Origin of the sequence: Kitasatospora sp. NPDC018619, assembly GCF_044391605.1 — a bacterium.
Taxonomy (GTDB): Bacteria; Actinomycetota; Actinomycetes; order Streptomycetales; family Streptomycetaceae; genus Kitasatospora.
This window is the reverse complement of sequence record NZ_JBISAI010000025.1, coordinates 57,672-105,252: the sequence shown is the minus strand read 5'-3', so window position 1 is coordinate 105,252 and position 47,581 is coordinate 57,672. Positions and strand designations below refer to the sequence as shown.

The window sequence follows — 47,581 nt, the reverse complement described above, 5'->3', positions numbered from 1 at the left end:
CCGCGGGGGGGGGGGGGGCGCGGGGGGGGCGGGGGGGGCCCCCCCCCCCCCCCCCCCCCGCCGGGGGGGGGGGGGGCCCCCCCCCCCCCCCCCCCCCGGCGCTGCGCCGTTCCGGAGGATTCCGGACCTCGCATCCGGAAGGCCATCGGTCGCGGGAAAGTCCCGCGCGCCCGGGTTGCCTGCACCCGGATCCGTTTCCCGAGGCGCCGGCGGGGTTACCCGCGAAGGACAACCCCGAACGAGGAGTCGATTCCGTGGAACAGTCCGGACCGGTGAAGAAGATCGTCGAGAAGGTCGGTGAGATCGTCGAGCACGCCACCCCGAGCGGGCGGCCGGAGCTCCCCGGTGCGCCCGGCGCCGTCCCGCCGAGCGTGGAGGAGCCGACCGAGGTGCGCGACCCGCTGCCGCCCAAGCCCGACCAGGCGGCCCCGCGGCCGGTGACCGCGACCGGGCGCGACACGGGCGCAGGCCCGCGGGCCAGGTCGCAGGACGGCGCCTTCCTGACCACCGCGCAGGGCGCCCGGCTGCCCGACAGCGACCACTCCCTCAAGGCCGGGCCCCGCGGCCCGGTGCTGCTGCAGGACCACCACCTGCGCGAGAAGATCACGCACTTCGACCACGAGCGGATCCCCGAGCGCGTCGTCCACGCCCGCGGCGCCGCGGCCCACGGCGTCTTCCGCGGGTACGGGAGCGCGGCGGCCGTCTGCAAGGCCGCGTTCCTCGGCGAGGACGTCGAGACGCCGGTGTTCGTGCGCTTCTCCACCGTGCTCGGCTCGCGCGGCTCGGCGGACACCGTCCGCGACACCCGCGGCTTCGCCACGAAGTTCTACACCTCCGAGGGGGTGTTCGACCTCGTCGGCAACAACATCCCGGTGTTCTTCATCCAGGACGCCATCAAGTTCCCCGACATCATCCACGCGGGCAAGCCCCACCCCGACCGCGAGATCCCCCAGGCGCAGAGCGCCCACGACACCTTCTGGGACTTCGTCACCCTGCACACCGAGGCCGCCCACCACACCCTGTGGAACATGTCCGACCGGGGCATCCCGCGCTCCTACCGCACCATGGAGGGCTTCGGCGTCCACACCTTCCGGCTGGTCAACGCCGAGGGCGCGAGCACCCTCGTCAAGTGGCACTGGAAGCCCAGGCTCGGCGTGCACTCCATGGTCTGGGAGGAGGCGCAGCTGGTCGCCGGGGCCGACCCGGACTTCCACCGCCGGGACCTCGCGGACGCGATCGAGGCCGGTGCGTTCCCGCAGTGGGAGCTGGGCATCCAGACCTTCCCCGACACCCCGGAGCAGACCTTCGAGGGCATCGACCTGCTCGACCCGACCAAGATCGTGCCGGAGGAGCTGGCGCCGGTGCGCCCCGTGGGGCTGCTGACGCTCAACGCCAACCCGACCAACTTCTTCGCGGAGACCGAACAGGTCGCCTTCCACCCCGGCCACCTGGTGCCGGGCATCGACATCACCGACGACCCGCTGCTGTCGGGGCGCCTGTTCTCGTACCTGGACACCCAGATCACCCGCCTGGGCGGCCCGAACTTCGCCCAGATCCCGATCAACCGCACCCACGCGCCGGTCAACGACATGCTGCGCGACGGCTTCCACCAGGACGCGGTGCACAGCGGCGTCGCCCCGTACAAGCCCAACTCGCTCGACGGCGGCTGCCCGTTCTTCGCCGGCGCCGGGGACCACGCCTACATCGAGTACCCGACGCCGGTGCCCCCGGCCACCAAGGTGCGCGAGGCGCCGGCCTCCTTCGCGGACCACTTCAGCCAGCCCCGGCTGTTCTGGGCGAGCATGAGCCCGGTGGAGCGCGAGCACATCGTCGCCGCCTACACCTTCGAGCTCGGCAAGTGCCACGAGCAGGCGATCAAGGAGCGCGGCCTGCGGGTGCTCGCCGAGATCGACAGCTACCTGTGCGCGCAGGTGGCCGCCGGCCTCGGTCTGCCCGCGCCCGAGCCCAGCGCCCCGTTCGAACCGGCCCGGCCGAGCCCCGCCCTCTCCCAGGTGGGCCGGACGTGGCCGCTGGACGGCCGGGTCGTCGGCCTGGTCGCGGGCACCGACCACGGCGCCCTGGCGAGCGTGCGCCGGGCCGTGCTGGACGCGGACATGGTCCCGCTGGTGATCGCCACCTCCGGCGGCACCCTCCGGGCCGAGGGCCACGACGAGGCCCTCGCCGTGCAGCGGACGTTCACCACCGCCCGCTCGGTGGAGTTCGACGCGCTCGTCCTGGTGGGCGCCCCCGGTCCGGCACCCGACGCGGAGGCCTCCCGGGACGCCAAGGCGGGCAACCCGCTGCCGCCCTCCTCGCCGGTCGACCCGCGGCTCGTGCTCATGCTGACCGAGGCCTACCGCCACGCCAAGCCGCTGCTGGCGCTGTCCGGCGGGCAGCGCGCCCTCCAGGCCGCCGGCATCGCCGAAGGCGCCCCCGGCGTCCTCCTCGGCGACCGGCCCGACGACGCGGTGCGCCAGCTCGGCCCGCTGCTCGCGGCCCACCGCGTCTGGAACCGCTTCCCGCCGCCCTCCGCCGCCTGACCACGGCCCCCCGCCGGGAACGGGGCGCCCCCGCACCGGGGGCGCCCCGTTCGCCGTCGGCGCCCGCCTCCGCCTCCGGGCCCGGACGGGATGGGACGGGACGGGACGGGGAAAATTCGATTGCGGCCGGAGCGGGCCCGCGAAACGATCCCATCGCACACGAAACGCCCCTTTTCACCCCGGGACCACTCACTGCCATGAACACCGTCATCGTCGACACCCTGCACGGCCGGGTCCGCGGCCGCCTGCGCGAGGGCACCGCGTCCTTCCTCGGCATCCCCTACGCGGCACCGCCGTTCGGCGTGAACCGGATGCGCCCGCCCCGGGCCCCCGAGCCGTGGAGCGGCGTGCGCGACGCCTTCACCCCCGGCCCTGCGGCGCCCCAACCCGGCTACGGGCCCGCCATGGACGGACTGCTGATCCCGGCCGGGCCCCAGGGCGAGGACTGCCTGAACCTGAACGTCTGGACGCCCTCCCCCCACCGCTCACCGGACGGGCTTCCCGTCATGGTGTGGATCCACGGCGGCGCCTTCCGCAACGGCTCCGGCTCGCTGCCCACCTACGACGGGTCCGCCCTCGCCGCCGACGGCGTCGTCTGCGTGACCCTCAACTACCGCCTGGGCGCCGAAGGCTTCCTCCTCCTGCCGGACGGCACGGCCAACCTCGGGCTCCTGGACCAGATCGCCGCCCTGGAGTGGGTGCGCGACAACATCGCCGGCTTCGGCGGGGACCCGCACAACGTGACCGTCTTCGGACAGTCGGCCGGCGCCATCGGCATCACCGCACTCATGACCATGCCCGGCGCCGGGGGCCTGTTCCGGCGCGCCATCACGCAGAGCGGCGCCGGCCACCATGCCCACTCCCCGGAGACGGCCCGGCAGATCACCCTGCGACTGGCCGAGCTGGCCGGCGTCGAGTGCACCGCCGAGGCCCTCGCCGCCGTGCCCCCGCAGGACCTCCTCGCCGCCGAGGGACGCCTCGCCCAGGAGATCGCGCGCAGCACCGAACCCGGACGGTGGGGCGAGTCCGCCGGAGGCGGCACCACGGTCCTCCCGGTGTTCGGTACCGCGAGCCTGCCCGAACGCCCGGTCGACGCCATCGCGGCCGGCGCCGGCCGCGACCTCGACCTGCTCACCGGCGTGACCAGCGAGGAGTTCCGCCTCTTCCTCGTCCCGCTCGGCATGGCCGACCGCATCGGCGACCCCTTCCTCGACGGCTTCCTCGCCGCGCTGGGGCTCGATCCCGCCACGGCCCGGGCCCGCTACACCGCCTCCCGGTCGGGAGCGGGCGCCGCGGACCTCTTCTCCGCCCTGATGACCGACCACGGTTACCGGGTGCCCGCCATCCGGGTCGCCGAGGGCCGCGCGGCACACGGCGCCGACACCTACTTCTACGAGTTCACCCAGCCCTCCCCCGCCCTGGACGGCGCCCTCGGCGCCTGCCACATGGCCGAACTCGGCTCCGTCTTCGGCAACCCCGACGACCCGCTGACGGACCCGTCGGCCCATCCGCAGCTCTCCGACCGGATCCGCGGCGCCTGGACGTCCTTCGCCCGCCACGGCCGCCCCGGGCACGGGCAGCTGCCGCCGTGGCCCGCCTACCTGCCCGGTCGGCAGGTCATGCGGCTGGAGTCCGCGGAGCCCGCGGTCCACCGGGATCCGGGGCACGAGGAACGGACCCTCTGGGAGGGCCGGCGCTGACTCGCCGGCCGCCGTTCCCGGGTGGTGCCCGGGAACGGGGGCCGACCACCGCGGTCCCGGTCCTTTTAGGGCGCGGGTTTCCGAGCAGAAGCCCGGTATGGGCATTCCCAGTCCGCCCGGGGTTCCGTCGCGGCGCTTCGCCCCCGCCCCGGAGAACGTCGCGCTGGCGCGGCGGTTCGTGCGCTCGGCGCTGGCCGGTCTGCCGGCCGACGTGGTGGACACCGCCGAGCTGCTGACCAGCGAGATCGCGGCCAACGCCGTCCTGCACGCGCGCACCGAGTTCGAGGTGCAGGCGTGGTCCGAGGACGGCAGGGTGCTGGTGCGGGTCAGCGACCGGCGGCCCGACGCCGGCCTCGTCCCGCACGCCCGCCACCCGTACGCCAGCACCGGGCGCGGCCTGGGCCTGGTGGAGGACCTCGCGCCCAGCCACGGCGTCCACAGCGACGCCGAGCGCAAGACGGTCTGGTTCGAGCTCTGGCCGGGGCGCCCCGATCCGCCGGCCTCCGCGTGGGAGACCGTCGCACCGGGCGCCCCGACCGTGGACGTGACCCTCGTCGACGTGCCGTACGCCCTGTACTGGGCGGCCCAGCAGCAGTGGGAGGGGCTGCTGCGGGAGCTGTACCTCGACGGCTGCACCAAGGAACGCGCCGGCCTGTCGGCGGAGGACCTGACCGCCGCCCGGAACGCCGCGTGCGTGATCTCCGAGTGCATGACGACCTCGGTCCAGCAGGAGAACCCGGACAGTTCCACCCTCTCGGTGCGGGTGGCCTTCCCCGCGCACGCCGGCCCGGAGGTGGCGGTCCTGTCCCGGGTGCTGGACGACGCCGAGGAGACCGCCCAGCGCGGGGAGCTGCTCACCCTCCCCGCGCTCCCCCAGATCCGGGCCTTCCGGAATTGGCTGTTCGACCAGGTGGTCTCCCAGCTGGAAGGCGGCCACCCCACCGCCTGGACGATGAACCCCGACGCGCCGAACGGCACTCCCACCGAGCTGGCCCCGTGGGACGCCAGCGAGATCGAGGCCGCCAACGTCCCGACCATCGCGGCCGACGACCTCAACCGGATCATCGCGGTGAACACCGCCGCCGCGGACCTGCTCGGCTGGAGCCCGCAGGAGCTGGTCGGGGAGCGGCTGACGGTGATGATCCCCCAGCACCTGCGCAGCCGCCACGAAGCCGCCTTCGCGTCCCTGCTGCTCACCGGGCAGCCCCGCATCCTGGGCCGTTCCGTCCCGCTCCCCGCCCTGCACCGGGACGGCCGGCTGATCCCCGTCCGGCTGCACGTCCAGACCCAGGAGGCGATCGACGGACGCACCGTGTTCGTCGCCCAGGTCACCCCGCGGACCGCGCCCACCGGCCCGCCGCCGGAGCCCCGGGAGCTGCGCGGCCCGCACGCGCCGCGGCAGGACCCCTGCCCGGTGCACCTGCCCACCACCACGAGCAAGTCGAAGCGGGCCAGCGTCGACCGGGAGGCACTGGAGCGGCTGGCCCTGTTGGCGGACACCGGCGTCGCCCTGGCCAGCACCCTGAACCTGGAGGAGCGCCTGCGCCGCGTCTGCCACGCGCTCACCCGGCGGCTGGCCGACTGGTGCGTGGTGAACCTCGTCACCGAGCAGGGCGAGGTGGAGCGGGTGTGCATCGGCCACCGGGACTCCCAGGCCGTCACCGACAGCACCCTCCTGGGCAGGCTCCCCCCGCTGTCCGAGGACACCCAGGGCCTCCTCCCCCGCGTCATGCGCGGCGCCGGCCCCCTGCTGGTCACCGAGTTCCTGCCGCCCGGGAGGGCCCAGAGCGCGCTGGAGGCGCGGCAGCTGGAGCTGTTCGAACGCTTCGGCGCGGACAGCGCCGTGGTGGCCCCGCTGCGCGCCCGCCGGGAGGTCCTGGGCTCGCTGACCCTGGTGCGCACCAGCGCCGAGAACCCCTTCACCAGGGAGGACGTCCGCCTGGTCGCGGAGCTCACCCCCGGCATCGCCCTCGGGGTGGACAACGCCCGGCTGTACCTGCGCACCCGGCACACCGCCGAGCGCCTCCAGCGCGCGCTGCTGCCCGACCTGCCGGACGTCGAGCACCTGGAGATGGTCGCCCGCTACGTCCCCTCCAGCAGGACCGCCGAGGTGGGCGGCGACTGGTACGACGCGTTCGTCCTCCCCTCGGGCGACACCGTCCTGGTGATCGGCGACGTGGCGGGCCACGACCTGCGGGCGGCCGTCGCGATGAGCACGCTGCGCAACATGCTGCGCGGCATCGCGGTGGACCGCGGGGAACCGCCCGGCATCGTGCTGCGCCAACTGGACCGGGCAAGCCAGACGCTCCACCCGCAGTCCACCGCCACCTGCGTCTACGCGCTGGTGAAGAGCCGGGACGGCGGCCCCTGGGAGCTGAACCACTCCTCCGCGGGGCACCTGCCGCCGCTGCTCACCACGCGGGAGGGCGAGACCCGCTACCTGGACGCGGGCGCGGGCCTGCTGATCGGCATGGACATCGACCTGCCCCGCACCACCGCCAGCGACGTCCTCCCGCCCCGCTCCACCCTGCTGCTGTACACGGACGGACTCATCGAGCGCCGCGGGCAGTCCCTGGACGACTCGATGGCCCGGCTGCGCCGGCACACCTCCGCCCTCGCCGAGGCTCCGCTGGAGGTGTTCTGCGACGAGCTGATCCTGGCCCTGGGCGCGGAGAGCGACGACGACATCGCGCTGCTCGCGCTGCGCGTCGACGCGTCGGGCCGCACCCCGCCCGCCGTCTGAGGGCCGCGGCCCGGCCGCTCAGCCGCCGAGGACCGGGCCGACCAGGTCGAACTCGGCCCAGATGGTCTTGCCCTGGGCGTGCGCCTCGGCGCCCCAGCGGTCGGCGACCCGCTCGACGATGACCAGCCCGTGGCCGCCCGGCAGGGCGGGCGCGTACGGGCGGCGCGGCGCGGGCAGGGCCGGACTCCGGTCGCTGACCTCGACCCGCAGGCGGGCCGTGGTGAGGTCCAGGACCAGCTCCAGCGGGCCGTTCCCGTGCAGCATGGCGTTGGCGACGAGCTCCGCGACCACCAGGACGACGTCGGCGGGGCCGCCGCCGGGGTCCTCGGCGTGCCGGGGGCTCCCGCCCCAGTCGTCGAGCGCCTGGACGGTGTGGGCCCGGGCGCGGGCGACCGGTTGCGGCACCCCGGCGAGCATCAGACGTCTGCGCTGGCCCCCGCCGGGCGGGACGGGCCCCGTCCGCCGCGGGTCGCCGGCCAGGGTTCCCCGGCTCATCGTCATGTGAGGGTGCCCCTTCGGCTCGACGGCGGTTTCGGATGCTCGGATTCCCCGTGCCAACGGAATTATGTCCCCTCCGGGCCTCCGGGCGTGGCGGGTGGGGTTCCGGAGCCGGGCGCTGCCCCCCGGGTCAGGACGCCAGGGCCGAGTCGACCGACTCGTGGAGGGAGAAGACCGTCCGCGCACCGGTGAGCTCCAGGACCCGCATGACGGTGGGCGCCACCGCGGCGAGCCGCAGGTCCACGCCCGCGCGTCCCGCTTCCGTCCGGGTCCTCAGCAGGAGGTTGAGGCCCGACGAGTCGCAGAACCCCACCGCGCCCAGGTCCACGACGATCAGCGGCGGGCGCCGCCCGACCAGCTCGGCGAGCACCTCGGCCACCGGTGCGAGCGTCTCGATGTCGAGGTCGCCCGCCAGGGCGCAGACGACCGCTCCGCCCTGCGCGGTGCGGGTCTGCACGGCGGCGTCCGTACAGGCAGGCGGGACCGCGAAGGCGAGGTCTCCGGGGTGGTTGTCGGCTGGCGTCATCGTCGTCCCCTCGGTGTCGGGTGCCCTGCGACCCTACGCAGATCGGGGCGGTCGGCCAAGCAGGCCGGGTGGGGTCGGCCGACGCCGTGGCGGGAGCGTTCCCGCGGGTACCCGCTCAGTCCTCCTCCAGCCCCTCGCGCAGGCGCCGCAGGGTGCGCGAGAGCAGCCGGGAGACGTGCATCTGGGACAGCCCCAGGCGCTCGCCGATCTGCGACTGCGTCAGCTCCTCGCAGAAGCGCATCGACAGGATCAGCCGCTCGCGCTCGGGCAGGGCCGCGATGAGCGGCTTGAGCGCCACCAGGTCCTCCACCTTGGACAGGGCGTGGTCCTCCACGCCGAGCCGGTCGCCCAGCGCGCCCGGCCCCTCGTCGTCCTCCGCGCCGCCCAGGTCGAGGGAGCCCGCGGTGTGCCCGTTCGACGCCGTCAGCCCCTCGACCACCTCCTCCTCGGAGATCCGCAGGTACCCGGCCAGTTCGGCCACCGTGGGCGCGCGGTCCAGCTCCTGGGACAGCCGGTCCTGGGCCTTGGCCAGCCCGATCCGCAGCTCCTGCAACCGCCGCGGAACGTGCACCGCCCAGGTGGTGTCCCGGAAGTGCCGGCGGATCTCGCCCAGCACCGTGGGCAGGGCGAAGGTCGTGAACTCCACCCCCAGGTCCGGATCGAAGCGGTCTATCGCCTTGATCAGGCCCACCGCGCCCACCTGCAGCAGGTCCTCCTGCGGCTCCCGGTGGGCGTTGAAGCGGCGGATCGCGAACCGCACCAGCGACAGGTTCATCTCCACCAGGGTGGCCCGCACGTAGGAGTACTCCCGGGTGCCCTCCTCCAGCGTGGCGAGCCGGCGCAGCAGCACCCGGGTCAGCTCCCGTGCGTCGGCCGGCGCCACCTCCCGCAGGTCCTCGACCGTGGCCAGCTCCGGCGGCAACAGGTCGTGCGGCGTGGCCGCCGCGGGCGCGGCTGTGGAGACGAGCGGTTCACCAGTGGTCAGGGCCATCGGAGTCCTTCCCTCGTATCGGCGTGACGGAACGCCCGTTACCCCGTACCGGCCGATCGATGCACCCGCGGGATGTGAGGATTCCATGAAGGAGGTTCGTACACCTCGGGCAGGGCGCCGGACCGGACGGCGGGCGGGTCGAACTGCCCACACTAACGCGACCACCGGCCGTTTCGGGCCGGGCGGACGCCTGGGGTAGCCTCCGGTCGGGAACACATCACCCCGCTACCACGGCCCGCTCCGTGGTGCCCACGACCGGATGCGGGCCAGTGGCCCGGCGTTCTACGGAGGCGACATTCGATGGCTGGCCCGACCCTGTCCCCCGACTCGCAGCACCGCTCGCAGGACGGGCCGGGCACCGCGCTCGTGAACGAGGCGGAGCTGCGGCAGCTGCTGGCGGGGCTGACGGCCGTACGGGACGGCGACTTCAGCACGGAGCTGCCCGACGACGCGGACGGCCTGCTGGGCGAGATCGCGACCGTGTTCAACGGGATGGTCGACCAGCTGTCCCACTTCACCTCGGAGGTCACCCGGGTGGCGCGGGAGGTCGGCACCGAGGGGCGCCTCGGCGGCCAGGCGAAGGTGCCGGGCGTGTCGGGCACCTGGGCGGACCTCACCGACTCGGTCAACGCGATGGCCGGCAACCTCACCTGGCAGGTGCGCAACATCGCCCAGGTGACCACGGCGGTGGCGCGCGGGGACCTCACCCAGAAGATCGAGGTCGACGCCCAGGGTGAGATCCTGGAGCTCAAGGACACCGTCAACACGATGGTCGACCAGCTGTCCTCGTTCGCCGGGGAGGTCACCCGGGTGGCCCGGGAGGTCGGCACCGAGGGGCGCCTCGGCGGGCAGGCCAGGGTCGAGGGCGTCTCCGGGACGTGGCGCGACCTGACCGACTCGGTGAACTCCATGGCGGGCAACCTCACCGGCCAGGTCCGCTCGATCGCGCAGGTCGCCACGGCGGTGGCCGAGGGCGACCTCACCCAGAAGATCACCGTCACCGCCCGGGGCGAGATCCTCGAACTCAAGACCACCATCAACACCATGGTCGACCAGCTGTCCTCGTTCGCCGACGAGGTCACCCGGGTGGCCCGGGAGGTCGGCACCGAGGGGCGCCTCGGCGGGCAGGCCAGGGTCGAGGGCGTCTCCGGCACCTGGAAGCGGCTCACCGCGAACGTCAACGAGCTGGCGGGCAACCTCACCCGCCAGGTGCGCGCCATCGCCGAGGTGACCGGCGCCGTCACCGCCGGTGACCTCACCCGGTCGATCACCGTGGACGCCTCCGGCGAGGTCGCCGACCTCAAGGACAACATCAACGCCATGGTGGAGTCCCTGCGCCAGACCACCCGGGCCAACGAGGAACAGGACTGGCTCAAGACCAACCTCGCCCGCTTCTCGGCCCTGATGCAGGGCCGGCGGGACCTCTCGGTCGTCGCCGAGTCCGTCATGGACGAACTCGCCCCGCTGGTGGGCGGCCAGTGCGGCGCCTTCTACCTCGCCGAGGAGAGCCCCGAGGGCACGGTCCTGCGGCTCGTCGGCTCCTACGCGTTCCCCGACGGCGAGCGCCCGACCAGCTTCCGCCTCGGCGAGTCGCTCGTCGGCCAGGCCGCGCGCAGCCGGCGGACCATCGCCGTCGACTCCCTGCCGCCGGACTACCTGGCGACGTCCTCCGGCCTGGGCCGCACCGAGTCGCTGTCGCTGATCGTGCTGCCGATCGTGGTCGAGGAGCAGGTCCTCGGCGTCATCGAGCTGGCCTCCGTCCAGCCGTTCACCCAGGTCCACCGCGACTTCCTGGACCAGCTGATGGAGACCATCGGCGTCAACGTCAACACCATCATCGCCAACGCCCGCACCGACGAACTGCTCGGCGAGTCCCAGCGGCTGACCGCCGAACTCCAGGCCCGCTCCGAGGAGTTGCAGGCGCGCCAGGAGGAGCTCCAGGCCTCCAACGCCGAACTGGAGGAGAAGGCGGAGCTCCTGGCCACGCAGAACCGCGACATCGAGACCAAGAACCTGGAGATCGAACAGGCCCGCCAGGAGCTGGAGGCACGCGCCCACCAGCTGTCGCTCGCCTCCAAGTACAAGTCCGAGTTCCTGGCCAACATGAGCCACGAGCTGCGCACCCCGCTCAACAGCCTGCTCATCCTCGCCCAGCTGCTCGCCCAGAACCCCACCCGGAACCTGACCGCCAAGCAGGTCGAGTACGCCGGCATCATCCACTCCGCCGGGTCCGACCTGCTCCAGCTGATCAACGACATCCTCGACCTCTCCAAGGTCGAGGCGGGGAAGATGGACCTCAACGTCGAACCGGTGCCGCTCCAGTCGCTGCTCGACTACGCCGAGGCCACCTTCCGTCCGATGACCGGCCAGAAGAACCTCGCCTTCGAGGTCCGCACGGCCAGCCGCGTCCCGGCCGAACTGCGCACGGACGACTACCGGCTGCGCCAGGTCCTGCGCAACCTGCTGTCCAACGCCGTGAAGTTCACCGAGCAGGGCCGGGTGGAGCTGAGCATCGCACCCGCCGAGGAGTCCGAGATCCCCGACAGCGTGCGCCGCGACGGGCCCGTGCTCGCCTTCCGCGTCACCGACACCGGCATCGGCATCGCCCCGCAGCACCTGGAGACCGTCTTCGGCGCCTTCCAGCAGGCCGACGGCACCACCAGCCGCAAGTACGGCGGGACGGGGCTCGGCCTGTCGATCAGCCGGGAGATCGCCTTCCTGCTCGGTGGCGCGATCACCGTCGAGAGCACCCTGGGCAGCGGCAGCACCTTCACCCTCTACCTCCCGGTCGAACCCGTCGGCCAGATCGGCGCCGGGCCCGGCGCCACCGCCGGGCAGGTCGAAGCCGCGACCGCGGCCGCGTCGCAGGACGCCGGGCACGGCCCGGAGCACCCCGCCGCCGGACGGCCGCGCCGCCTGCTCGTGGTGGAGGGCCGCCCGAACGGCCTGCTCTCCCTCGTCGCGGAGAACGCCGTCGCCGACCTCGCCCGGTACTCCGGCGGGCAGCGGCCGGTCGAGATCGTCACCGCCGTCGGCGCCCAGGAGGCCGCCACCGCCCTGGCCACCGCGCCGTGCCACTGCGTCGTCCTGGAACTGGGCCTGCCCGACGGAACGTCCTCCACCCTGCTGGAGAAGATGGAGGGCGACCCGGCCCTGTACACCGTCCCGGTGCTGGCCCACGACAACCGGGGCGTGGCCCCGGTGCACGAGCACGCCGTGCGCCGCGAGGGCGAACGGCGCCTGGAGCTCATCTCCAGCCTCGACGAGCTGCGCGAGCGCATCGCGCTGCACATGAGCGCCGACCGCCCCGGGAGCGTCGCGCAGCTGGTGCGCGACACCGACCGGAAGCCCGCCTGGAACCCCGGGGCCGACCCGACGCTCACCGGGCGCACCGCGCTGGTGGTCGACGACGACGACCGCAACCTGTACGCGATCACCAGCATCCTGGAACTGCACGGGATGCACGTCCTCCAGGCCGAGAACGGGCGCGCCGCCCTGGACGCGCTCGCCGCCCACCCGGGGATCGACGTGATCCTGATGGACGTGATGATGCCGGAGATGGACGGGTACTCGGCCACCGCGGCGATCCGCGCCATGCCCGAGCACGAGGCCCTGCCGATCATCGCCGTCACCGCCAAGGCCATGATCGGCGACCGCGAGAAGAGCCTGGCCTCGGGAGCCAGCGACTACATCACCAAGCCCGTCGACGCCGACGAGGTGATCAGCCGGATCCGGCACCACCTCGCACCCTGACGACCCCAGCCACCCGCACGACGCCGCTACACCCCCAGGAGCCCCGACCGTGCAGCAGCCACCGGAGCAGTCCGCCGCGGGCCACCGCCCGCCGGCGCAGCCGACCCCCGGCACACCCGCGGTCGGCCCCCAGCGCACCCCCTCCCCCTCCCCCGCGGCAGCGCCGCGGGCCGGGCAGTCGGAGCGCGAGGCGACGGCGGTCGGCCGGCTCGCCGGCACCGTCGAGCGGCTGAGGCTGGAGCTGGACCGGGCCCAGGCCCACGCGGCCGGCCGCGCGGTGGTCGAGATGGCCGTCGGCGTCCTCGTCGAACGCCTGCGGTGCGGGCCCACCGAGGCGGCCAGGCAGCTGGAGCTGCTCGCCGAACAGTCCGGCACGTCGCTCCTGGCGCTCGCCGCCGACCTGGTCAACCAGTCCGCCGCGGACGAGATCTCCTCGCTCGCCCGCAGCTTCGTCGCCGGCGCCGCCGCTCCGTCGACGGACGCGCCGTCGCCGGAGCCGGTGGCCGTCCGGCTCCGCAGCACCGAGGCGGACCTGCTCTCCGGCGGCGACGCGGCGGCGGCCGCGCGGTCCATGCTGGAGCACGCGCTGCGTCCCCTGCGCGTGGCGGCCGTCGCGATCTGGGCCGCCCATCCCGACCTCTCGCTCTCCCTGGCCGGAAGCGCCGGCTTCCACGAGGAGGAGTCCCGCCGCTGGCGCCACGTCCCCCCGGGCGTGCCCACCCCGGCCCGCCGGGCCCTGGACGAGCGCTCCGCCGTCGGCTACCCGACGCTCGCCGACGCCTCGCTGCCGTCGATCGGACAGCACGACATCCGCGGCGGGCGGCTCGCCGTCCCGGCCGGCCGGGGCGGCCGGCTCATCGGCGTCCTGGAGATCTGCTGGCACGACGCGCTGCCGGAGCAGTCCCAGTCGCTCCAGCGGCAGTTCGAGGCGCTCGCGGAGCTGGCGGCCGCCACCCTGGAGACCTGGAACGGCCAGGAGCTGCCCGGCCCGGATCCGGCCGACCGGCAGTTCGGCGAACTGCGGCAGCTGGTCGACGGGCTCCTCGACCCCTGCATGGTCCTGCGGCTGTCCCCCGAGGGCGACGACCAGCTGCCGAGGTTCGCGATCCGGCACGTCAACCCCGCCTTCGTCGACTTCGCCGGCCGGCCCACCGGTGCCATAGCGGGCGCCCCGCTGCTGGAGGCGTACCCCCTGGCGGCCGAACCGGGCGGGCTGGCGGAGAAGGTCGAGCACGTCTTCGCCACCGGCGAGCCCTTCCGCACCCACGACATGCGGCTGGCGGCCCTGGTCGACGGCGTGCCGCTGACCACCCGGGCCCAGGTCAGCATCAGCCGGCACGGCACCCACCTGGCGGTGGTCTGGCGCCTCGGCGACGGCACCCCGCGGGTCGCCCGGCTGCTGCAGCACGCCCAGCGGCTCGGCCGCATCGGCGGGTTCGAGGAGAACCTGGGCACCCGTCAGATCGCCTGGAACGAGACCCTGTTCGAGCTGCACGGGCTGCCGCCCGGCTCCCAGCCGATCGCCCTGGGGCAGCTGGCCGAGCACGCCCACCCGGACGACCGGCACACCATCGGACGGTTCCTGCGCACCCTGCTGCACCACCGGCGGCCGGCCTCCACCTCCTTCCGCCTCCAGCGCCCCGACGGCGTCACCCGCCACATCCGGGTGGTGGCGGAGCCGGTGCCCGGCCCCGACAGCAGCCTGCCGATCGTCCGCGGCGCCTACCAGGACATCTCCGCCCAGCACTGGACCGAGGTCGCCCTGGCCGCGACCCGCGACCAGCTGGCCCAGAGCGAGCAGCAGGCGGCGGAACGCAGCCGGCTGGCCCTCCAGCTCCAGCACGCCATCATGCCCCCCGCCCGGGGGCCGCTGGACCTGCACGACCTGCACGTCGCCGTCCGCTACCGCCCGGCCGAGAAGGACCACCTGGTCGGCGGCGACTGGTACGACGCGCTGGCCCTGCCCTCGGGGGACGTCCTGCTGTGCGTGGGCGACGTCTCCGGGCACGGCATCGAGGCGGCCACCGGGATGGTCGCGCTGCGCAACGCCCTGCGCGGGCTGGCCGCCACCGGTGCCGGGCCGGCCCAGCTGCTGAGCTGGCTCAACAGCGTCACCCACCACCTCACCGACAACGTCACCGCCACCGCGGTGTGCGGGCTGTACGCGCCCGGGAGCGGCAGGCTCCGCTGGGCCCGGGCCGGCCATCCGCCGCCGGTCCTGCTGCGCGCGGGGCGGGCGGCCGTCCTCCCGCAGCTGGGCGGCATCCTGCTCGGCGCCGTGGACCAGGCGGACTACGAGGAGGGCGAGCTGCTGCTGGAGGCGGGCGACACCCTGGTGATGTACACCGACGGGCTGATCGAGCGTCGCGACGAGTCCCTCCAGGCCTCGCTGACCAGCCTGACGGGACTGGTCGAGCAGGCGCACGGCGGCGCGGCCGCGGGCGTCGACGGGCTCCAGGACCAGCTGGACCACCTGCTGCGGTACAGCAGCGCCGACACGGACGACGACACCTGCCTGGTCGGGGTGGCCGTCCGCTAGGGCGTGTCCGACAGTTCTCGCCGGGTGCGCGGCGAACTGTCAGACACGCCCGGGGCCCGTCGTCGAAGCCCTCGGGCGGGGGTTCGACGACGGGCCCCCAGGCGGGCCGTCAGGCGGCGAGTGGCGGGCGGTAGACCGTGAGCGCGGCCGGGCGCTTGGACAGCCGCAGCGGGCCGCCGGCGGGGACGCTCTCGCCGTCGACGGCGATCCGGTCGGCGTCGCCGAGGAAGTCCAGCTCCAGGGCGCCCAGTCGGGCGGTCCGGTACACCCGTGAGCGGTGCAGGGTGCCGGACAGGAACGCGGCGGCCAGCCGGGTGCGGGCGAAGGGACGGCTGCCGTCGACCACCCGGACGTCGAGCTTTCCGTCCGCCAGGGCGGCGCGGTGGGTCGGGGCGAACCCCGCCGGCTCGTACGCCCCGTTGCCGGCGAAGAGCAGCCACACGCGGTGCGGCCGGCCGCCGGCGCGCACGGTGACCGGCTCCGCCGTCGGCAGCAGCCTGGCGACGGCCACCGCCAGGGCCGGCCACTTGCCGATGCGCTTCTCCAACGCCTCCCGCTGGTGGACCAGTTCGGGATAGATGCCGAGGCTGAAGGTGTTCACGAAGGTCCGGGTGCCGGTGCCGTCGGTGGCCAGGCCGAGGTCCACCCCGACGGCGGTGCCGGCCTCGACCGCCTCGGCGGTGGCCTCGTGGGTGGTGGCGCCGAGGTCGAGCGCGAAGTGGTTGAGGGTGCCGCCGGGGAACACCGCCAGCGGCAGCCCGCGTTCGACGGCCAGGCCGGCGGCCAGGTTGACGCTGCCGTCCCCGCCGCACACCCCGAGCGCGCCGCCGGCCCGGCCCGCCCGGTCGGCGGCCTCGGCCAGCAGTTTCGCCAGGTCGTCGTCCGGCCCGCACACCCGGATGTCCGCCTCCGGCAGCAGGGCGCGCAGCGTGCCGGCCGTCTCCTCGGGTCCCTCGGCCAGCAGGGCGCCGCTTCCGGAGCCGGAGTTGACCACCACCGACAGCCCCCTGCCGCCCGGCAGGGCCGGTGCCGGGAGGGTGGCCGGGGCCGCCGGCGGCGGGGCGTCCGAGGCGCGCGGCCACCAGCGCAGGGTGGTGGCCGCGGCGCCCGCGCCCAGGGCCGCGCCCGCGAGGACGTCACCGGGGTAGTGCACGCCGGTGTAGACGCGGGAGAACGCCACCGCCGCCGCGACCGGCGCGACCGCCGCGCCCAGCAGCGGCGACTCGATCGCCACACCGGTGGCGAAGGCGGCCGCGGAGGCCGCGTGGCCGGAGGGGAAGGAGGTGGTGACGGGCTGCCTCAGCAGCCGGCGCAGCGCCGGCACGCCGTCCAGCACCGGGCGCGGGCGGCGGGTGGCGTGCTTGGCGACGGTGTTGGCGGTGGCCGAGGCGATGGCGAGGGCTCCGATGCCCCGCAGGGCCGCGCGCCGCCCGCGGCGTCCGCCGACCGTGCCGAGGACGGCGGCGGTGGCCGTCCAGAGCACCCCGTGGTCGGCGGCCCGGCTCAGCGCCCGCAGCCACGGGCGGGCGCCGTGCAGCGGGGCGGCCGCGACGCGGTCGAACAGGGCCCGGTCGATCGTGTCCAGTCGTGTGGTCCCCAGTCGTTTCATCCGACGAGCCTAAACGAGGCGGGCCCGCTGCCCCGGGGAGGCGGCCGCCCGGTGTGTTCCCGGACGGACGGTCCGGGCCGGGCGGACGGCGGGCCACGGCGGGGCGGGTACCGGGCCCCGGGGAGCTCAGGCCGGGGCGGAGGTGGAGATCGCCAGCAGCTTCGTCACCGAGCCGTCGTCCCCGGGGACGTCGCGCAGGTGGCGGAAGCCGATCCGCCGGCACATCGCCAGGCTGGGGGTGTTCTCCGCGCCCACCATGCCGTAGACCTCGTCGACCCCCAGCTCCTCGCCGGCGTAGCGGACCAGGCCGAGCACGACCTCGGTGCCCAGGCCCCGGCCCCAGAACTCCGGGGCCAGCGCGGTGACCAGCTCGTGGCCGTCGACGTTGCCGGTCCGTTTGACCTCGGCGTGGCCCGCGTACGCGCCGTCCAGCCACAGGCCCCAGATGTCGAAGAGGTTCTGCGGGTAGACGTCGGTCAGGATCGCGCGGAACAGCGTGCGGATGTCCGGCTCGGGCACGAGGTCCTGGCCCATCCAGCGGCAGACGTCCTCGTTGCGGAGCAGGGAGACGAAGGCCTCCTCGTCCTCCGGCCGGTAGGGGATGAACTCCAGGTGTTCGGTGCGCAGTCGAGGGGTCACGGTGCTCTCCTCAGGGGTGGTGGCGGTTCGGTGGTGCGGTGGCCGGGACGGGGCCGGCCGGTGCGGCCGCGGCCGGCTGCCCGTCCCCGCGGCCGTCAGGCTCCGGCGCCCTCCATGCGCTCGCGCAGGCTCTTCGGGCGCATGTCGGTCCAGACCTCGTCGACGTAGGCGGTGCACTCGGCCTCGGTGCCCTCGGTGCCGACGGGCTGCCAGCCGGCCGGTACCTCCAGGTCGGCGGGCCAGAGGGAGTACTGCTCCTCGTCGTTGCGCAGCACCTGGTAGCGGGTGTTCTCGTCCATGTCGGGCTCCTTCGTCGGTCGTCGGTCGATCTCGGCGGTCACGGGTCGTCGGACGTGGGTGTCGGACGCGGGTGTCGGACGCGGGTCGTCTGTCGCGGGGTCCTCGGTCGTCGGCGGCGGCGGCCGGGCCGGGGCGGGCGGTCGGGTCACCGTCCCTCCCGGGCGTGCCGGGCGATCCACCGCAGGGCGGCGGCGAACTCCTCGGCCGCCCGGCGCACGGCCGCGGTGTCGTGGAGCGCCGGCCGGTGGTGCCAGGTGAAGGCGAGGCGTCCGTCCTGGGCCGCGCCGACCACCTCCAGCGGGTGGGAGCCGCCGTCCCGGGGGTCGTGGTCCTGGCCGAAGGAGCCGAGCTCGGCGCGGACCAGGCCGTCGCCGGCCGCCTCGGGCCGGGCGTCCCACTGGCCGAGGTAGTTGAAGACCACCTCGCCGTGGCCGCCGCCCGCCAGGCGCTCGCGGACCTCGGGTGTGCCGAAGGTGCGCAGGGCGCCGTAGCCCAGGCCGTTGCCGGGCACCGCGCGCAGCCGGCGGCGGACGGACTTCACCAGGGCGCGCCAGTCGCGGCCCTGGTCGGGCCCGGCCGGGTCGGGGACGTGGAGGGTGACGGGGTGGACGGTGGTGAACCAGCCGACCGTGCGGGACAGGTCGACGCCGTCCAGCAGGTCCTCCCGGCCGTGCCCTTCGAGGTCCAGCCCGACCACCTCCCGGCCGCTCCAGCGGGCCAGGGCGAGGGCGAGGGCCGCCAGCAGCACGTCGTTGACCCGGGTGCGGTAGGCGGCGGGGGCGGCGCGCAGCAGCGCCTCGGTGTCGGCCTCGTCGAGTTCGACGCCGACCGCCGCCCGCTCGCCGTCGTCGGGCCCGGCCGGGGCATCGGGCCGGGCCGGGGCGCCGGGCAGGGCCGTGCGGGCCTTCGACGCCTCTTCCCAGTACGGGAGTTCGTGGTCCAGGCCGCCCTCGGCGACGTGCGCGGCGAGCCGCCGTGCCCAGTCCCGGAACGAGGTGCTGCGCTCCCCCAGGGTGATCGCCTCGCCCCGGACGGCCTGCCGGTGGGCGCTCTCCAGGTCGTCGCGCAGCACCCGCCAGGAGACGGCGTCGACGACCAGGTGGTGGGCGACCAGGAGCAGCAGGGCCGGGTGCTCCGGGTGGCCGGTGAACAGGGCGGCGCGCAGCAGCGGGCCGCGGGCGAGGTCGAAGCCGGCGTGGAGTTCGTCGGCGGCCTTGGCCATGGCCGCGTCGGCGGCCTCGGTGCCCTGGCCGGTGAGGTCGTGGCAGACGAGGAGGTCCTCGGCGGGGGCGGGCGGCGGGTTGAACTGGCGCCAGCCGGCCGCGTCGCGGGTGAAGCGCATCCGCAGGGCGTCGTGGTGCTCCAGCAGGGCGTCGAGTGCGGCGCGCAGCGCCGTCGGGTCGGGCTCGGCGGGGAGTTCGAGCAGGGTGGACTGGTTGAAGTGGTGGTGGGCCGCGCGCGGGGTGGTCAGGAACCACTCCTGGATGGGGGTGAGCGGGACGTCGCCGGTGACCGGTCCGTCGTCCGCGCGGTCGGCGGCGGCGCGCACGACGGTGGCGAGCTCGGCCACCGTCTGGTGGCTGAACAGGTCCCTGGTGGCCAGGTGCAGGCCGTCGCGGCGCAGCCGGGACACCACCTGCATGCTGAGGATGGAGTCGCCGCCGAGCAGGAAGAAGTTGTCGTCGGCGCCGACGGCGCCGAGGCCGAGGACGTCGGCCCAGATCCGGGCGATCCGGCGTTCCAGGTCGCTCTGCGGGGCCCGGCCGGGGCCGGCCGGGGCCTGGACCGGTCCGGGGTCGGGCAGGGCCCGCCGGTCGAGCTTGCCGTTGGGGGTGAGCGGGAGGCGCTCCAGGGGGACGAAGACGGCGGGGACGAGGTGCGCCGGCAGCGACTCGGCCAGGTGGAGGCGCAGGTCGAGGGCGGGGGCGCCGTGGGCCGGGTCGGCGGGGACGACGTAGCCGACCAGCCGTGCGCCGCCCGGTCCGTCGGAGCGGACGGTGACGACGGCGTCGCGCACCAGGGGGCTGCGGCGCAGGGCGCTCTCGATCTCCCCCGGCTCGATCCGGAAGCCGCGCAGCTTGATCTGCTGGTCCGCGCGCCCGGCGAACCGCAGCTGCCCGTCGGCGTCGCGGCGCACGAGGTCCCCGGTGCGGTACATCCGGTCGCCGGGGGCGCCGTACGGGTCGGGCAGGAAGCGCTGGGCGGTCAGGCCGGGGCGGCCGAGGTAGCCGCGGGCGAGGCCGGGGCCGGCCAGGTGGAGCTCGCCGGTGACGCCGGGCGGCACCGGGCGCAGCGCGCTGTCCAGCACGTACGCGCGGGTGGCGGCGCTGGGGCGGCCGATGGCGGGGCTGCCGGTGCCGGGGGCCAGCGGGCCGGTCCAGGTGGCGACGACGGTGGCCTCGGTGGGGCCGTAGGAGTTGACCATCCGCCGGCCGGGGGCCCAGGTGTCGACCAGGTCGGCCGGGCAGGCCTCGGCGCCGACGACCAGGGTGCGCAGCTCGGGCAGGGCGGCGGCGGTCCGCGGCTCCACGGTGGCGAGCGCCGCCGGGGGGATCAGGGTGTGGGTGATCCGGCGTGCGGCGAGCACCTCGGCGAGCCGTTCGCCGACCAGCGGGCCCTCCTCGCCGGTGACCAGGGCGGCGCCGGAGAGCAGGGAGATGCACAGCTCCAGCACGGAGGCGTCGAAGCTGGGCGAGGCGAACTGGAGCACCCGGTCGCCGGGGCCGACGGCGTACTGCTCGGCGGCCGCGGCCGCGAAGGCGGCGAGCCCGGCGTGGGTCACCAGGACGCCCTTGGGGGTGCCGGTCGAGCCGGAGGTGTAGACGGCGTAGGCCGGGTGGGCGGGGGTCAGGGGGCTGGTGCGGTCGGCGTCGGTGGGCGCGGTGTCCGGCCCCTCGGCGGCCCAGACCTCGTCCGGGTCGTCGAGCACCAGGTGGGCGGCGGCGTCGCGGACCATGAACTCCCGCCGGGGCGCCGGGTAGTCCGGGTCGACGGGGAGGAAGGCGCCGCCGGCCTTGGCGACGGCGAGCTGGGCGACGACCGCGGCGGCCGAGCGGGGCAGCGCGAGGGCGACCAGCCGCTCCGGTCCGACGCCGCGGCCGATCAGCCGGTGGGCCAGCCGGTTGGCGGCCCGGTCCAGCTCGGCGTAGCTCAGCTGCCGTCCGCCGTCGAGCAGGGCCGGGGCGTCGGGGGTGGCGGCGGCCCGGCGTTCGAACAGTTCGGGCAGGGTCGCCTCGGGCACCGGGCGGAAGCCGCCGTGCGGCTCGGCGGGCGGTGCGTCCGGATCGGCCAGCGGCAGCGCGCCGACGGCGCGGCCCGGGTCCTCGGCGACGGCGGTGAGCAGGATCGCGAGCTGGTCGGCCATCCGTTCGACGGTGGACGGGTCGAACAGGTCGGTGTCGTACGTGAACAGCCCGTGCAGCGCGCCGTCGGCGGTCTCGACGAACTCCAGCACCAGTTCGAAGGCCGTCCGTACCGCGTCGGTCTCGATGCCGGTCACGTCCAGGCCCGGCAGGTCGAGCTCGGCGGACGGCGCGTTCTGGAGCACCACGTGGACCTGGAAGAGCGGGCTGCGGCTGGTGTCGCGCACCGGCTGGACCTCGTCGACCACCTTCTCGAAGGGGACGTCCTGGTGGGCGAAGGCGTCCAGGACGGTCTGCCGCACCTCGCCGAGCAGGGCCTCGAAGGGCTGGTCGGGCTCCACCCGGGAGCGCAGCACCAGGGTGTTGACGAAGAATCCGACCAGCCGCTGGATCTCGGGCCGGTGCCGGCCGGAGGTGATCGTGCCGACGGTGATGTCGCTCTCCCCGCAGAGCCGGGCCAGGTAGGCCTGGGCGGCGGCGACGAGGGTGGTGAACAGCGTGGCGCCGCGCTGACGGCCGACCTCGGCCAGCCGGCGGGCGGTGTCGGCGGGCAGCTCCAGCCGGACGGTGGCGGCGTTGGCGGCGCCCGCGGTGCGCACCGCGGGCCGGGGCCGGTCGGTGGGCAGCAGTGGCGGTACCACCCCGGCCAGCCGGCGCTTCCAGTAGGCGAGCTGGTCCGCGGTGGGCGCCCCGGTGGTGCGCTGCCAGTGGGCGTAGTCCGCGTACTGCACCGGCAGCGGCGCCAACTCGCCTTCCTCGGCGCCGAGTTCGGCGCGGTAGAAGTGCGCCAGGTCGGCGAGCAGCACGCCGCTGGACCAGCCGTCGGTGACCATGTGGTGCAGGGTCAGCGCCAGCACGTGGTCGCGGTCGGCCAGCCGGACCAGGGCGGCCCGCAGCAGGGGCCCGCGGCGCAGGTCGAAGGGGCGGGCGCGTTCGGCGGCGAGCAGCTCGCGCAGGGCCCGCGGCCGGTCGTCGGCGGGCCGGTCGGCGAGGTCGAAGCGGGGCAGCGGGACGTCCGTCGGCGGGTGGACGAGCTGGACGCCGTGGCCGTCCACGCTGTCGAAGGTGGTGCGCAGCGACTCGTGCCGGGCCGTCAGGGCGTCCAGGGCGGCGCCGAGGGCGCCGGGGTCGAGCGGGCCGCGCAGCCGCAGCGCGAGCGCGACGTTCTCGGCGACGCCGGGCGTGAACTCCTCCAGGAACCACAGGCGCTGCTGGGCGTGGGACATCGGGGCGGCGCCGTCGCGGGCGACCGGGAGCACCGGCGGGCGGGCCGGGGCGCCGGCCTCCTCGGTGAGCAGCCGGGCCAGGGCGGCCGGGGTGGGGTGGTCGAAGACGGCGCGCGGGCCGAGCTCGGTGCCGAAGGCCTCGGCGAGGCGGGCGGCGAGCCGGATGCTGAGGATGGAGTCGCCGCCGAGCTCGAAGAAGCCCTCGTCCGTGCCGGGCGGGCGGATGCCGAGGACCTCGGCGAAGACCTCGGCGGTGCGGTGTTCGGCGGCGGTGCGCGGTTCGACCCGGGCGCGGCGAGCGCCGGCCCGCTCCTCGGGCGCCGGGAGGGCGGCGCGGTCGACCTTGCCGTTGCGGCTCAGCGGGAGGGCGTCGAGCGGGACGAAGGCGGCCGGGACGAGGTAGTCCGGCAGGGTGCGGGCGGCGAACTCCCGCAGCTCCGCGGGGTCGACGGGGCCGACCGGGTAGGCGACCAGCCGGCGGGCGCCGGGCCGGTCCTCGCGGACGACCACGGCGACGTCGACGACTCCCGGGTGGGCGGCGAGCGCGGCCTCCGCCTCGGCGGGCTCGACCCGGAAGCCGCGGATCTTCACCTGGTCGTCGGCGCGGCCGAGGAACTCGACGGTGCCGTCGGCGCGGCGCCGGGCGAGATCCCCGGTGCGGTACATCCGGGTGCCGGGCGGGCCGGAGGGGTCGGCGAGGAAGCGGGCGGCGGTGGCGCCGGGGCGGCCCAGGTAGCCGCGGGCCACGCCCTCGCCGGCCAGGTAGAGCTCGCCGGCGCAGCCGGGCGGGACGGGCCGCAGCCGGGCGTCCAGGACGTGCGCCCGCCGGTCGTCCAGCGGGCGGCCGATCGGGACGGTGCCGGGCACCGCCGCGGCGTCCGCCAGGGCGTGGGCGGTGGCGAAGGTGGTGGTCTCGGTGGGGCCGTACCCGTCCACCACGGTCAGCCCGGGGCAGGCCGCCAGGACGCGGCGCACGGCGGCGGCGGGCACCACGTCGCCGCCGGTCCACAGCGTCCGCAGGCCGGTGAAGCAGTCCGGGGCGTCCTGGGCGAGCAGGCGGAAGAGGCCGGCGGTGAGCCAGAGCGCGGTGGGGCCCCCGGGGCCGGCCAGGCGGCGCAGCAGCGCGGCGTCCACCGGGCCGTCGGGGGCGACGAGCACGCAGCCGCCGTTCAGCAGCGGGGCCCACACCTCGAAGGTGGCGGCGTCGAAGGCGACCGGCGAGTGCAGCAGCACCCGGTCGCAGCGGCCGTCGGCGAAACGGCTGTCGGTGGCCAGCGAGGCCACGTCGCGGTGCCGCACGGCGACGGCCTTGGGCTCGCCGGTGGAGCCGGAGGTGTACATCACGTAGGCCAGCCGGTCCGGGTCGGCGGGCGGCAGGTCGGGGACGGCCGGGCCCGCCGGGACGTCGGCGACCTGCCCGGCGGTGAGGGTGCGGGCCGCGCCGGCCCGTGCCAGCAGGGTGCGGCGGCGCTCCTCGGGGGCGCGCAGGTCGACGGGCAGGTAGGCGCCGCCCGCCTTGAGGACGGCGAGCTGGGCGACGACGAGTTCGGTGCCGCGGTCCATCGCGAGGGCGACCGGCTCCTCGGGGGCGAGGCCCTCGGCGAGCAGCCGGGCGGCCAGCCGGTCGGACCAGTCGTCGAGCGCGCGGTAGCTCAGTTCGCGCCCGCCGTCGCGCACCGCGGGGGCGTCGGGGGTGCGGCGGACGCGTTCGGCGAAGATCGGCAGCGGGCTGCTCGGCGCCGGCGGGCGGGCGGTGGCGTGCCAGGCGGCGAGCAGTTCGCGGTCGGCCGCGGTGAGCGGGTCGAGCGCGTCCAGGTCGCCGTCGAGGCCGTCGGCGAGGGCGGTGAGCAGCAGGGCGAGGCGGTCGGCGGCGTCCCCGGCGGTGCGCGGGTCGAACAGCGCCGGGTCGTACGCGAGGTCGAAGGCGAGCTGCCCGCTGAGGTGGGCGCGCAGGCACCACGGGAAGGTGGTGGCGTCGTCCGCGCGCACCTCGACCACCCGCACGCCGGTGCGCTCCGCCGCGGACTCGTCGACGGGGTAGTTCTCGAAGACCAGCATGCTGTCGAACAGGGCCTCCCCGGCGGGCAGTTCGCTCAGGGCCTGGATGCGGGGCAGGGCCAGGTGGTCGTGGCGGCGGCCGTCGCTCTGCCGGTCCTGGAGGTCGCGCAGCCAGGGCAGCACGCCGCCGGAGGGCAGCCGGACGCGGCACGGCACGGTGTTGATGAACAGGCCGACCATCGTCTCGACGCCGGGCAGTTCGGCCGGGCGCCCGGAGACGGTGGTGCCGAAGACCACGTCCCGGGTGCCGCCGTAGCGGCCCAGCAGCAGCGCCCAGGCGCCCTCGACCACGGTGTTGACGGTCAGTCCGGCGGCGGCGGCGTTCTCCCGCAGCCGGGTGGACAGGGCCTCGTCCAGGGTGCGGTGGACGGCGGCGGTGGAGCGGGCGCGGTGGGCCCCGGCCGGGCGGCGGTCGTAGGGCAGCGCGGTGCGTTCGGTGAAGCCGGCCAGCGCGGTGCTCCAGTGCTCCTCAGCGGCCCGCCCGTCCTGCTCGCGCAGCCAGGCCAGGAAGTCCGCGAACGGGCGCCGGACGGGGCGGGGCGCCTGCGGGCCGCCGGTCAGCGCCGCGTACTCCTCGCAGACCTCGGTGAGCAGCTGCCCGGTGCTCCAGCCGTCCAGGATCACGTGGTGGGTGGACCAGAGCAGCAGCACCTCCCGGCCGGGCAGCGCGGCCAGCACCAGCCGGGTGAGCGGCGCGGTGCCGAGGTCGAGGCCGGCGGCGCGCTCCTCGGCGAGCAGCCGCTCGGTCTCCTCGGCGCGCCGCTCGGGCGGCAGGGCCCGCCAGTCCAGGTGGCGGACGGGCAGGGCGGCGCGGCGGGCGACCACCTGGACGGGGTGCGGCAGGCCGCGCCAGTGGACGGCGGTGCGCAGCGCCGGCGTGCGGTCGGCGACCAGCTGCCAGGCCTCGGCGAAGGCGGCCGGGTCGGCGACGCCGGCCAGCCGGACGGCGATCCGGTCCACGTAGGCGCCGTCCCCGTCGACCAGGCCGTGGAAGAGCATCCCGGACTGCAGCGGGGTGAGCGGCAGCACGTCCTCGGCCTCGCGGCCGTCGCCGACCAGGGCGTCCAGCCGCTCCTGGTCGAGGCCGGCCAGCGGGAAGTCGGACGGGGTGCGCCCGCCGGCGCCGGGGGCGGCGCAGTGCTCGGCCAGCTCGCGCAGCGCCTGGAGGGTCTGCTCGGCGAGGCCGCGGACGGTGTCCTCGTCGTACACCCCCGCGGGGTACGTCCAGCCCAGTTCGAGCCGGCCGTCCTGGACGGCGCCGACGACGTCCAGCAGGTAGGGGCGGGGCTCGTCGGGGTCGGTGTCCCGGCCCGCCGGGGGCAGCGAGCCGCGCACCAGCCCGTCGGCGGCGGCGCGGGTGTCCCACTGGCCGTGGTAGTTGAAGCCGATCCGCGGGGCGTTGCCGGCCGGCAGGGCGGACGGGCGCAGGTGGCGCAGGGCGCCGTGGCCCAGTCCGCGCAGCGGGACGGCGCGCAGCTGCTCCTTGACCGAGCGCAGGGTGGTGTGCCAGCCGGCCTCCGGGTCCACCCGCAGGGCGAGCGGGAACTCGGCGGTGAACCAGCCGACGGTGCGGGAGAGGTCCTGGTCCGCGAAGAGGTCCTCGCGGCCGTGGCCCTCCACCCCGACCAGCACCGTGTCCCGGCCGCACCAGCGGGCCAGGGTGCGGCCGAGCGCGCTCAGCAGCACGTCGTTGACCTGGGTGCGGTAGACCTCCGGGACGCGGCGCAGCAGCGCGTCGGTGGTCGCCCCGTCCAGGGCCACGGTGACGGTGGCGGCGGTGCCGTGGGTGTTGGGGCCGGGCCGCCCGGGGGGCAGTGCGGCCGGGGCCTCGCCGGTGCGGGTCCAGTACCCGGCGTCGCCGTCGAGGGCTCCGGAGCGGGTGTGCCGCTCCAGGCGGGCGGCCCACCGGGCGTAGGAGGTGCCCGGCTTCGGCAGGGTGACGGGGGCGCCGGTGCGGGCGGCGCGGTGGGCCGTCTCCAGGTCGGCGAGCAGGATGCGCCAGGAGACGCCGTCCACGGCCAGGTGGTGGACGGTCAGCACGAGCTGGCCGGGCCGCTCGGCGCCGGCGTCGAAGAACAGGGCGTGCAGCATCCGGCCCCGGAGCGGGTCCAGGGAGCGCTGGGCCTGCTCGGCGGCCCGCTGCACCTGGTCCTCCGCGGCGCCCCGGTGGTGGGTGAAGAGGCCGTCCGGCGCCTGCGCCAGGACCTCCTGGTGCCAGCCGTTCCCGTCGTGGCGGAAGCGGGTGCGCAGCGCCGGGTGGTGCTCCGCCAGGGCGAGCACGGCCCGCCGCAGCGCGTCGGGGTCGGTCCCCGGGGCGAGCGCCAGGCGCTGGGTCATGGTGAAGCGCAGTGCGTCGCCGGGGCGGCGCCCGTCGAGGTACCAGTGCTGGATCGGGGTGAGCGGGGCCTGGGCGGGCTCGGCCTCGTCGGCTTCCGTCCGCGCGGCCGGCTCCCCGGCGCACAGGGCGAGTTCGGCGACGTTCTGGTAGCGGAAGACGTCCTTGGTGGTGAGGGCGAGCCCGGCGGCGCGGGCCCGGGAGACGATCTGGATGCTGAGGATGGAGTCCCCGCCCAGGGCGAAGAAGTTGTCCCGGGCGCCGACCCGCTCGACGCCCAGCACCTCGGCCCAGATCGCGGCGAGCCGCTCCTCGGTGCCGGGGCGCGGGGCGACGTACGGGGTGGTGCGGTCCGGCTGGGCGGGCGGCGCGGGCAGGGCGCGCCGGTCGGTCTTGCCGCTGGTGGTGCGCGGGATGCGGGCGAGCGGGACGAACGCGGTGGGCACCAGGTGGTCGGGCAGGGTGCGGCGCAGCCAGGCCCGCAGGTCCTCGGCGGACGGCACCCGGGGCCCGGCCGGCACCGGGTAGCCGACCAGGACGGCCCGGCCGCCCTGCTCGCGGGCGGCCACCGCGCAGTCGGCGAGGTCGGGGTGGGCCAGCAGGGCGGCCTCGACCTCGCCGGGCTCGATCCGGAAGCCGCGGATCTTGACCTGGTCGTCGGCCCGGCCGAGGAACTCCAGCACGCCGTCGGCCGTCCAGCGGGCCAGGTCGCCGGTGCGGTACATCCGGGTGCCGGGGGCGCCGTACGGGTCGGCGGGGAAGCGGGTGGCGGTCAGCCCGGGCCGGTCGAGGTAGCCGCGGGCGACCTGCCGGCCGGCGAGGTAGAGCTCGCCGGGCATGCCGGGCGGCACCGGGCGCAGCGCGGCGTCGAGCACGTAGGCGGTGACGCCGCGGCCCGGGCAGCCGATCACCGGGCGCCCGGGGTGGTCGGCGCAGCGGGCGTAGGCGGCGTCGACGGTGCACTCGGTGGGCCCGTACAGGTTGTAGACGGTGACGCCGAGTCCGTCCCGGGCGGCGGCCAGGTCCCGCCAGGTGGCGGCGGGGATCGCCTCGCCGCCGAGCTGGAGCAGCCGTGGGTGGTGCGCGGCGGGGCCGAACAGCCCGGCAGCGGTGAGTTCGCGCAGGTAGGACGGGGTCACGTTGACCACGTCGAGGCGCTGCTCGACGATCCGGGCGCAGAAGGCCGCCGGGTCCAGCCGGACGTCCTCGTCGATCAGGTGGAGCTCCTGGCCGCAGGCCAGCAGCAGCGGGCCCTCCCAGCTGGTGTCGAAGGAGAGGGAGGCGCTGAGCGCGACCTTCAGCCGGCGGCCGTCGGCGGTGTGCGGGGCGAGCATCCCCTCCCGGTGGTCGCGGCAGAGGTTGACCAGCTGGCGGTGCTCGACGACGACGCCCTTGGGGCGGCCGGTGGAGCCGGAGGTGTGGATGAGGTAGGCGGCGTGCCCGGGCAGCAGCGGGGCGGTCCGCTCGGCGTCGGTCAGGTCGTGGCCGGGTAGGGCGTCCCAGGGCACCTCGCGCAGGGCCTGCTCGGTGAGCACGGTGCGCGGCCGGGTGTCGGCGAGCAGCAGGGCGGCCCGCTCCTCGGGCAGGTCCGGGTCGACGAACTGGAGGACGGCCCCGGCCTTGAGCACCGCGAACAGGGCGACCACCAGCTCGGAGGTGCGCGGCAGCCGGACGGCGACCACCTGCTCCGGGCCGGCGCCGAGGGCGGCCAGGTGGCGGGCGAGCCGGTTGGCCCGGGCGTTGAGGGCGGCGTAGTCCAGGGCGGTGTCCCGGGCGACGAGGGCGGTGGCGTCCGGGGTGGCGGCGGCCTGCTCCTCGAACAGGGCGGTGAAGGTGGTGTCCGCGCCGGGCAGCGGCTCGCCCCGGCCCTGCGCCAGGACCTGCCGCCGCTCGTCCGCGCTCATCAGCGGCAGGTCGCCGACGGGGGTCCGCGGCGCCTCGGCGACGGCGGCCAGCAGGGTGGTCAGCCGGTCGGCGAGCTGTTCGGCGGTCCGCGCGTCGAACAGGCCGGTGCTGTACTCCAGGTAGCCGGTCAGGCCGTCCTCGTGCTCGGCGAAGTCGAAGGACAGGTCGAAGGCGGCGTTGCGGACCGGCGGGGTGACGGCCTCGACCGTCAGGCCGGGCAGCGGGGGCGTCCGCGCGCCGAGGTTGTGCAGCGCCACCATCACCTGGAACAGCGGGGTGCGGCTGGTGTCGCGCTCCGGCTGGAGGGCGTCCACCAGCCGTTCGAAGGGCACCTCCTGGTGGGCGAGGGCGTCCAGCACGGTGGCCCGGGCGGCGGTCAGCAGCTCGTGGAAGGGCTGTTCGGGCCGGACGGTCCCGCGCAGCACCAGGGTGTTGACGAACATGCCGACCACGTCGTGGAGTTCGCCCTGCTCGCGGCCGGAGGTGACGGTGCCGACGGCCACGTCCGACTGCCCGGACCAGCGGGCCAGCAGCACCTGGCAGGCCGCCAGCAGGACGGTGTACAGGGTGGTGTCGGCCTCCCGGCCGCGCTCGCGCAGCCGGGCGGTCAGCGCGGCGGGCAGCGCGAAGGCCACCAGCGCGCCCTCCCGGGTGCGCACGGCCGGACGCGGCCGGTCGGTGGGCAGCTCCAGCGGGGCGAGGCCGTCCAGGGCGCGCCGCCAGTGCTCCAGGTCGGCCTCGGCGGCCGCGGTGCGGCTGCGCTGCCAGGCCGCGTAGTCGGTGTACCGGACGGGCAGCGCGGGCAGCCGCGGGCCGCGGCCTTCGAGGGCGGCGGCGTACAGCTCGCCGAGGTCGCGGCCGAGCACGCCCATCGACCAGCCGTCGGTGGCGATGTGGTGCACCGCCAGGGCGAGGACGTGCTCGTCGGGGGCGGTGCGGAACAGCCGGGCGCGCAGCACCGGCCCGTTCTCCAGGTCGAAGGGGGTCGCGGCGAGCCGCTCCAGGTGGGCGTCCAGCTCCGCGGCGGGCAGGTCGGTGCGGGGCAGCTCGACGGGGTGCGGCGGGCGCACCACCTGCCGGGCCCGGCCGTCCCGTTCGGCGTAGGTGGTGCGCAGCGCCTCGTGCCGGGCGACCAGCGCGTCCAGCGCGGTGCCGAGCGCGGTCCGGTCGAGGGCCCCGCGCAGCCGCAGCACGGACAGCGAGGTGTACTCGGTGCTGCCGGGTTCGAAGCGGTCGAGGAACCAGAGCCGCTGCTGGGCGTAGGAGAGCGGGGGCTCGGCGGCCGGGTCGGCGGCGGGGATGACGGCCGGTGCGGCGCCCGGGCCGCACTCGCCGAGCGCCCGGGCGAGGTCGGCGAGCACGGGGTGGGTGAACAGCAGCCGGGGCGAGAGCTCGGCGGAGCCGAAGGCGGCGCGCAGCCGGGCGGTGACCCGCACGGCGAGGATGGAGTCCCCGCCGAGGGCGAAGAAGTCGTCCTCGGCGCCGACCTCCCCGGTGTCCAGGACCTCCGTCCACGCCTCGGCGACTAGCCGCTCGGCGGGGGTGCGGGGCGCGGTGCGCGCGGGGCCGGCCGCGAAGCCGTCCGGGCCGGGCGCGGGCAGGGCGCGCCGGTCGAGCTTGCCGTTGGGGGTCAGCGGCAGGGCGGCCAGCGGGACGTAGGCGGCGGGCACCAGGTAGGCGGGCAGCCGCCGTTCCAGGTGGGCGCGCAGCTCGGCGGCGGCCGGGGGCCGCGCCGGGTCCTCGCCGACGACGTGGGCGACCAGCCGGCGGGTGCCGGAGGCGTCCTGGTGGACGCCGACGGTGGCCAGGGCGACGCCGGGGTGGGCCCGCAGGGCGGCCTCGATCTCGCCGGGCTCGATCCGGTAGCCGCGGATCTTGACCTGCTGGTCGGCGCGGCCGAGGTAGCGCAGGGTGCCGTCGGGCTGCCGGCGGGCGCGGTCGCCGGTGCGGTACATCCGGGTGCCGGGGGCGCCGAACGGGTCGGCGAGGAAGCGGGTGGCGGTCAGCCCGGGCCGGTGGAGGTAGCCGCGGGCCAGGCCCTCGCCCGCGACGTACAGTTCGCCGACGGCGCCGGGGGGCACCGGGGCGAGGTCGCCGTCGAGCGCGTAGAGCCGCAGGTCGGCGATGCCGGTGCCGATCGGGCCGGGGCCGCCGGCGGTGGCGGCCGCGGTGGCCCGGTCCAGCTCGGCGTGGGTGACGTGCACGGTGGTCTCGGTGATGCCGTACATGTTCACCAGGCGCGGCGCGTCCTCGGGGTGGCGCGCGTACCAGTCGGCGAGGAGGGCGACGTCCAGCGCCTCGCCGCCGAAGACGACGGTGCGCAGCGCCAGCCGGGCGGAGACCTCCGGGAGCCCGGCGTCGGCGCGGGCCAGCTGGTGGAACGCGGACGGGGTCTGGTTGAGGACGGTGACCTGCTCCTCGGCGAGCAGCCGCAGGAAGTCCTCCGGGGAGCGGGCGGTGTCCTCGGGCACCACGACGAGCCGGCCGCCGTGCAGCAGCGGGCCCCACAGCTCCCAGACCGAGAAGTCGAAGGTGTAGGAGTGGAAGAGCGTCCAGACGTCCCCGGCGCCGAAGCCGAGCCGCTCCCGGGTCTGCTCGAACAGCCGGACCACGTTGGCGTGCGGCACCACGACGCCCTTGGGGCGGCCGGTGGAGCCCGAGGTGAAGATGGCGTAGGCGGGGTTGTCGGGCAGCGGGCGGTGCCCGGCGCCGAGCGGGCCCGCCGGGCGGCGGGCCAGGTCGGCGCGGACCCGCGGGTCGGCCAGGGCGAGGACGGGGATCCCGACGCCGTCCGGCTCCCCGGTCGTCACCAGGACCACCGGGGCGGCGTCGCGCAGCAGTTCGGCGCGGCGTTCGGCGGGCAGGCCCGGGTCGAGCGGCAGGTAGGCGGCACCGGTCTTGAGGACGGCGAGGACGGCGACCACCAGCTCGGTGCTCCGCGGCAGCGCCAGGGCGACGTAGCGCTCGGGGGCGGCGCCGTACTCGGCCAGCCGGTGGGCCAGCCGGTCGGCCCGGGCGTCCAGTTCGGCGTAGTCGAGGCGTTCCGTGCCGCAGCTGACCGCCTCGGCGTGCGGGGTGCGGGCGGCCTGGGCGGCGAACAGCTCGGGCAGGGTGCGCGCGGGCCGGCCCTGGGCGGTGCCGTTCCACTCGACCAGCAGCCGGTGCCGCTCCTCGGCGGTGGTCCAGGCCAGTGCGCGCAGCGGGCGGTCCAGCCCGGCGGCCAGCTCGGTGAGCAGCAGGCGCAGCCGCTCGGCGAGGGTGCGGACGGTCGCGGCGTCGAACAGCCCGGGGTCGTAGGCGAGGTCGAAGCCGACCTGCCCGCCCTGGTAGGCGCGCAGCACCAGCGGGAAGTTGGTGGCGTCCCGGGAGGAGACCTCGGCCAGGCGGATCCCGGTGCCGGCGGCCCGGGCGTCGTCGAAGGGGTAGTTCTCGAAGGCGACGATGCTCTCGAACAGGGCGCTGCCGGCCGGGACGTCGCTGTAGCCGGTGAGCTCGGCGAGCGAGACCGCCGCGTGCCGGCGGGCCTCGGCCTGGCCGTCCTGCAGTTCGCGCAGCCAGTCGGCGGCGGTGCGGGCGCCGTCCACCCGGACGCGGGTGGGCAGGGTGTTGATGAACATGCCGATCATCGACTCGACGCCGGGCAGCTCCTCGGGCCGGCCGGAGACGGTGGTGCCGAACAGCACGTCCGGCTCGCCGCTGTAGCGGGACAGCAGCAGCGCCCAGGCGCCCTGCACCACGGTGCCGAGGGTCAGCCCGGCGCGGCGGGCGGTCAGCGCGAGCTCCTCGGAGGCCTGTTCGGACAGGGCGGCGCTGTGGCGGCCGGCCGAGCGGGCGCGGTGGGCCCCGTGCCGGACGCGGTCGACGGGCAGCGGGGTCGCGGTGGCGAAGCCGTCCAGGACGGACCGCCAGTGGGCGCGGGCGGCCCCGGTGTCCTGCCCGGCCAGCCAGTGGACGTAGTCCGCGAAGGGCCGGCGCACCGCGGGGGCGGGGGCGCCGCCGGTGGTGAGCGCCGCGTACTCGGCGAACACGTCGGTGAGCACCTGGGCGAGGCTCCAGCCGTCCAGGACCAGGTGGTGGGAGGTCCACAGCAGGTGGAGCCGGGCCTCGGGCAGGCGCACCAGGGTGAGCCGGGTGAGCGGGGCGGTGGCGATGTCCAGGCCGAGCGCGAGGTCCTCGGCCCGCAGCCGGGCCAGCCGTTCGGCGTGCTCGGCCGGGTCGACGGCCCGCAGGTCCAGGTGGGTGACGGGCAGCCGCACGGCGCGGCGCACGACCTGGAGCGGGGCGGGCACGCCCTCCCAGACCACCGAGGTGCGCAGTGCGGGGGTGCGGTCGGCGACCCGCTGCCAGGCCAGGGCGAGGGCCTGGGGGTCGGCGACGCCCTCCAGCAGCAGCGAGGCCTGGTCCAGGTAGACGTCGTCCTCGCCGCCGACCAGCCGGTGGAAGAGCATGCCCTCCTGGAGCGGGGTGAGCGGCAGCAGGTCGGCGACGTCCCGGCCGTCGCCGACGAGCCGGTCCAGCGCGGCCTGGTCGAGGCCGGCCAGCGGGAAGTCGGAGGGGGTGCGGCCGCCGGCGCCGGGGCTCGCGCAGTGCTCGACGACGGCGCGCAGCGCGTCCGCGGTGGCCTCGGCCAGCGCGCGGACGGTCTCCCGGCGGTGCGCCTGGTCGCTGTAGTGCCAGGTGAGTTCCAGCTCGCCGTCGGCGACGACGGCGGAGACGTCGAGCAGGTGGGTCAGCGGCTCGTCCGGGGCGAGGTCGCGGCCGGGGGCCTGCCCGGCGGGGGCGAAGTCGCCGCCCTCGGGGGCGCTCCACTGGCCGTGGTAGGTGAAGCAGACCTGCGGCAGCGGCACCTCCCGCAGGGCGGCGGCGCCGGGGGCGGGCGAGCCGAGCCGGCCGAGCGCCTCGTAGCCGAGGCCGCGGCGGGGCACCGCCCGCAGCCGCTCCTTGACCTGTTTGAGGGTGGCGGCCCAGTCGGCGGCCCGGGGCACGTCCAGGGTGACGGGGTACTGGGCGGTGAACCAGCCGACGGTGCGCGACAGGTCGAGGCCGTCGAAGAGGTCCTCGCGGCCGTGCCCCTCCAGGGCGACGGTGACCCTCCCGCTGCCGGTCCAGTCGGCGAGGGCCCGGCCCAGCGCGCTGAGCAGCACGTCGTTGACCTGGGTGCGGTAGACCTCGGGGACCTGGCGCAGCAGCGCCGCGGTGGTGTCCCCGTCCAGGCGGGTGCGCAGGGTGCGCACCGAGCCGGCGGTGGGGGTGCCGGGCAGGTCGACGGGCAGCGGCGCGGCGGGGGCGGCGGCCTCGGCGCGCCAGTGCGGCAGGTCCGCGTCCAGGCCGCCGGAGCGCACCAGTTCGGCCAGGCGGTGGGCCCAGTCGGTGAACGCGGTGGGCTCGGGCGCCGGGGCCGGGTCGCCGCCCGCGGCGGCCCGCCGGTAGGCCTCGGGCAGCTCGGCGAGCAGCACCCGCCAGGAGACGCTGTCCACGGCGAGGTGGTGGGCGGTCAGGAACAGCTGGGGGCGGGCGCCGTCGGCGGCCCGGAACAGCACGGCGCGCAGCAGGGCGCCGGTGGCCGGGTCGAGTGCGGCGCGGGCGGCCTCGGCGGCCGCCTCCCGGTCCGCACCCGGGGCGAGGGCGCTCAGCAGGGGGCCGGCGTCCGCGGCCGGCTCCTGGCGCCAGCCGTCGGCGGTGCGGGTGAAGCGGGTGCGCAGCGCCGGGTGGGCGGCCACCAGCGCGGCCAGCGCGCGGCCCAGCGCCGCCTCGTCCGTGCCGTGCGGCAGGTCGAGCAGCATCGACATGGTGAAGTGCCGCAGCGGGCCGTGGGCGGCGAAGAACCACTCCTGGACGGGGGTCAGCGGGGCGGGGCCGTCCGGGTGGCGCGGGCCGGGGGCCGCGGCGGGGGCGTCGGCGGTGCGGGCGGCGGCGGCCAGGTCGGCGACGGTCTGGTGGCGGAAGACGTCCTGGGAGCCGATCCGCAGGCCGGCCGCGCGGGCCCGGGAGACGGCCTGGATGCTCAGGATCGAGTCGCCGCCGAGTTCGAAGAAGTTGTCGGTGACGCCGACCCGGGGCACGCCCAGCACCTCGGCCCAGATCGCGGCGAGGGCCTCCTCCTCGGGGGTGCGCGGGGCGGTGTACTCCCCCTGCGGCACGTCGGCGCCGGGGGCGGGCAGGGCGCGGCGGTCGAGCTTGCCGCTGGTGCCGAGCGGCAGCGCGTCGAGCACGGTGAAGGAGGAGGGCACCAGGTGGTCGGGCAGGACGCGGCGCAGGGCCGCGCGCAGCTCGGCGGCGGGGCGGGCGGCGCCCTCGGCGAGGACCAGGTAGGCGGCCAGCCGGGCCTGGCCGTGGGCGTCGGGGACGGCGGCCACGGCGGCGGCGCGGACCTCGGGCAGCTCCAGCAGGGCGGCCTCGATCTCGCCGGGCTCGATCCGGTGGCCGCGCACCTTGACCTGGTCGTCGGCGCGGCCGAGGTACTCCAGGCGCCCGTCGGCCGTCCACCGGGCGAGGTCGCCGGTGCGGTACATCCGGCTGCCCGGGGGCCCGTACGGGTCGGCGGTGAAGCGGGCGGCGGTCAGCCCGGGGCGGCCGGCGTAGCCGCGGGCGACCTGCTCGCCGGCGAGGTGGAGTTCGCCGCTCACCCCGGGCGGCACCGGGCGCAGCCGCCCGTCCAGCACGTAGGCGCGGACGTTGGGCAGCGGGCGGCCCACCAGCGGCCGGTCGCCGCCGTCGATCCGGCAGGCCAGCGCGTCCACGGTGCACTCGGTGGGGCCGTAGTAGTTGTAGGCGGCGAGCCCGGGGCGGGCGGCGAGCTCGCGCCAGAGCCGGGGGGCGAGCGCCTCGCCGCCGAGCATCAGCACCCGGGGGCGGTGGCGGGGGTCGTCGAGCAGCCCGGCGGGCAGCAGCTGGCGCAGGTAGGAGGGGGTGAGGTCGAGGAAGTCGATCCGGTGGCGCACGACGTACTCGACCAGGGCGGCCGGGTCCATCCGGGTGGTCTCGTCGACCAGGTGCAGCGGGTGGCCGTCGGCCAGCAGCAGCAGGCCCTCCAGCGAGGTGTCGAAGGAGAACGAGGCGGTCAGCGCGACGTTCAGCGGCCCGCCGCCGGCATCGGCGACGAAGCCGGCGCGGTGGGCGGCGAGCAGGTGGGCCAGGGCGCGGTGCGGGACGGCGACGCCCTTGGGGCGGCCGGTGGAGCCGGAGGTGTAGAGCACGTACGCGGTGGTCGCGGGGTCCGGCGGGGCGAGCGGGGCGGTGTCGCCGGGGTCGGGGGCGGGCAGGGCGCGCAGCGTCTCCTCGTCCAGCAGCAGGGCCGGGCGGGCGTCCTCCAGCAGGTAGCGCACGCGCTCCTCGGGCAGCGCCGGGTCCAGCGGCAGGTAGCCGGCGCCGGCCTTCCAGACCGCGAGGACGGCCACCACCAGGTCGGCGGTGCGCGGCAGCCGCAGCGCGACCAGCCGTTCGGGGCCGGCGCCGCGGGCGATCAGCTGCCGGGCGAGCCGGTCGGCGCGGGCCTCCAGGGCTGCGTGGTCGAGCCGCTCCTCCCCCGCGACCAGGGCGAGGGCGTGCGGGGTCAGGGCGGCCCGGCGCCGGAGCAGTTCGGGGTGGCCGACGGCTTCCACGGGCAGCGCGGTGGCGTTCCAGTCCCGGGTGACCTGCTCGCTCTCCCGGGCGGAGAGCAGCGGCAGGGTGGCGAGCGGGCGGTCCGGCTCGGCGGCGGCGCCCTCCAGCAGCCGTAGCAGCTGGTCGGCGGCGCGGCGGGCGGTGGCGGCGTCGAAGAGGTCGGCGCGGTACTCCAGGACGCCGGTGAGCGCCTCGCCGTCGGGGACGAACTCCACGCTGAGGTCGAAGGTGGCGGCCTGCCGCGGGACGGTGACGGGCGCGGTGGCGAGTCCGTGCGGGGCTGCGGCCGCGGGCGGGGCCGGGTGCAGCAGCACCAGCACGTCGAACAGCGGGTTGCGGCCGGCCTCGCGGGGCGCGCCGACCGCCTCGACGAGCCGCTCGAACGGCGTCTCGCCGTGGGCGAGGGCGTCGTTGCCGGTCTCGGTGGCGGCCGCGAGCAGCTCGCGGAAGGAGGCCCCGAGCGCCACCCGGGTGCGCAGCACCACGGTGTTGACGAAGCAGCCGACGGCCCGTTCCAGCTCGGTGCGGGTGCGCCCGGCCGTCAGGGAGCCGACGGTGACGTCCTCCTGGCCGGACCAGCGGGCCAGCAGCGCCTGGGTGCCGGCCACCAGGGCGGTGTTGAGGGTGCCCTGCTGCTCGGCGGCGAGCTCGCGCAGCCGGGCGGTGAGCGGCGCGGGGACGGTGAAGGTGTGCAGGGCGCCGGGGCCGGCCTCCTCGCCGCGCCGCGGGTGGTCCAGCGGCAGGTCGGGCGGCACCGCGCCGGCCAGCTTCTCCCGCCAGTGGGCGAGCTGGCGCTCCAGCCGTTCGCCGGAGAGCCGCTCGCGCTGCCAGAGCGCGAAGTCCGGGTACTGGGTGGCGACGTCGGGCAGCTCGGGCTCGGCGCCGCGGGCCAGCGCGTCGTACGCGGTGCACAGCTCGTCCAGCACGACGCCCATCGACCAGCCGTCGGTGACGATGTGGTGGGCGGTCAGCTGCAGGACGTGCGCCCCGGGTGCCTCGGCGACCAGCAGGGCGCGCAGCAGCGGGCCGTGCGCGAGGTCGAAGGGCCGGGAGTACTCCCGGAGCAGGACCGCGTCCAGGTCCTCGCCCTCGGCCGGGGCGCGGAGCGGCAGCTCCACCGGCGCGGCGGGGTGGACGGTCTGCACCGGGCGCCCGTCGTGCTCCGCGAAGGTGGTGCGTAGCGCCTCGTGGCGGGCCACCACGGCGGTCAGCGCGGCGGCGAGCGCCGTGCGGTCCAGCGCTCCGGTGAACCGGACGGCGACGGCGCTGTTGTAGCGGGCGTCCCCGGGGCGCAGCCGGTCCAGGAACCAGAGCCGCTGCTGGACGAAGGAGGGCGGCAGCGGGCCGGAGCGGTCGGCGCGCGGGATGGCCCGCTCGGCGGCGGGCAGGGCGCTGCCGGCCCGGCCGGCCAGGCGTTGGCGCAGGGCCTCGCGCAGGTCGGCGGGCAGGGCGGCGGCGCGGTCGTGCTTCGAAGTCGTCATGGTCGGCTCCTCACCGTTCGTCGTCGTCGGGGCGGCCGGAGGCGGCGGCTTCGAGTTCACTGAGCACCAGGTCCTCCACCAGGTCGGCCAGGGCGGCCACGGTGCGGGAGACCAGCACGTCGCGGGGGGTGAGCGCGATACCGAAGGCATCGTTGGCCCGGGAGGCGACCAGCAGGGCGCGCAGGGAGTCGCCGCCCAGCCGGAAGAAGTCGTCGGTGGCGCCGACGGCGGTGTGCAGGGCCTCGGCCCAGATCTGCGCCACCGCCTCCTCGGTGGGGGTGCGGGGCGCCACCCGCTCGGCCGGCCCGGCCTCCTCCGGTGCGGGGGCGGGCAGGGCGGCGCGGTCGGTCTTGCCGCTCGCGGTGAGCGGGAAGCGCTCCAGCACCGCGAAGGCGGAGGGGACCATGTGGCCGGGCAGCGAGCGGGCGGCCAGGGCGCGCAGTTCGGCGCCGGTCGGCGGTTCGGCGCCGGGGTCGGCCAGCAGGTGGGCGACCAGCCGGGGCAGCCCGGGCTCGTCCTCCCGGACGCTCACCACGGCGTCCCGCACGGCCGGGTGGCGGCAGAGCACGGCCTCCACCTCGCCGGCCTCGATCCGGTGGCCGCGCAGGGAGAGCTGGTGGTCGGTGCGGCCCAGGTAGTGCAGCTCGCCGTGGCGGTCGCGGCGCACGAGGTCCCCGGTGCGGTACATCCGGCCGCCGGGCGGGCCGTACGGGTCGGCGGTGAAGCGGGCGGCGGTCAGCCCGGGGCGGCCGAGGTAGCCGCGCGCCAGGGCCGGCCCGCTGAGCCACAGCTCGCCGCTCACGCCGTCGGGCACCGGCCGCAGCCGGCCGTCCAGGACGTAGGCGCCGGTGCCGGGCAGCCGGCGGCCGATCGGCGGGGCGGCGCCGTCCGGGGCCAGCGGGGCGGACCACAGGGCGACCACGGTGGCCTCGGTGGGGCCGTAGGAGTTGACCATCCGGTGGTGCGGGGCCCAGCGGGCGACCAGGTCGGCGCTACAGGCCTCGGCGCCCACGATCAGGGTCTTCAGGGCGGGCAGGGTGCCGGGGGTGTCGGCGGGCAGGGTGGCCAGGGCGGCGGGCGGCAGCAGGGTGTGGGTGATCCGCTCGGCCCGGAGCAGCCCGGCGAGCCGGTCGCCGAGCAGCGGTCCGGGCTCGGGCACCACCAGCCGGGCGCCGTGCGGCAGGGCCAGGCACAGTTCGAGCACCGAGGCGTCGAAGCTGGGGGTGGCGAAGGCCAGCACCCGGTCCCCCGGGGCCGCCCGGTAGTGCTCGGCCTCGGCGGCGGCGAAGTCCGCGAGCCCGCGGTGGGTGACGACGACGCCCTTGGGGGTGCCGGTGGAGCCGGAGGTGAAGACGACGTAGGCGGGGTCGTCCGGGTCGAGCGGGCGGGTGCGGTCGGCGTCGGTGGGCCGGTGGCCGGGGGCGCCGGCCGGGTCGGCGGCCAGCAGCTCGGCGACCTCCTTGGCGTCCAGGGCGAGCGCGGGCGCGGCGTCGCGCAGCATCGCGGTGATCCGCTCCTCGGGGTAGTGCGGGTCGACGGGCAGGAAGGCGGCGCCGGTCTTGGCCACGGCCAGTTCGGCGAGCACCGTGTCCGCGGAGCGGGGCAGCAGCAGGGCGACGGTCTCCCCGGGGCCGGCGCCGCGGGCGATCAGCCGGTGGGCCAGCCGGTTGGCGTGCTCCTCGGCCTGCGCGAAGGTGAGTTCGAGTCCGGCCGCGCTCAACGCGACGGCCTGCGGCCACCGGTCGGCGGCCGCCTCGACCAGGGCGGGCAGGGTGGCCGGGGGCAGCGGGCCGCGCGGCGGGCGGGCGGGGCCGTGCAGCAGCCGCTCGCGTTCGCCGGGCGGCAGCAGGTCGAGGTCGTCCAGCGGCGTGCCGCCGTCCGCGTCGGCCAGCACGGCCAGGGTGTGCAGCAGTTGGTCGGCGAGGCGCTCGGCGCTGCGCGCGTCGAGGTAGCGCGGGTCGTGGCCGAGTTCCACGGCGAGCCGCTCGCCGGGCGAGACGACCACGGTGAGCGGGTAGTTGGTGGCCTCCCGGGCGTCCAGTTCGCGCAGCAGCAGGCCGTGGGCGCCCGCCGTGGCGTCGCCGACCGGGTAGTTCTCGAAGACGACCAGGCTGTCGAACAGCCCGGTGCCGGCCGGCACGCCGCTCAGTTCGCGCATCCGGGCCAGCGGCAGGTGGTCGAAGCGGCGGTCCTCGGCCTGCTCCTCCTGGAGGGCGCGCAGCCACTCGGCGCAGGGCCGCCGGCCGTCCACGGCGACCCGGGTGGGCAGGGTGGTGATGAACAGGCCGACGATGGCGTCGGCGCCGGCCAGGTCGGCGGGCCGTCCGGAGACGGTGGTGCCGAAGCAGACCCGCCGCTGCCCGCTCCAGCGCGACAGCAGCAGCGCCCAGGCGCCCTGCACCACGGTGTTGAGGGTGAGCCGGTGGCGGCGGGCGAACTCCTGGAGCCGCGCGGTGCGGGCCTCGTCCAGCCGGTGCGAGAGCCAGTCGCCGGAGCGGGCCGTCCCGCCCGGGCCGGGCCGGCGGTCGTAGGGCAGCGCCGTGGGGGCGGTGAGGTCGGCCAGCACGGTGCGCCAGTGCTCGACGGCGGCGGCCGTGTCGCGCTGCGCGAGCCAGCCGACGTAGTCCGCGAAGGGGCGGCGCCCGGGCAGCTGCGGCCGCTCGCCGCGGGCCAGGGCGGCGTGCGCGGCCAGCACGTCCGCGAGGACGTGGAAGACGCTCCAGCCGTCCAGCAGCACGTGGTGGAAGGCCCAGACCACGCGGACCGCGTCCGGGCCGAGCCGGATCAGGTCGAGGCGCAGCAGCGGGGCCCGGTCCAGGGCGATCGGGTCCGCCCCGCGCCCGGCGAGCAGGTCCTCCAGCGCCTCCCGCCGGCGGTCCTCGGCCAGCCCGCTCCAGTCGTGCTCGACCACGGGGAGGACCGCCTCGCGGTGCACCACCTGGAGCGGTACCGGGACGTCGCGCAGCACCACCGAGGTCCGCAGCACCGGGGTGTGGTCCACGACGTGCTGCCAGGCGGCGGCCAGCAGGCCCGGGTCGCGGGCGCCGTCCAGGACGAAGGTGATCCGCTCGACGTACAGGCCGTGTTCGGCGCCGTCCAGGCCGTGCACCACCATGCCGGTCTGGGTGGGGGTGAGCGGCTGGATCTCCGTCACCTCCCGTCCGGTGCCGGCGATCCGGTCGACGCCGGCCTGGTCCAGGCCGGCCAGCGGGAAGTCCGAGGGGGTGCGCCCGCCGGCGCCGGGCCCGGCGCAGTGGCGGACGATCTCCCGCAGCTCGTCCAGCAGTTCGGCGGCGAGCCGGGCGACCGTCGCGCCGTGGTGCACCTCGCGGGAGTAGGACCAGGTGAAGGAGAGCCGGCCCTCGGAGACCGCGCCGAGCACGTCCAGCAGGTGGGGGCGGCGGGCGGTGCGGTCCATGCCGCCGCTGAGCGGGCCGGCCGGCGCGTGCAGCAGGCCGCCGGGGGTGGCGGTCCGATCCTGCCGGCCCAGGTAGTTGAAGCCGATCTGCGGCAGCGCGAGGCCCGGCTCGGGCCTGAGGTGGCGCAGCGCGCCGTGGCCGAGGCCGCCGCCGGGCACGGCCCGCAGGCCCTCCTTGACGGCCTTCAGGGCGGTGCCGGTGTCCGCCTCGCGGGGCACCTCCAGGGCGACGGGGTACATCGTGGTGAACCAGCCGACGGTGCGGGACAGGTCGACGCCCTCGAAGGCCTCCTCGCGGCCGTGGCCCTCCAGGGCGACCAGTACCCGGTCGCGTCCGGTCCAGCGGGCCAGCACCCGGCCGAGGGCGCAGAGCAGGACGTCGTTGACCTGCGTGCGGTAGGCCTCCGGGACGTCCTGGAGCAGGCTGCGGGTGTCCTCGGCGCCGAGGGCGAAGGTCAGCGACTCCTCGCTCTCGGCGGTGTTGGCGCCCTCCCGGTCCACCGGCAGGCCTTCGTCCACCAGGCCCTGCCAGTAGGGCAGTTCGGCGTCGAAGCCGCCGGCCGCGGTGTGCTCGGCGAGCCGTTCGGCCCAGGTCCGGAAGGCGGTGCCGCGCGGGCCGAGGTCGGGCTGTTCGCCCGCGGCGAGCGCGCGGTGGGCGCGCTCCAGGTCCTCCAGCAGGATCCGCCAGGAGACCGCGTCGACGACCAGGTGGTGGGCGGCCAGCAGCAGCACCGGCCGCGGGTCGCCGGGGAAGTGGCAGAGCGCGGCGCGCAGCAGCGGTCCGGCGGCGAGGTCGAAGCCCTCGGCGAGGCGCTCGCCGAGCTCGCGCAGGACGGCCTCCCGCTCCTCGCCCTCGGCGGCCCGGTGGACGCGCAGGTCGGGGGCCTCGCCGGGGGCGGTGCCGTGCTGGCGCCACCGGCCGTCGGGGAGCCGTTCGTAGCGCAGCCGCAGCGCGTCGTGGTGGTCCAGGACGGCGGCCAGGGCGGCCCGCAGGTGGCCCTGGCCGGTGCCGGGGGCGAGGGTGAAGGAGACGGACTGGGTGAGCTGCGCCGGGTCGCCGTCGAGGGTGTCGAACAGCCAGTGCTGGACGGGGGTGAGCGGGGCGTCGCCGACCACCGCGCCCTCGTCGGCGGCGGCCTCGGGGCGCGGCGCCCGCTCGGCGGCGCGGGCGAGCTCGGCGAGGGTCCGGTGGGCGAACAGGTGCCGGGGGGTCAGGGCGAGGCCGGCCCGGCGGGCGGCGGAGACGACCTGGATGCCGAGGATGGAGTCCCCGCCGAGGGCGAAGTAGTTGTCGTCCGCGCTCACCTCGGGCACCCCGAGCACCTCGCGCCAGATCGCGGCGAGGGCGCGCTCGGCGCCGGTGCCGGGGGGCCGCCCGCTCCCGGTGCCGCCGGCGGCCGGGCCGGGGACGGGCAGGGCGCGCCGGTCCAGCTTGCCGGTGGCGCCGAGCGGCAGCCGCTCCAGCGGCACCACCTGGGCGGGCACCAGGTGGTCGGGCAGGGTGCGGCCGAGGAACTCCCGCCATCCGGCCGGGTCGGGCAGGGCCGCCGTGCCGCGCGGCACCGCGTAGCCGACCAGCCGCTTGTGGCCGTCCTGGTCGACCACCCGGGCGGCGGCCGCGAGCACCCCGGGGTGGCGGGCCAGCGCGGCCTCGACCTCGCCGAGTTCGATCCGGAAGCCGCGCACCTTGACCTGGTCGTCGGCGCGGCCGAGGTAGTCGAGCCCGCCGTCGGCGCCCCAGCGCACCCGGTCCCCGGTGCGGTACATCCGGCTGCCGGGCGGGCCGTACGGGTCGGGCAGGAAGCGGGCGGCGGTCAGGCCGGGGCGGCGCAGGTAGCCGCGGGCCACGCCGGTGCCGGCCAGGTACAGCTCGCCCGGCGCGCCGACGGGCACCGGGCGCAGCCGCCCGTCCAGGACGTAGGCCCGGACGCCGCCGACCGGGCGGCCGATCGGCGGGTCGCGGTCCGGGTCGGCGGGGTCGCAGGTGTGGGCGGTGGCGTAGACGGTGGCCTCGGTGGGCCCGTAGACGTTCAGCACCCGGCAGCCGGGGACGGCCTCCCGCACCAGGCGCACGGTCCGGGCGGGCAGTCCTTCGCCGGCCAGCACCACGGTGTCCGCGGCCAGGCGCAGGGCGCCGTCGGCGAGCAGCCCGCCGAGGGCCGAGGGCACCGCGCTGAGCAGGCCGGCCCGCGCGCCGGGCCGCTCGGCCAGCTCCAGCAGGTCCCGCAGGAGCTCCACCAGGCCGCCGGAGAGCAGCGGCGCGAGGATCTCGAACACCGACACGTCGAAGTTCAGCGAGGTGGCGGCGAGCACGTGGGCGAGGCCCCGGTCGCCGAACTCGGCGGCGGCCCAGTCGGTCAGGGCGAGCACCGCGGCGTGGGCGACCACGACGCCCTTGGGCCGGCCGGTGGAGCCGGAGGTGTGGATGACGTACGCGGGGTGCTCCGGCAGCAGGGCGCCGTGCCGCTCCTCGTCGCGCACGGCCCCGGCAGGGGCGGCGGCCGACCGTTCCCGGCAGGCCGGGTCGTCCAGCACGATCCGGGCGTACGGGCCCTCGGGCAGGCGCCCCGCGGTGGCGGCGGCGGTGACCACGGCGTGGGGCCGGACGTCCTCGAAGAGGTAGGCGATCCGTTCGGCCGGGTGGCCGGGGTCGACGGGCAGGTAGCCGGCGCCGCTCTTGAGCACCGCGAGCAGCGCCACGACGAGGTCGACGGTGCGGGGCAGGGCGAGCGCCACGAAACGCTCGGGCCCGGCCCCGGCCGCGATCAGCAGCCGGGCCAGCCGGTCGGAGCGCTCGTCGAGCTCCCGGTAGCTCAATTGCTCGCCGCCGGAGCGGACCGCCGGGGCGTCGGGGGTGCGGGCGGCCTGCCGGGCGAAGGCCTCGGGCAGGGTGCGCGGGGGCGCCTCGGACGGGGGCGCCTCGGGCAGGGTGCGCCGGGGCGCCTCGGGCACCTCCCCGCCGAGGCGGGCCAGCAGCGCCCGCCCCTCGGCCGGGTCCAGCAGCGGCAGGTCGCCGGCCGGGCGGTCGAGGCCGTCCGCCATCCCGGCGAGCAGGGTGCGCAGGCTCTCCCCGAGCCGTTCCACGGTGGCGGCGTCGAAGGCGGCCGGGTCGTGGTCCAGGCCGATCTCGATCGACTCGCCGGGCGCCACGACCACGCTGAGCGGGTAGCTGGTCGGCTCCAGCACCTGCTCGGTCTCCAGGCCCAGGCCGTGCCGGGTCAGCGCTCCGGCGTCGAAGGGGTAGTTCTCGAAGACCACGATGCTGTCGAACAGGGCGGTGCCGCCGGGCAGTTCGCTCCAGCCCTGGAGCTGGGCGAGCGAGACGGCGTCGTGCCGCCGGGCCTCGGACTGGTGGTCCTGGACCTCGCGCAGCAGCTCCAGCACCGGGCGGCGCGGGTCGATCCGCACCCGGGTGGGCAGGGCGTTGATGAACAGCCCCACCATCGAGGTGACGCCGGGCAGGTCGGCGGGCCGGCCGGAGACGATGGTGCCGAACACCACGTCGTCCCCGCCGCCGTAGCGGGAGAGCAGCAGCGCCCAGGCGCCCTGGAGCACGGTGTTGACGGTCAGCCCGGCCCGCCGGGCGGCCTCGCGCAGCCGCTCGGACAGCGCGGGGCCGAGGGCGACGCGCACCGAGGCCGAGGAGGAGGCGCGGTGGGCCCCGGCGGGGCGGCGGTCCCGGGGCAGCTCGGTGGGGGCGGGGAAGCCGGCCAGGGTCGCGCGCCAGTAGCGCTCGACCTCGGCCCGGTCCTGGCCGGCCAGCCAGCGCAGGTAGTCGGCGTAGGGCGCGCGCTCGACCGGGGCGGGCGTACGGCCCGCGGCCAGCGCGGCGTAGCGCTCGCACACCTCGTCGAAGACCTGGGCGGCGCTCCAGCCGTCGAGCAGCACGTGGTGGAAGGTCCACACCACCCGGACGCGCTCCGGTGCCAGCCGGATCAGGGCCAGCCGCATCAGCGGGGCCCCGGCCAGGTCGATGCCGGCCGCGCGGTCCTCGGCGAGCAGCCGGGCGGTGTCCCGGGCGACCTGCTCGGCGGGGCGGGTGCTCCAGTCGTGGTGGACCACCGGGACGACGGCCCGGTGCTGGACGACCTGGAGCGGCTCGGCGCCGTCCTGCCAGCTGAGCCGGGTGCGCAGGACGGGGTTGGCGTCGGCGGTCTGCTGCCAGGCCTCGGCCAGCGCATGCGGGTCGCTGACGCCGGTGAGCACCAGCTGGACCTGGTTGACGTAGGTGTCGCCCGCCGGGTCGAGCAGGCTGTGGAAGAGCATCCCGGCCTGCATCGGCGTCAGCGGGAGGATGTCGGCGACGCCGCGGCCGTCCCCGGCGATCCGGTCCACCGCCGCCTGGTCGAGCCGGGCGAGCGGGAAGTCGGCGGGGGTGCGGCCGCCGGCGCCGGGCTCGGCGCAGTGGGCGACGATCGCCTCCAGGGCGCCCAGCACGGCCTCGGCGAGCCGGGTGACGGTCCCGGTGCGGTGCCGGGCGGCGCTGTGGTACCAGCTGATCGCCAGCTCGCCGTCCTCGACCCGGGCGACCACGTCCAGCAGGTGGGCCCGCTCGGTGCCGGGGGCCTGCGCGCCGCCGAGCCCGCCGGGGACGGCGCGGACGAGGGCGGCGCCGTCGGCGGACCAGTCGAAGCGGCCCAGGTAGTTGAAGGCGATGCCGGGGGCGGGCGCGCCGGCGAGCGCCGCGTCCCCGGCGAGGTGGCGCAGCGCGCCGTAGCCGAGGCCGCGGTCGGGCACCGCGCGCAGCTGCTCCTTGACGGCCTTCAGGGCGGTGCCCCAGTCCCCCGCCGGGACGGAGAGGGCGACGGGGTACAGCGCGGTGAACCAGCCGACCGTCCGGGACAGGTCGAGGCCCTCGAAGAGCCGGTCCTCGCGGCCGTGGCCCTCCAGGCCGACGGCGACGGTGCCGCGCCCGGTCCAGTCGGCGAGCACCCGGCCGAGTGCGGTGAGCAGCACGTCGTCGATGCGGGTGCGGTAGACGGCGGGGACCTCGCGCAGCAGGGCGTCGGTGCGGGCGCGGTCCAGCCGGACGGTCACCTCGCGCAGGTCGGCGGCGGTGTTGGCGCCCTCGCCGTCCACCGGCAGCGGCTCGGCGCAGGCCCGGGCGGCGGCCTCCCAGTGGGCGCGCTGCCCGTCGAAGCCGCCGGCCGCGGTGTGCTCGGCGAGGCGGCGGGCCCACTCCCGGACGGAGCTGGTGCGGGCGGGCAGCCGCAGCGGGCGGCCCTCGACGGCCTGCCGGTAGGCGGTCTCCAGGTCCTCCAGCAGCACCCGCCAGGAGACGCCGTCGACCACCAGGTGGTGGACGACCAGCAGCAGCCGGGCGGGGCGGCCGGCGTCCCCGGTGAAGAGCCGGGCGGCCAGCAGCGGGCCGCCGTCCAGCCGGAAGGAGGCGTGGGCGGCCGCGGTGACCGCCTCCTCCTCCCCGTGCCCGTGGAGCTCCAGCAGCTCCGGCGCGGCCTCCTCGGCAGGGGCGCACTCCTGCCGCCAGGCGCCGTCCTGCGAGCGGACGAAGCGGCAGCGCAGCGCGTCGTGGTGGGCCCACAGCGCGGCCAGGGCGCGGCGCAGCGCCCGCGGGTCGACGCCGGCCGGGGCCTCCACCACCAGGGACTGGTCGAACCGCGCGGCGTACGGCGGGTTCGGGTCGAGGAACCAGCGCTGGATCGGCGTCAGGCCGACCTCTCCGCTGACCGGTTCGGTGCCGGCGACGGTGACGGCGCGGCCGGCGGCCGCGGCCAGGGCGGCGACGGTGGGGTGCCGGAAGAGGTCGCGCGGGGAGAGCGCGAGTCCGGCGGCGCGGGCCCGGGAGACGACCTGGATGCTGAGGATGGAGTCGCCGCCGAGCAGGAAGAAGTCGTCGTCCGGGCCGACGTGTTCGACCCCGAGCAGCTCGGCCCAGATCGCGGCGAGCAGCCGCTCGCGCTCGGTGCCGGGGGCGCGGTGGGGGCGGTCGCCGCCCGTCGGCCGGTCGGGGGCGGGGAGCCGGCGGCGGTCCACCTTGCCGTTGGGGGTGAGCGGGAGTTCGGGCAGCGTGACGAAGGCCGCGGGCAGCATGTAGTCGGGCAGGCCGGCCGCCAGGTGGGCGCGCAGCTCGGCGGCGCCGGGCGCCGCGGCGCCCTCGGCCGGCACCAGGTGGGCGGCGAGCAGCGCGCGCCCGGCGTCCCGGTGCAGCGAGACCACGGCCTCGGCCACGGCCGGGTGGGCGGTGAGCCGGGCCTCGATCTCGGCGGGTTCGATCCGGAAGCCGCGGACCTTGATCTGGTCGTCGGCGCGGCCGACGAAGTGCAGTTCGCCGTCCTCGCTCCACCGCGCGGTGTCCCCGGTGCGGTACATCCGGTCGCCGGGCGGGCCGAACGGGT

The 47,581-nt window shown here is 76.8% G+C and carries 13 protein-coding genes (1 of these 13 running past the window's edge); 5 read left to right on the top strand and 8 right to left on the bottom strand.

The window, feature by feature from the left end; translation table 11 throughout:
• The first annotated feature begins 281 nt into the window (after nucleotides 1-281).
• From ACH5AR_RS29980 to ACH5AR_RS29970, 3 genes are all read left to right on the top strand, one after another.
• Nucleotides 282-2,540 carry a catalase gene (locus ACH5AR_RS29980; RefSeq protein ID WP_396304672.1) on the top strand — a complete coding sequence of 753 codons (2,259 nt, stop codon included), beginning with the start codon at nucleotides 282-284 and terminating at the stop codon, nucleotides 2,538-2,540.
• Nucleotides 2,541-2,737: 197 nt separating this feature from the next.
• The gene (locus tag ACH5AR_RS29975) at nucleotides 2,738-4,240 is read left to right on the top strand and encodes a carboxylesterase/lipase family protein (RefSeq protein WP_396304669.1); all 1,503 of its coding nucleotides are present in this window, start codon (nucleotides 2,738-2,740) and stop codon (nucleotides 4,238-4,240) included.
• A 97-nt stretch (nucleotides 4,241-4,337) separates the two neighbouring features.
• Complete coding sequence (locus tag ACH5AR_RS29970) at nucleotides 4,338-6,983, top strand: SpoIIE family protein phosphatase (RefSeq protein WP_396304668.1); 2,646 nt, start codon at nucleotides 4,338-4,340, stop codon at nucleotides 6,981-6,983.
• A gap of 18 nt (nucleotides 6,984-7,001) precedes the next feature.
• On the opposite strand, the gene ACH5AR_RS29965 is transcribed toward ACH5AR_RS29970, so the two are convergent.
• From ACH5AR_RS29965 to ACH5AR_RS29955, 3 genes are all read right to left on the bottom strand, one after another.
• On the bottom strand, nucleotides 7,002-7,484 hold the full coding sequence (locus ACH5AR_RS29965) for an ATP-binding protein (protein WP_396304667.1): 483 nt from the start codon (nucleotides 7,482-7,484) through the stop codon (nucleotides 7,002-7,004).
• A gap of 127 nt (nucleotides 7,485-7,611) precedes the next feature.
• A complete protein-coding gene (locus ACH5AR_RS29960) occupies nucleotides 7,612-8,007 on the bottom strand; it encodes an STAS domain-containing protein (protein ID WP_396304666.1) in 396 nt (131 codons plus the stop codon).
• Nucleotides 8,008-8,122: 115 nt separating this feature from the next.
• Nucleotides 8,123-8,998 (bottom strand): SigB/SigF/SigG family RNA polymerase sigma factor, encoded by an 876-nt coding sequence (locus tag ACH5AR_RS29955; protein ID WP_396304665.1) that lies wholly within the window; start codon nucleotides 8,996-8,998, stop codon nucleotides 8,123-8,125.
• Nucleotides 8,999-9,298: 300 nt separating this feature from the next.
• Between ACH5AR_RS29955 and ACH5AR_RS29950 the strand changes: the two genes are divergently transcribed.
• Nucleotides 9,299-12,751, top strand: coding sequence for a HAMP domain-containing protein (locus ACH5AR_RS29950; protein ID WP_396304664.1), 3,453 nt, complete (start codon nucleotides 9,299-9,301; stop codon nucleotides 12,749-12,751).
• A 49-nt stretch (nucleotides 12,752-12,800) separates the two neighbouring features.
• Nucleotides 12,801-15,290: a SpoIIE family protein phosphatase gene (locus ACH5AR_RS29945; protein WP_396304663.1), complete on the top strand. Its 2,490-nt coding sequence runs from the start codon at nucleotides 12,801-12,803 to the stop codon at nucleotides 15,288-15,290.
• A 109-nt stretch (nucleotides 15,291-15,399) separates the two neighbouring features.
• Here the strand turns inward: ACH5AR_RS29945 and ACH5AR_RS29940 are convergent, their stop codons facing one another.
• The 5 genes from ACH5AR_RS29940 to ACH5AR_RS29920 form a co-directional block, all read right to left on the bottom strand.
• A complete protein-coding gene (locus tag ACH5AR_RS29940) occupies nucleotides 15,400-16,899 on the bottom strand; it encodes a bifunctional phosphatase PAP2/diacylglycerol kinase family protein (RefSeq protein ID WP_396304662.1) in 1,500 nt (499 codons plus the stop codon).
• A 126-nt stretch (nucleotides 16,900-17,025) separates the two neighbouring features.
• The gene (locus ACH5AR_RS29935; protein WP_396304661.1) at nucleotides 17,026-17,538 is read right to left on the bottom strand and encodes a GNAT family N-acetyltransferase; all 513 of its coding nucleotides are present in this window, start codon (nucleotides 17,536-17,538) and stop codon (nucleotides 17,026-17,028) included.
• Between the two features lie 95 nt (nucleotides 17,539-17,633).
• Nucleotides 17,634-17,837, bottom strand: coding sequence for an MbtH family protein (locus ACH5AR_RS29930; RefSeq protein WP_396304660.1), 204 nt, complete (start codon nucleotides 17,835-17,837; stop codon nucleotides 17,634-17,636).
• A gap of 146 nt (nucleotides 17,838-17,983) precedes the next feature.
• The gene (locus ACH5AR_RS29925; protein WP_396304659.1) at nucleotides 17,984-37,807 is read right to left on the bottom strand and encodes a non-ribosomal peptide synthase/polyketide synthase; all 19,824 of its coding nucleotides are present in this window, start codon (nucleotides 37,805-37,807) and stop codon (nucleotides 17,984-17,986) included.
• A gap of 10 nt (nucleotides 37,808-37,817) precedes the next feature.
• Nucleotides 37,818-47,581 carry the 3' portion of a non-ribosomal peptide synthase/polyketide synthase gene (locus tag ACH5AR_RS29920; RefSeq protein ID WP_396304658.1) on the bottom strand. Its footprint extends 7,795 nt past the window's final position, so only the last 9,764 of its 17,559 coding nucleotides appear in the window; the start codon falls outside the window, past its right edge; its stop codon occupies nucleotides 37,818-37,820.

Excerpts from the sequence above, each read along its gene's own strand:
- ACH5AR_RS29925 (WP_396304659.1), bottom strand. The coding sequence starts at position 37,807 with ATGACGACTTCGAAGCACGACCGCGCCGCCGCCCTGCCCGCCGACCTG.
- ACH5AR_RS29960 (WP_396304666.1), bottom strand. The coding sequence starts at position 8,007 with ATGACGCCAGCCGACAACCACCCCGGAGACCTCGCCTTCGCGGTCCCG.
- ACH5AR_RS29975 (WP_396304669.1), top strand. The coding sequence starts at position 2,738 with ATGAACACCGTCATCGTCGACACCCTGCACGGCCGGGTCCGCGGCCGC.
- ACH5AR_RS29930 (WP_396304660.1), bottom strand. The coding sequence starts at position 17,837 with ATGGACGAGAACACCCGCTACCAGGTGCTGCGCAACGACGAGGAGCAG.
- ACH5AR_RS29955 (WP_396304665.1), bottom strand. The coding sequence starts at position 8,998 with ATGGCCCTGACCACTGGTGAACCGCTCGTCTCCACAGCCGCGCCCGCG.
- ACH5AR_RS29970 (WP_396304668.1), top strand. The coding sequence starts at position 4,338 with ATGGGCATTCCCAGTCCGCCCGGGGTTCCGTCGCGGCGCTTCGCCCCC.
- ACH5AR_RS29965 (WP_396304667.1), bottom strand. The coding sequence starts at position 7,484 with ATGACGATGAGCCGGGGAACCCTGGCCGGCGACCCGCGGCGGACGGGG.
- ACH5AR_RS29950 (WP_396304664.1), top strand. The coding sequence starts at position 9,299 with ATGGCTGGCCCGACCCTGTCCCCCGACTCGCAGCACCGCTCGCAGGAC.
- ACH5AR_RS29940 (WP_396304662.1), bottom strand. The coding sequence starts at position 16,899 with ATGAAACGACTGGGGACCACACGACTGGACACGATCGACCGGGCCCTG.